The organism is Ruegeria sp. AP7 (assembly GCF_056539905.1).
Genome location: NZ_JBQFVT010000019.1, coordinates 1 through 55,451, shown reverse-complemented (window position 1 = coordinate 55,451; position 55,451 = coordinate 1). Strand labels below are relative to the sequence as shown.

Genomic DNA, 55,451 nt, shown 5'->3' with positions numbered 1-55,451 from the left:
ACTCGGCATCCGGATTCAGCGCGAGACGCGGATCCAATTCGATCCCGTCTGATTCCGCATTGCCACGCCCCCGATTGAACCAACCATTCAGCATGTTCGCCAGCCTCCCTTCGAATTCATGCCGAATGACGATCACGGGCCTACGAGACTGATGGGCGCTATCCGTCATCGACCGGATCGCCGATAAGGCGCCCTCGATCTGCACGTCATCCCATGCGGACATCGAGGTAAAATCTGATTGCATATCGATCACCAGCAGCGCCGTTTCAGGCCGCGATGCAAGGTTTATTTTGGGCCCGGTGGTCGGAGTTCCAATCTTACGGATTTCCAGGAGTATATATAAAACAGCGATCACTATCCCGGTCGCTATGATCCAAAGGACGGACATGTCAGGTATCCTTGGCGAGGTCTGCAAAGTACCGGGTCAGGGCAAGTTGAACCTTGTGGTAAGCGGCAAGCTCTGACGTAGAAAAATCCTGTGCAAAGCGTGACAGCTTTGTCATCTCATCCGCTCTGATTGCCGTGATTGTCGCATCGCCCGAAGGGCTCAGTCGGTAGCAATGGGTGCCTGCACGTCTGGAATTGGGTTGGCTTTCGATCAGCTGTTCGCTCATCAGCTCTTTTAAGATGCGCGAGACATATTGCCGTTTCAGCTGCAGCTTGGCGCACAGCACCGGGGCGGTCGCGCCTGGAAATAGCGATAGACCTTCCAGAAGGGCACGTTGTCCGACGGTCACGCCTTTGCGCTGGCTGCCCTGCTCAACGGCTGCCGTGATGTTCCGAAGCAATGGCCGGGCGGCCTGCACTGCCTGATAAAGCTGATCCAACCTGTGTTCCATACCTGAATAGTAGGGGCACACAGATTTATTCGTCAACTCAGTTGACAAGATAAAGCGCAGGTTCCGGGTCGCAAGATCGCCGGGGGCAAGTTACTGTTCCTGTAACTGATGAGGTGACCGATGAACATCCAGACAGCAGAAAGCGGATATCATTACAACGTCATGCGGCGCGCGATCGAATTGATCGATCAGGGTGGAGAGAATCTCAGCCTTGATGAGCTGGCCCGCCAAATGGATATGAGCCCAGCCCATTTCCAGCGCCTGTTCTCGCGCTGGACTGGGGTGTCACCCAAGCGATACCAGCAGTACCTGACTTTGGGCCATGCCAAGGCACTGCTGCGCGAACGTTTTACCACGCTGGAGACCGCGCATAACGTCGGATTATCAGGTAGCGGGCGGTTACACGATCTGTTCCTGAAATGGGAATCCATGAGCCCCGGCGAATACGCGCGTAAAGGCGCGGGTCTGACGATCTATTGGGGTTGGTTTGAAAGCCCATTTGGCCCGGCTCTGGTCATGGGGACCGACAAGGGGATCTGCGGCATCGCCTTTGGCGCTGAAACAGGTGAAGAAGAGGCGATGGAAGACATGCTGTCGCGCTGGCCTCAGGCCGAGTTCGTCGAAGACCCGATGCGCCTGCGCCCATGGGTTCTTAGTGCCTTTGGCGCCGAAAGTGACCGCTTACAGCCGACCCCGCTCTATCTGATTGGCTCGCCGCTGCAGATCAAAGTGTGGGAGGCGTTGATGCACATCCCATCTGGACAGGTCACTACCTATTCAGAAATCGCGCAGCGGGTTGGCTCGCCACAAGCGGTGCGAGCTGTGGGAACGGCGGTGGGCCGAAACCCGGTCAGCTGGCTGATCCCGTGTCACCGTGCATTGCGCAAATCGGGCGGTTTGGGTGGTTACCACTGGGGGCTGCCGGTCAAACGCGCCATGCTGGCCTTTGAGGCTGCGCAAGCAGACGCCTGATTGACAGGTCGACCCGAGGCTGCCAAAAGGCGCGGCAGGTTCGGGTCCCCTGCCGTTCGCAGCCTTTGGCTTTGGTGAAACCCGGTTGAATAGCATCTGTTGCCCTTTCCTGGCGCGCGGATGGCAATGCGAGCCCCGTCCAGATTTCGCGCCCGTTCAAGGAAACGAGGCAGATCATGACACATACTCAATACATCGCTTCTATTGGGGAGCTGAAAGAGCAGGCAAAACGTCTGCGCAAACGCCTGCAAGATACAGGTGTTAAGCTATCGCATAGCGAGGCGTTGGAACTGCTGGCGCATCAGCATGGAGCCCGCGACTGGAATACATTGCATTCGATGGCCGGTAACCGAATGCAACTACGCGTTGGTGACCGGGTTGAAGGCCGATATTTGGGTCAGCCCTTTACTGCGGAAATCCGTGGCCTGACAATCTTGGGTGATGGATCACATCGGCGGGTGACCCTGCAGTTCGACGCGCCTGTAGATGTGGTACAGTTCGATAGTTTTTCGGCTTATCGGCAGCGTGTCACCGGCGAGATTGGCTGGGATGGTCGATCCACCCGGCACACCTCGAATGGAGAGCCTCAACTGACCATTCGACCGGTTTGATGGCGAGCTCCTGCCCGGCGATTGCAGGGCAGGAGCATTTCTATTCTATCCGCAGCACCCGCTCTCGGTTGATTTTGCGGGCGCGCTGGGTGCTTCATTCAGGTTTGCGCCTCGCCCAAGCCATGTGCGTTCGGCCAAATATAAATGCGAGAACTTCTGATCGAAATCCGCGGGTACGGATTTCGCCGGAATTCCCGTCTGCAGCACAGCCTGCTGCCATGCCTTCACCTTGGGATAACCCGCAAGCATGTCATAACCGCTGTGTTTTTCGACAATAGCCGCGCGGTGCAGCAGCGGCAGCCACGCGATATCAACATTGCCGAGTTCTTCGCCGGCAAAAAATGAGCCCTCGCCCAGTTGTTTCTCAATCCTGGCGAATGACGCATCCAGTTTGAGGATGCGATCATCCAGCGTCGCCTTGTCGGCGCTCTGCATCGTACTGCATTGGACCAGATAGTGTTTCGTCGCCTGATAGCTCCAAGCGCGATTAACTGCGCGTTGCTCGGGCGAAATGTTTGCCTGCAATGGCGCGGTGACATCGTCGATATATTCTACGATCGCGTCGGATTCGAACAGCGCGGTACCGTTCTCGGTTACCAGGACAGGCACTTGGCCCGTCGGTGAAATTTCCAAAAACCAGTCCGGTTTGTCGCTTAGGCTGATGTATTCCACGTCATAGGCTACGTTTTTTGCTTCCAGTATCGCGGTGACACGCTGCACGAACGGGCAGATTTTGAAGCTGATAATTTTGATCATCGTTTTATCCTTTTGATACGTTCACCTGTAAGACGGCGCCCGCATCAAAAAGACGAAGATTGGCTCAACATTTTTTGCAATTATCAGATTTTAAATGATATTCCGCGATATTTCCGCGTGTATCGATGGTCCAGTTACAGCAATCGTCAAATGCTTTACGCAGGTCGTCGCGACCCTTTTGAACTCTGGATTTCAATGTCGAATAAGATAGTCCGTGAGCCTTGGCATATTCTTTTTGGGACACGCCATTGATGTCGATGTCCATAAGCAACTTTGCCGTCTCGGCGGGCAAGCCGCGGATAAATGGCTCAACGCAATTTTCCAGTTCCTGACGGATGCCCGGATCGTCACTGGAATACCAAAGATCTTCGGGATCAACGGTCTTTGCCCGCGCGTTTTTTCTGTAGAAATCGATGATTGTGCGGTCAGCAGTCTGGAACAGCCAGGATTGCAGCTTGGTAGGGTCGCTGAGTGTCGGCAGCCCTGTGAAAACCTTGATCGAGATTTCCTGCAAAAGGTCATCTACATCCGCCGGGTTTGCCACCTTGGAATGCAGGAACGCCTTGATACGTGCGCGGTAGTTTGGCCAGATTTCTTCTATTTGCATAACTGGCAGGTATGGTCACTCAGAAGGCTTTTTTCAAGTTTGGCCAGTTCCGAGACGCAGGGATGCGTATCCAAATGTAAGCGGAGCGCGCCTGCGAAGCGCACTCCCCCAAAGTCAAATGTTATGGATACTTACTCCGTAGCCCAGCCGCCTACGGCCTTCACTTCGAGGAAGTCTTCCAACCCCCACACGCCGCCTTCACGTCCGTTCCCGGATTGCTTCATACCCCCAAACGGCGACCCTGCACTGCGAGACTGGCCATTCATCTCAACCATGCCGGATCGCAACACGCGGGCCATTCGATTGGCGCGGTCGCCATCTTGGGTCTGCACATAATTGGTTAGCCCATAAGGCGTGTCATTGGCGATCTCGATGGCCTCATCCTCGGTATCAAACGGGATCATGGTCAGGACGGGGCCAAAGATTTCTTCGCGGGCGATTGTCATCTGATTGTTTGCATCAGCAAATACTGTGGGGCGTACATAATAGCCCTTGTTCAATCCCTCGGGCCGACCGGTGCCACCAGCGACCAGGCGCGCCCCTTCGTCGATACCCTTCTGGATCAGGTCCTGAATCTTGGTCCACTGAACCTCATTCACCACCGGTCCGATATGGCGACCTTCTTCAGCGGCGCTGCCCACGGTAATCTTGTTGGCCACCTCGGCGGCGGTCTCAACCGCCTGATCATAGATCGGACGCTGCACCAGCATCCGGCTGGGCGCGTTACAGCTTTGGCCGGTGTTGTTCATCATGTGCAGCACGCCGCGTTTGACTGCTTTCTCATCGGCATCCGCAAAAACCACATTTGCGCCTTTGCCACCCAGTTCCAGATGCACCTTTTTCAGGGTATCGGCAGCGTTTTTGGAAATCGCAGTACCTGCGCGGGTCGAGCCGGTGAAGCTGACCATATCCACATCTGGATGCCCCGATAGCTGCGAGCCGACGCCGACACCATCGCCGTTCACCAGATTGAAGACGCCTGCTGGGAAACCAGCTTCATCCATCATCTCGGCAAAAATCATTGCGTTCAGCGGGCTCTGTTCCGAGGGTTTTATCACCATCGTGCAGCCCGCAATCGCGGCGGCGCCCACCTTGAGCGTGACCTGATTCATCGGCCAATTCCAGGGCGTGATCAGGGCAGCGACACCTACCGCCTCATAGATGATCCGGTCATTCGGCGCGTGATCACCCAGCGGACGTTCGAACTGGAACGCCTTGGCGGCGCGGATAAAGTTTTTCAGGTGATAGATGCCCGCACCGGATTGCTGGGTACGCGCCATGTCAATTGGCGCACCCATTTCCATGGACATCGCCTGCGCCAGATCCTCCGAACGCGTAGCATAGATGTCGACCAGCTTTTCCACCAAGCCGATGCGCTCTTCGACGGGTGTGGCCATCCAGCCGGGCAGGGCGGCTTTGGCCGCAGCGACCGCCGCATTCGTGTCGGCCTCAGATCCCAGCGAGATCACCGCGCAGGGCTCTTCGGTCGAGGGGTCGATGACTTTGAAATCATTCGGTTCTGATGGGGCAACCCATTTGCCGTCGATATAGAACTCGCGCTTTTCGATCATGGCTCATCCTCCGGAGCAAAAATAAATCGACCGTCCGGTCGGTTTTCATGTGCACTCTGTCACCTGACTTGGTGCAAGGCAAGTGAGAATCATAATTTGATCAAATTATGTATCTACCGAATTTCCTGACAGGGCAACATGAATGGTTTAACCTTTGCGGTAAGTGATTAGATTGGCAGCAACCGACTCACGATTTTCTACAGTAGAGGAGTTTTCCAATGGGTTTGCGTATCAACGACACCGTCCCGAATTTCACAGCAGAAACGGATCAAGGTACCGTCCAATTCCATGACTGGATCGGCGACAGCTGGGCAATCCTGTTCTCGCATCCCAAGGATTTCACCCCCGTCTGCACGACCGAGTTTTCGGCCGTTGCGCAGCTGAACGATGAATGGGCGGCGCGGAACACCAAGGTGATGGGTGTGTCGGTCGATGGTGTCGAAGACCACAAGAAGTGGAAGAAAGACATTGAAGCATATGGCAACGCCAACCCCGGCTTCCCGATCATTGCTGATGATGGGCTGGCCGTGTCCAAAGCCTTCGACATGCTGCCGGCAGAAGCGTATCTGCCCGACGGTCGTACGCCTGCCGACAGTGCCACCGTACGTTCGGTCTTTATCATCGGCCCGGACAAGCAACTGAAACTGTCGATGACCTACCCAATGACCGTGGGTCGGAACTTTGCCGAGATCCTGCGCGCACTGGACGGGCTGCAAATGAGCGCCAAGGGCGTGGCAACTCCCGCCAACTGGGTGCCGGGTGAGGATGTGATCATCCCGCCTGCGGTATCGAATGATGAGGCGAAAGAAAAGTTCGGCGAGTTCGAGACGATCTTCCCTTATCTGCGCAAGACCAAAGCACCGTCCTAAACGGATAGACGGGCAGGGGGCAAAAGCCCCCTGCTTTTTTCAATGCACAAAAGCTGGTGTGGTCCCTGAAGGGGCGCACAAACCCGAGCGCAAAATCTGCACTTCGAATGATCTCAGCACCGGCAACACGGTATCACCATAGCCGCGTGCGCCCGACTGCAGTTCGGGAAACAGACCGAACAGCTCTTCCTTCACCGCCACACTCATCACGTCGAGTGTATGGTCGCCGGGATAAAATGATTCCGACCACAACCCTTCAACATTCACCAACTCATGCTGGTCGAACAGGATGTGAATATACTCGACACCTCCTCCCGGCGGCAGCTGGTTGATGGTCTTGCCGTTGACCAGAGATTTAGCAGTCGCCAGCATCATCGAGTGATTATGATGAAGTTCCATTGCCGGTGACGAAACGACCACCCGATGCTGCGGCGACAGCAGCAGATCTCGTGACGGCGTTTGCGGTCCAAGACTGCCTGCGCTGATCCGGATCGGACAGTGCTTTGGGGTCTGATGCAGATCCGCCTCGCTCAGCCACCGCCTGCCCACCCAGCGCACGGCCCGGCTGGTGCCATCCGCGACGATCACCTGATCCCCGACTTTGATCTCTTCAATAAAACGGCGACCGGACGGGGTTAGGATGTAGGACCCCGATGTGAAGCAGACAAAGCTAGGCAGGCTGTCATAGGCCACCGGCGGCGCGGGGTTCTGCGCCAGCGTGTTGCCTGTCAGAACATCGCCGACTTCAACATCGCCAGAGGTCACGACGATGTATTGCGTCCCTGAAAAATTAATCAGCGTATAGGTAACTGGCGCCCCGCTTACAGTGGCCGTGTAACCTTCGAAAATCTGGAGGTTGCCCGAGTTGTCCAGGTTAGGAAGCGTACTGGTGTTAAACTGCTGGCCGCCGTTTCCATCCGGATCCTCAAGAAGGCCGTCATCATCGGTGATTTCGACCTGATACCCTTCGGTGATGGTCACGCTTGGATTGCCAAACGGGTCGCCGCTGATTTCATAGATGGTGATCGAGGCCAAAGCGGAGCGATTTCCCGTATATCGTTATATTCCTTAACTTTGAGCTAACTCAACTTATAAGTGTTAAGAATTGGTTTACCGAACCAGCACCTGAGTGCGGCTAAGGACGGTGTGAGCGGAACCCGAGGCCCCGTGGGTGTCCCCTTTCTAATGAAGCGCGCATAGGGTCTCACAGGTTTATTGACCGGCCAAATCAGGATCAGAATCCAAGGCAGATTGACTAAGTATCATGTGCACCCCACACTTGCGGCTTTTGAACACTTGGGGGTTTTGACATGGGCAATTTTGAAGAATCTCTGGATCCGGAAGACTGGACCCTATCGCGCAATCTTGCACATCAGATGGTTGACGATGCGATCGGGCATTTGTCCCAGGTCCGTGATCGGCATGTCTGGCAAGAGATGCCGGATACGGTTCGAAACTTCTTCAAATCCCCTGCACCCATGACGCCGCAGCCGCTTGATGCGGTCTATGCCGACTTGCGCGAAAACCTGTTCCCGTACTCCATGGGCAACATCCATCCACGGTTCTGGGGATGGTATATGGGTTCGTCCAATTTCACTGGGGCGCTGGCTGATTTTATTGCCGCGGTTGACGGTTCGAACCTTGGTGGCGGCAACACGGCTGCGGCGATGATCGACAATCAGGTGGTTGACTGGTTCAAGGAATTGATGGGCTTTCCCGAAGACGCTAGTGGAACTCTGACCAGCGGTGGCTCGATGGCCAATATGGTGGCTCTGAATGTGGCGCGAAACGCACTTGCCGGCGTTGACGTTCGCGCCGAAGGCATATTGGGCATGCCGCAACCCCTCAGGTTTTACTCTTCAGACCAAGTACATAGCTGCCATCAGAAAGCACTCGAGACGATGGGCCATGGCGCAAAGTCGCTGACAGAGGTTGCAAGCGATGACCACAATCGAATGCGCATCCCTGCGTTGGAAAACGCCATCGCAGCAGACCGGGCCAATGGCATCAAACCGGCCTGCGTGATCGCGACGGCAGGGACGACGAATACCGGTGCAATGGATGATCTCACTGCAGTCGCGGAAATCTGTCGTCGCGAAGGGATGTGGTTCCATGTTGACGGCTGTATTGGTGCTTTCCTGCGTCTGGCGCCCGCCAACAAACATTTGGTTGATGGAATAGAGTTGGCCGACTCCATCGCCTTGGACCCGCATAAATGGCTGCACACCCCTTTCGAAGCTGGCTGCGTACTGGTCCGGGACGCAAAGCGCCATTTCGATACGTTTGAGATGCACGGCGACTATCTGCAAATTCAGGAACGCGGGCTGATCGCTGGCAAGTTTTTGGCCGACTATAGTTTTGAGCTTAGCCGTGGGTTCAAAGCACTCAAGATCTGGATGTCACTGAAAGAGAACGGGGTCGAAAAGTTTGGCCGTCTGATCGATCAGAACATCGAACAGGCGCGATATCTGCAGCAATTGGTGAGTGCCGACCAGCGGCTTGAACTCGTCGCGCCCGTGGATCTGAACATCGTGTGCTTTCGCTATACCAATGGGATAGCGGATGAAGATCGGCTAAGGGAAATCAACACAGAAATCATGTTACGGGTTCAGGAATCCGGCATCGCGGTTCCCTCTGATACCACCCTGGACGGGAAGCATTGCTTGCGCGTGGCGATCAACAATCACCGCACGCAGCGGCAAGATCTGGAGCTATTTATCGACACTGTTCTGCAATTCGGAGCGGATTTGGAAAGAGAGCTCCGCGCCAACACATAGGTCCGAAGCGGGCAGCACTTGCTTCGGTTTATGCGGACCATAAAGACAAAAAAGACCCCGGCCTGAACCGGGGTCTCTCGCATCCAGACAGTAAAGGCAGATTACTCTGCGCTTTCCTCTTTCTTTTCTTTCTTCTCGGGCACGATCTCTTCGCCGGTTTCCTGATCGACCACTTTCATCGACAGGCGCACCTTGCCGCGATCATCAAAGCCAAGCAGCTTAACCTTCACTTCCTGACCTTCCTTCAGAACGTCCGAAGGATGGTTCAGGCGGCGGTTTTCGATCTGGGACACGTGTACCAGACCGTCGCGCTTGCCAAAGAAGTTCACGAAGGCACCGAAGTCGACGATCTTGACCACTTTACCGGTGTAGATCTGACCTTCTTCCGGCTCAGCAACGATCGAATGGATCATCTCATAGGCCTTCTTGATCGATTCACCATCGGGCGACGCGATCTTGATGACGCCGTCGTCGTTGATGTCGACCTTGGCACCCGAAACCTCGACGATTTCGCGGATGACCTTACCGCCCGAGCCGATCACTTCACGGATCTTGTCGGTTGGGATGTTCATGGTCTCGATGCGCGGGGCGTGGACCGAGAATTCGTTGGTCTCGGACAGGGCTTTGCCCATCTCACCCAGAATGTGCATCCGGCCGTCCTTGGCTTGCGCCAGGGCTTTTTCCATGATCTCGGGCGTGATGCCTGCAACCTTGATGTCCATCTGCAGCGAGGTGATGCCGTTTTCGGTACCAGCCACTTTGAAGTCCATGTCGCCAAGGTGGTCTTCGTCACCCAGAATGTCCGACAGGATGGCGTATTCGCCGTCATCTTCCAGGATTAGGCCCATGGCCACACCCGCTACCGGTGCTTTCAGCGGAACGCCCGCATCCATCATCGACAGCGAACCGCCACAGACCGATGCCATCGAGGACGAGCCGTTGGATTCCGTGATCTCCGACACGATACGGATCGTGTAGGGGAAGTCGGTCGCCGCAGGCAGAACCGCCTGCAGGGCGCGCCATGCCAGTTTGCCGTGGCCGATCTCACGACGGCCGGGGCCACCCACGCGGCCAACTTCACCAACCGAATAAGGAGGGAAGTTGTAGTGCAGCAGGAAGTTCGATTTGAAGTTGCCATGCAGCGCGTCGATGAACTGCTCATCGTCACCGGTGCCCAACGTGGTCACGGCCAGCGCCTGTGTTTCACCACGGGTGAACAGGGCGGAACCGTGGGTCCGGGGTAGCATCGAGGTTTCTGCAACGATCGAACGGATATCGGTGGTCGAACGACCGTCGATCCGCTTGCCGCCTTTGACAACGTCGCCGCGCAGAATGCCAGCTTCCAGCTTCTTCATTGCGGAACCGAGGTTGCCGTCTTCCAGTTGTTCTTCGGTCAGCGCTTCCTTGATCGCTTCACGGGCAGCGGCAACAGCGGCGGTGCGCTCTTGCTTGTCGGTGATTGCGAACGCGGCGCGCATCTGCTCTTCACCAGCGGCCTTTACGGCAGCGGACAGCTCCGAGTAATCCGGTGCCTGAAAGTCGAACGGCTCTTTCGCGGCTTCTTCGGCCAGCGAGATGATCAGGTCGATGACCGGCTGGATCTGCTCATGCGCAAAGTTTACCGCGCCCAGCATTTCCGCCTCGGACAGTTCGTATGCTTCCGATTCAACCATCATCACGGCGTCTTTGGTGCCAGCAACAACCAGGTCCAGACGCTGTTCAGGGTTCAGGCGCAGGTCCTGCATGTCATCGACGGTCGGGTTCAGAACGTATTCGCCATCCTCGAAGCCAACGCGAGCACCGGCGATCGGGCCCATGAACGGCGCACCGGAAATGGTCAGGGCAGCGGATGCCGCGATCATCGCAACGATGTCGGGATCGTTGACCAGATCGTGGGACAGCACGGTGCACATCACCAGAACTTCGTTTTTGAAGCCGTCGACGAACAGCGGACGGATCGGACGGTCGATGAGTCGCGCAGTCAGCGTCTCTTTCTCGGTCGGGCGCGCCTCGCGCTTGAAGAAGCCACCCGGAACCTTACCGGCGGCATAGTATTTTTCCTGATAGTGGACGGTCAGCGGGAAAAAGTCCTGACCCGGCTTTTGAGCCCGCGCAAAGGTCACGTTCGCCATGACGCTGGTTTCGCCCAGCGTGGCAATTACGCTGCCGTCCGCCTGACGAGCAACTTTGCCGGTTTCCAGTGTGAGCGTCTCTTCGCCCCACTGCATAGATTTCTTCGTTACATCAAACATATGCGTATCCTAGAACGGAGCACTCCCGCCCCTGCGGGTCTCCGGTTTGCGTGGCGGCCCCATTGCCGCCGACCCCATTTATCTTCCGTTCGAGTGCCGGGGTCAGGGCACAACGTCTCAGATGACTGGCCCATACATCAGTTTGCAAGCTTTGGAAAGTCGGGAGTTTTTGAGGGGCAGGGGTTTGCCTAACCCCCGCCCAAGCCGGGCAGGGGTCGATATATCAAAGGATCGCGTGCGCCAGGATCATCACTACGCCGCAGCCAAACGCATAGCCAGTATCGACCGCGATGGCGAAACCGCTTTTCTGCGCCCATGCCCCGACCGAGGCCGTCTGTGCTGCGACTGCAAGGATGGCCAGTACCGCAACCCCAAGGCTGTTGGTCGTCTCAGTTACGGCAATCACTGAGGCCAGCAGGATCAAAAACACGATCTGGGCTGCCATTTGCGGCAGAGGTGGAGACGCGGGTGGGGTGGGATCGATCCGCGTGCCTTCGGCCCAGCGTTTTTGAAATCCGATGGGGCCGTAGACCAGCCACCCCAACAGAAAGGCGGCGATTACGCCAGCGCCAAGGGCGAGCCAGTTTATCACAGCGCACCCTCCAGCGATTCAAGGATTCGGGTCCAGCCGCCTTCATGATTGTCGCGGCTTTCCTGCGACGGAAAGCGGATGTGGTGCAGGCGCAGTTCGGTGCCCTTGTCAGTGGGTGTGAAATCCAGCGTCACGGTGGAATCGTCCTGACTGTAGGGAGAGTTCCAGGTGAATTGCAGCCGGTTGGGCCGGTCTATGACCTTATATTCGCCCTCATGCGGCAGGTCTCCGGCCTCGGGTGCGCGCATGATGATCTTGAACCGGCCACCGACCTGGGCGTCGGATTGCGCCTCGGGCACGGTCATGTTGGGGCCGGGCAGCATGAATTTAGCCAGCATTTCCGGGTTCAGCCACGCGTCAAACACCTTTTCAGGCGGGTGCGGGATGGCGCGCGTTATTTCAAGGGACAGTTCCGTCATCTTCTGGGTCCTCCAAAGCAGTTTCCAAGGCGTCCAGCCGAAGCGCCCAAATTGAACGCAGCCCGGCAAACCATTCATCCACGGCTGACAAGGGATCCATCTGAACCTCGATCAGATGTTCGCGCCATTCTGTCCGACGCTGCACCAACCCGGCATTTTCCAGCACCTTGATGTGCTTTGATACCGAGTTGAGGCTCATCTCGAAGCGTCGCGCGATATCCGTCACCCGCAAGGGACCCTGCTGCGCAAGCATTGTCAGGATCGCTCGGCGTGTCGGGTCGGACGCGGCCTTCAATATTGCGCCCAGGTCATAGCGACTCTCTCGTTCAACCATTTGGATGAATTATACCCCTTTCATGCTTCAGTCAACCATTTGGGTGAATAAGGCGTTACCCATGGTTTTGACAAGCCAGTTCCTCCAACTGTTTCCACAGGGCTTCGGTAGCCGGCTGACCCGGCCCTGCTTTTCGTGCAGCGCATATGTTCCAGGTAATCGGTGGCGTGGTCTCGATCAGCTTGACCGATCCGTCCGCGACCAGTTCGGCGAAGGTTTCAGGCATCCCGCCGACAACAAACTCTGGGCCCGTCAGCAGCGACGTTAGAAAGGCATAATCATCACTTTCCACCTGAGGCAACGCTCTGACCTTTTCGGCCGCTTCGTCGGTGCCGCTCAATGCCCGCGTGATCGCCGCACGCCAATGCTTGTGCAGATGCGGCGAGGCGAAAGGATATGAAAAAAGCGCGTTCAAGGTTACAGGCGAGGTGCCGTGCAGTGGATGTGAAACATGGGCAGCAAACGCCACCGCACGTTTTTCGAACATCATCAGCTTGATATTCTCGGTCTCGGGCGTATGCGTCAGATCGCCCAGATAGATGTCGATTTCATCGCTCTCAAGCATCTCGATCGGTGCCTGTCGCGCGCTGACATCCACCCTGAAACGGAATGCCGGGGATTGCTGCAAGGCGGCCTGAATCGCGGGCCGCACCAGCGTTCGCGGCGTTAGAGGGCCACAACCGATCCGCACGGTTTGACCGGTATCCAGACGGATACGCTCCACCTGATCAGCGCAGCGATTCAAATCCGCCTGCAGAGTTTTGGCCACGGGCAGGAACGTTTGCCCCTCACGCGTCAGCCCGCTGTTGCCGCGTTTGCGGTGAAACAGCGGAAAGCCGACTTGTTCCTCGGCCATCGAAACATAACGCGACAGCGACGCGTTCGAGACACCAAGGCGTTTGGCCGCTTCCTGAAAGTTGCCCGTCTCAGCAAGGTGCAGAAAAGCGGAAAGAGTCTTTTTGGTTAACACGATGGCCCTCAAGTTACAGATTCTGATCCCTAAGTTTCAGATCCTGCAAAAAAGTAAAGCTGCGTTTGCGGTGAGAATGATCCTCCCACTAAGATATGCCGCATATCGGCCCACGTGGCCAATTCGATTGAATGCAGGAGTCGAGCGGAATGTTTGGAATAAAATCAATAACAACCAGCCTTGCGGCGGGGTTGTGGGCGGTTGCCTCGGTGGCCATTGCTCAGACCGACAGGCCCAACATTCTGGTGATCATGGCTGATGATGTCGGCTGGGCCAGCCTTGGCAGCTATCATCAAGGTGTCAAAAGCATCCAGACCCCGAATCTGGATCAGCTTGCCGCCGAAGGTGCTCGGTTGACGGACTATTATGCGCAACCCAGCTGCACCGCAGGGCGTTCAGCCTTTATCACCGGTCAGTTCCCGGTGCGTACGGGCATGCACACCGTCGGCCTTCCAGGCGATCCGGTGGGGTTGAGCGACGAAGACCCGACGCTCGCAAACATCCTCAAATCCATGGGCTATACAACCGGGCAGTTCGGCAAGAACCATCTGGGCGATCTGAACAAATTCCTGCCCACGGCCAAGGGTTTTGACGAATATTGGGGCTGGCTCTACCACCTCAATGCGATGGAATACGCCAATGACCCAGATTGGCCCGATGATCCGGAATTTGCCGCTCAGTTCGGCCCACGCAACATTATCCATTCGTTTGCCACCGATACTGTTGACGAAACCGTCGACCCGCGCTGGGGGCCGGTGGGCAAACAGCGCATCATTGATGATGGCCCCGCGCCGCCCGAACGTCAGAAAACACTGGATGATGAGGTCACGGCCCGCACCATCGATTTCATCAACCGCGCAGTTGATAGCGAAACCCCGTTCTTTGTCTGGATGGCCCCGGCCCGGGCGCATGTCTGGACCCATCTCAGCCCGAAATACGAGGCGATGCTGGGCGACGGGCGCGGCTTGCAGGATGTGGTCATGAAAGAGCTTGACGATAATGTCGGCAAGGTGACCGCGCATCTGGAAGAGCTTGGTATCGCCGACAACACCATCGTTATCTTCACCTCGGACAATGGCCCGGAAACGATGACATGGCCCGATGGTGGCACCACGCCATTTCACGGCGAAAAAGGCACCACTTGGGAGGGCGGTTTCCGCGTTCCGGCCATCATCCGCTGGCCCGGCAAAGTTGCCGAAGGCCAGGTGCTGAACGGTATCTTCGACGGCATGGACTGGATGCCCACTCTGGTCGCGGCAGCAGGGGGGTCGCAGGATTTGCCCGCCGATCTGCTTGAAGGGTTCGAAGGCTATCAGGTTCACTTGGACGGGTACAATCAGCTTTCATATCTGACCGGCGAAACCCCCAGCAACCGCAAAGAGATTGTCTATTACGAAGGCACTGACCTGCAGGCGATCCGCTACAACGACTGGAAGGCGCATTTCACCATTCAGGAAAAGGGTTGGGCCGGGCCCAAAGAGGAACTGAACGCGCCAATGCTGTTCAACCTGCGCCGCGATCCTTATGAGAAAGCGGCCGAGGAATCCGGCATGTATACGCGCTGGATGGGCAACAAGATGTGGGCCTTTGGTCCCGCCGCTCGCCTTGTTCAGGCGCATCTGGCGACCTTTGCGGATTTCCCGCCACGTGGTGCGACCGTGGGCAATGAGACCCACGTTCAGGAACAGGTCAGCAGCGAAGGTGGCATGTCGCAATAGCAGCCCGAGTTCACCTGACCCCCATTAAACGCCCGCCGAGTTGCGGGCGTTTTCAATAGTGCGCAGTGCTTCGATATTTGGCACTGGAAACCCGATGACAGAGGCCGGATGTGATGACATTGGCGCGCTATTGTATTGGGTCTTCGTGCGCACGCGGTTTCGCCGGATTTAGCTGTTCCTCTCTGAGAATTCCTCGGAGAACAGCGGCAGTTTCGACCCTCGATATTGGTTTTCGCGTTCCATCTGGGCTGGAAGGCACCACCGATGATTTAACAACATCAGCCGTTCGAATTGTTTTAATCGAAAACATTCTGTCCAGAACAGCTTTCAATGGCATCGTTCACCTCCCAACAACTTAGTTCGCCCAGATGCTTGTCGCTGCGGGTCAGATCTGAGCCTAGAGGGAGAAGCTCAAAGATCATATGCCGTGAGTGGTAACCCGCAGCGACACGGCGCATGTATGAAAAATTTGACTTTGAGAAAGGGGGAAGGATTCCACGTTTCGCATCATTTTTGATCAAGTGGTAAAAATATAGCTGTATTACTTACGCTTACGTCAACCTTCGGAGCTATCGCCATACGGTCACGACGCCACGTCACAATTAGACCCTTGATTGATTAAGGGTCTTCTCGTCTTCCGGAGCACGAACTTCTTCCTGGATTTGATGCAAATCGGCTGAGAATCGCTCGCATTCCGGGTGATCAAGGTAACAAAAGGGCGCGCCTGTCAGAGGCGCGCCCAGTAAAGATAGGGAGGACTATGAAAACCTGACGCCCGAAACAAAAGAAGCGCCTACTCACTAACAATGTCAGCATGGCGCATTCTTTTGGTCTGGTCAGTGAAGTGGTTCACATGGAGCAAAAAAATTTGTTCAAAGTGTAACTGCACATTTTAATGCCACTCTTGAACGTGGGTTGGCCTATAGTTCTCGGCCATGCTTCATGCACGATGCCATAGCTGATTCAGTGTTACACAATACAAATACGCCCGCCTATTGGCGGGCGTACTAGATGTACAAAAAGGGGTAGTCAGTGCCCGCAACGCACGAACAAAGCGTGATTAGCGGCGGATGCCCAGCTTTTTGATCAGGTCCTGATAGCGCGCTTCTTCTTTGCCCTTCAGGTAGTCCAGCAGCTTACGGCGCTGGGCGACCATTTTCAGCAGACCGCGACGACCGTGGTTGTCTTTCTTGTGGGTCTTGAAGTGCTCGGTCAGGGTGGTGATGCGCGAGGTCAGGATGGCAACCTGGACTTCTGGCGAACCGGTGTCGCCGTCCTTAGTTGCGAATTCTTTCATAACGCGTGCTTTTTCAGCGGCAGTAATCGACATCGGGGTCTCCTTTAAAGGTTAGAGTTGATGGCGCAGGCCGGGATGTCGTCCAGCACAGGCCCATGGAGAAAACCGCACCGATTCCGATGCGGATGGGCGCGTATAGGCGCTTTTGCTGCGAATGGCAAAGGGATTCTGCGGGTTCAACCAGTGAAAGCGTATTGTGCCAATTGGGCTTCGGTCACAAACAGAATATCCTCTGCGGTTAGACCTTCTGCACCAAATATCTGCGCAACGTTCTCGCCGTTGACCCTGACATGGGTCAGGTCATTGTTTTCGCTGTTTGGCTCGATGGTCAGCTCAGGGTCTTCTGGGCCGTCCCAGGTGACTAGCAGCTTATCGTGACCAATCTGGAAATCCATGATTGTTGCGGCCTCCTGATCCGGTTCTGGCTGCACGATTATTTCGTCATCGCCGTCTCCACCGGTGACGATATCTCTGTCTTTGGCCAGTATGACATCATCGCCAGCGCCCCCGTTCAGAAAGTCAGGGGAAGTCTCCTCTGGACCATCGTTGCCGTTCAGAATGTCATCCCCGTCTCCACCGAACAGGGCATCTTGTCCTGCACCGCCTGTCAGATAGTCATCGCCGTCGCCACCTTGCAATTGATCGTCGCCGTCATCGCCCCTCAAGATATCATCGTCCTGACCGCCGAAAATCCGGTCATCGCCGTCGCCACCTTCCAACTCATCCATTCCGAAATGACCATACAGGTCATCATTGCCTGACATTCCGGCCAAATTGTCGTCGCCATACCCGCCATGGAGCACATCGTTCCCGACGTTTCCGATTAGCGTGTCCTCTCCGGAACCACCGTAGATGATGTCATTTCCGTCCCCCCCGTCGATGAGGTCGCCGCCTTCGCACCCATTAATCTGATCATTACCCTCTTGTCCGGTCAGAACATTTGCATCCTCATCGCCCGCGATGACCAGATTTCCCTCATGCTCAGAGAGGATTTCACCTGTGTTGGTATCTTCAGATGAATCGGGCTCTTCAACATTTTCTTCCAGTTCGAGGAGGTTGCCTTCGGTCAATTCATCCTCAACCGAGTCATCAATTTGCTCACCATCCTCCTCGGTTGTTTCGTCGGGTACGAGAACGTCGCTTATCGCATAGGCGGCCCCTCCTAATGCAGCCATCCCGAATAAACCGATCAGAAACATGATTACCCTCCGCAAGCACACTTGCCCCGAGTGTAAAACATCTCATGCAATCAATAGGTTGGTCAAAGCCAAGTTGCAGGCGTGGTTAACCCTTTGTCACCACAACTGAGGCTGTTGCGCGTAAGCGATGTAGAGCGGGTGCTTTGGATGGCCGTCTTTGGTGAGCCCCAGATGATACATCGGTTGACCAGTGGCGCGCAGCAGTGCTTCGACAGATCGACCGCGATCAAGATGCGCGCCATGTGTGCCCCATCCAGCAATAACCTGATCGGCCCAGCCAACACCTTCCAGAATGGCTTGGTCGTTCTGCGGTCCAACAGGATCCTCGGCTGCGCGCATTTTGCGCGGGTCGGTATCGCGCCATGCAAAAATGTTGGTAACCTGAAATGCGCCGAAGCCCAGTGTTCGCGCCCGCCGTTCACAGCGTTCCACCGTGGGATCGTTCTGTACCTCGGTTGCGGTCGATGGGTTAAGCATCACAAACAGCGCCTTGCGCCCCGCCGGATCCCAGATGCGGGTCAGGCTATAGCGATACATTTCGCAGTTGGAGTAGATGGCGGTTGAGGGCGCGTCGCCCTTGGTATGAGAACGGGTGATCATGCCCTTCGCCTAACACGTGGTTCAAACGACGAACACCCGGCTGGGATGCAATTCACCGGATTTGTATATCCCGACGGCCACAGCCTTGCCATCCAGCGAAGCCCAGGCCTCGTCGCCGTATTCGACGTCGGATGCCAGCACCATTCCCGGATTGCCATTGCGCAGTCGGGTTGCCCCTTCCGGGGTGCATTTCAACTGAGGCAGATCAGACAGGCCGGTTTCCAACGGGTGCAGGTATTCATCCAACGCTGTGGTTTTGGCCATCTCGTCGATCTGTTCGATGGACAGGCCGTCTTCGGCCTCGAACGGACCCGACCAGATGCGACGGAGTTCTTTGACGTGGCCGTAGCAGCCCAGCGCTTCGCCCAGATCGCGCGCGATCGAACGGACATACCCGCCTTTGCCGCATGTCATTTCCAACACCACATGATCGGTGTCGGGTCGGTCGACAAGGATCAATTCTTCAACCCACAGGGGGCGTGCGGACAGTTCCACATCTTCGCCATCGCGGGCCAGTTTGTACGCGCGCTGACCGTCGATCTTCACAGCGGAAAACTTGGGCGGCACCTGCATGATGTCCCCGAGGAACGGTGAGAGCGCCTGTTTGATGTCTTCATCCGTCGGGCGCGCAGAGCTTTCCGAGATAACTTCGCCTTCCGCATCGTCGGTATTGGTCGCCTGTCCTAATCGCACAGTGAATGTGTAGGCTTTCAGCGCATCGGTGATGTAGGGAACAGTCTTGGTCGCCTCGCCCAAAGCTACCGCCAGAACGCCAGTTGCTTCGGGGTCCAGCGTGCCTGCATGGCCTGCTTTCTTGGCGTCCATCGCCCAACGCACCTTGTTGACCACAGCGGTCGAAGTCATGCCCGCAGGCTTGTCCACCACCAGCCAACCGGAAATGTCACGACCCTTGCGTTTGCGTCCCATCTTGCACCTTGAAACTTACTGAGGCGCGCGAGTTAGCGGATCGCTTCGACGCTGTCAATTTGCCGGTATGTTTTCGACGACGCCCACTATTGGTCCCAGTGAAAACCCGATGTCTGATCGGTTGTTGGCGCGGTCATACATCCGCGAAATATTGCCATCCAGAAACAATGCGTTCGGAGTATCCAGCGCGTCGCGGAACACCCTGCCGAATTCATGGAAGGTGACGTAATCCTCAGAGATTGCAAATACCGCACGGGTCCCTTCAGCGTTGGTTCCGACACCATTGCGTATATAGAGAGAGGTCGAATCCGGCAGGAATCGGGGGTGCAACTCTCCATCGATGACAAGCATCGGGCCGGACTGGGTCGCGAACCGGCATTCCGGCGCGCGTTCGATGTAATCCAATGTCTCAAACACATCGGCGCGTCCGTCGCGAATGCAGAACACTCCGTTGGGCAACAGACCGAAGTTTCCCGGGCCAGCATTCGGGATCACACGCATCTGTTCTTCGCCGTCCTCAACAAAGTGACCCACGGGCGAGCGATCATCATGATACATGCCCGCGTTCATCGCAAAGGCCAGACGCTTACCGTCAGTTGCCAAAGCTTCGTTCACTGACGAGAAATGGCCCAACAGGTCGCCATTCTCATCGTTCAGGAACAGGCGCAAATCTTCGGATGCCGCGTCTACCTCGCAAATGGTATAGCGCTTGTCCTCGTGGGTCAGCTTTTCACAAGTCACTGCCCCAGCCTGTGCGGCCCAAACAACTGCGCCTAATGTGACAGATAGGCGGATCACTCGTCCAGATCGCGGCGCACCGCGTCCTGTTCGAACATGCGACGGGTGTCATCCAGTCGGTCGAATGTGTCATCCAACCGGAAACGTAGATCGGGAGAGAATTTCAGTCCGACCTTCTTGCCGACCATGCGCCGCAGCTCACCCTTGTTGCGAGCGAGCAGTTCGATCACGTCCTCCTGCCCTTTGCCGCCCAATGGCAGCACATAGGCGGTGGCGATCTTTAGATCGGGCGAGGTGCGCACCTCGCCCACGGTGATCGACATGCGGTTCAAATCGGGGTCGTGGACATCTCCGCGCGCCAAAACTTCGGACAGGGTACGGCGGATCAGTTCGCCGACACGCAGCTGTCGTTGGGACGGGCCGGGGCCATCGTGGAATTTGTTCTTAGCCATAAACCCCGATCTAAGCGCAAAGCCGGGCTTTGCCAAGCGGGTGCGGACGGGGTAGGAGGCTTTGAGCCGACTTTAGAAAAGGACCAACGCAATGACCCATATTCCGGGGATCGTCATTACAGGGGCTTCGGGCCGTATGGGGCAGATGCTGATCAAGACCGTGACCGACAGTGATCAGGCACGCCTGGTTGGTGTGGTCGAGCGCAAGGATCACGATTGGATCGGTCAGGATGTTGGTGAAGCAATGGGTGGCCCTGCGCTGGGAGTTTTGGTCACCGATGATCCGCTGGAGGCCTTCGCGCAGGCGCAGGCGGTGATCGACTTCACCGCACCCGAGGCGACGCTGGAGTTTGCCGCTTTGGCCGCGCAGGCGCGCTGCGTGCATGTGATCGGCACCACCGGCATGAGTGACGAACAGATTGCGGCGCTGGAACCGGCCTCGCGCCATGCGGTGATCGTGCGGGCAGGAAACATGAGCCTTGGCGTGAACCTGCTGGTGCAACTGACCAAAAAGGTCGCCGCCGCGCTGGATGAGGATTTCGATATCGAAGTAATTGAAGGTCACCACCATCATAAAGTCGACGCACCCTCTGGTACCGCCTTGATGCTGGGTGAAGCCGCTGCCGAAGGGCGCGGCGTCAAATTGGCGGATGTGTCCGACCGAGGTCGCGACGGCATAACCGGCGCGCGCAAACGCGGCGATATCGGCTTTCACGCCATTCGCGGTGGAGACATCGTCGGCGAACACGACGTCCTGTTTGCCGCGCCAGGAGAACGCATCGTCTTGCGCCATCTCGCCACGGATCGCGTCATCTTTGCCCGCGGCGCGCTGAAGGCAGCGCTATGGGGGCAGGGCAAGGCACCGGGTCAGTATGACATGGTGGATGTGCTCGGGCTGTAAGCCATAGACGGGCCGCGCAACGGCGTTAAACTCGGGCCTATGCGGAACCTTACATCTCGAGTGGCGACCGGATTGGTGCTGATCGTGTTCTATCTGACGCTGCTGCCCTTTTTGATGCACGGGCTGGGTATGATCGGTGTTGGCCTGTCCGAGGACGCGGCTAGGCAGAGCTATCTCTTTTCCGACCGTCAAGATGTCGGCAACGCGGCCATGATGCTGCATATCTTTGCCGGAACTTTGCTGGTGGCGCTGGTGCCGCTGCAGCTGCTGCGGGGTCTTCGGCTGCGGTTTATCGGATTTCATCGCATGTTGGGCGGGCTGCTGGTCACGCTGGCGCTGATAACCGGCCTGGCGGGCATGACCTATATCCCGTTGCGCGGAACCATCGGCGGACCGCTCATGTCTGCAGCGTTCTTTCTGTATGGGCTCTGCCTGTTCACCGCTGGATTAATGGTGGCGAGGATGGCGCTGACCAGGGATCGTGCAGGGCATTGGGCCTGGGGGTTGCGGCTGTTCTGGCTGGCTCTTGGGTCATGGCTATACCGTGTTCATTACACGCTTTGGTACCTGCTGACCGGTGGAGTGGGGTCAGAGCCCGATTTCTCGGGCCCTTTCGATCTGGTGCAGAACTTCGCGTTCTTCGTGCCTTACCTGTTGGCGGTTCAGATGTGGATCATTCGCAAGCGTTCTGCGCATCAAGGGGTACTGGCTACAATTCTCTGATCTTGTCCGCGCGCAGCGGACAGGACAGATAGACGCCGAACTCCTTGCCGATATCCGCGCTGACCCGGGCATGAACAGCGCCCTGACGGTCAAGGAAACGCTGGTTGTCTTCGACCGGGAATATCCCCTCGTGCCAGACGCCGGGATGGATATAGAGGCCGCGCGAGCCATCGCACCAGTACGCCACCACTTTTTCTGGCGTCAGATTGTCACCGGGTAGGGCGGCAGGCACGATGAATGGCTTTTTGTCCAGTGGCCAGAACATCTGCCCCCCGTCCGGGTGGTAGTTCAAATGCCACAGCAAGACCTGATCGCGGGGTGCGGTTTGACGGCCCGTCTGTGCCTTTTGCGGATCGGCGGACCAACCCAGAACGTAGTAGCCTTTGACGGCCTCGTTCTCACCATAAAGAACATCGCCCTGCCAGTCGCATTTGAACGTGCCTTCGACCCAACCCGCTTCGTCGCCGGTTCCTTCGTCAATTGGTCGCCAACCTTGCTGCGGCCAGCGCACAATTTCGATCTCGAACTTATCCGGGGTGTCGACCAGGCAGCCATACCCCTTGACCGAAGTATCCGTTGCGCGGATCAGCGGCACCTCGTGCCAGGGCAGGGATGGTTTTGAACTGGCCTCGAAGATGTACTCTGGAGCGGTCATGACGAACCCAGATGTTTATCGACCATGCGCTGCACCATCGGTGCGAAATGGGCGAAATCCGGTGTTTCCATTTCCGCGCGCTTGCCCGCCTCGTCGAGATAGCGCACCTGGATGATCTCTTTCAGGTTCGGGTTAGCCTCAAACTCCGCGACCTCCGCGGCGCTCATCGGGCCGCCTTGTAGTTCTAACGTATGAACCGAGGCGGCGGACAGGCGGTTGAAATAATCAGGCTTCGTCGCGCAGAGATATCGCTTGGCCGCTACATGATATCGGCAGCAATCGGTGATGACCGAGGGGAAGAACTGCTCGAGCACCTCTGCTCCCGCGTCCTCGTGGTGGCGATCTTTGGTGTCGTCGGGGTGATAGGTGCCAAATTCAGATGTGAAGTGACCAATGTCATGCAACAGCGCGCCGACAATGATTTCTTCGGGCTGCCCATTTTGTTCGGCAATCGTGGCACCCTGCAGCATGTGCTCGGCCATGGTCACGGGTTCGCCCAGATATTCCTCGCCACCACGGCGCTCGAAGATGTCGCCGATAAATGCCACGATGTTGTCCTGGTTCAGGGTTGAAAAGTCGGGTTTCATTCTGCTGCCTCCGGCTGTGCCATCCGCATGGCTGCCAAGGTCGAAAGCAACCCATCCTTGTCAGCATAGCAGCCCTGCAGCCAGCGTGACCCCGCGCCGGAGTAACCCAGACGCGCATGCAGGACGCGGGTGTTGTCGACAATAAAGCTTTCGCCCGGTTCCAGCTTGAAAGACACGCCCATGGCAGGATCGTCGATGATCTCACCCAACAGACGATAGGCGGCGTAATAGGCCTCCATCTGATCGAAAGGCACATCAACGAACGGAGCGGAGGAACGGTTGTTGAAGCGGATGCCGATCAATTCGCCATCCGGAGACAGTTCGATCATCGGGCGACGCGACTGCAGACAGACGCCGTCAGAGTCTTTGTATTCAAACCGCGCCGGATAGCCCGCCAGCAGGGCGAAACCTTCGGGGTTCTGATCGCGTAGACGATCGGCCGCGCGGAAGCCATCGACAACAATGGAATCCCCACCTTCGGCCGAATTCTCAAGACAGTAGAGGATTTGCAGCGTCGGGACCGGGTCGCGATAAGGGTTGTCGGTATGGGCCTGCAACCCTAATCCGGTATAGGCGAGGTTGGTTGGATTTACCTCGGTCCGGACCTCAAAATAGGGACCATAGTTGGTCTCACGCACATAGCCGAACAAATCGGCCACTTTCAGCAGCGATTCTGGCTCGGTGGGGCCATCTGTTAGCTTAGCGAACCCGTATTCCGCCACTGCGGCCAGCCAGTCGCGCTTGGCTGTGGGGTTGGCATGTACCGCATTCCAGTCACCACACGGCGCGTCGATGCCGCGTTCCCAAGTTGTGATGTCTGGGGCCAGGCGGCCGATCTCGCTGTCCCGATCGCGATCATAGATGTGTTCGGCCAACCAACTGGCCGGAAAAGTCACAGTTTTGTCTTCGGGTTGGAATGTGACGATCAGATCTCCGTTAACGACCTCTGCCGCGCTGATCGAAGTCTCAGCCGGAATATCGCTGATTGTGATCAGGCGCTGACCATTGCCCGACGCTCGTGTTTCGGGGTCCAGAGCGTTGTCGCGCAACCAGATGGCGTGAAATCGGGATTGAGTGCCGTTCGCAAAATCGATGGTGACCATCGAGGGGTCATGGGTGGCAGAGCGCAGCATGGGGGTTCTCCTGTTCAGCGCGGGCTTTGCTTGAGGAGATACGCGCTTCGTGGCATTACCACAATTAAACCTTATTGCCACTGAGGCCTGGAAAATCTTATGGCTAAGAATAAGATCGGATTACCCCCTCTGGACTGGCTGCGCGTGTTCGAAGCTGCCGGGCGACTGGGCGGTTTTTCTGCCGCTGCGCGCGAATTTGGTCTGACGCAGGCAGCGGTCAGTCAACGGATCGGCAATCTTGAGGCTTGGTTGAGTCGGTCGCTGTTTGTGCGCGAGGCACGGGGCGTGTCGCTGACAATCGAGGGTGAAAGCTATCTGCCATTGGTGCAGGACAGTCTGCAGGCACTGGAACGCCATACCGAGGACCTTTTCGGAAAAAACCCGCGCGAGCTTCGCGTCGCAGGACTTTCGTCGCATATCCACGCGCTGGTTCTCCCTGCCTTGCCCACGTTCCTGGAGGCGCAGCCCAAAGTGCGTGTGATGACAGATTCGATGGCGCGTCGCGCTTCGTTGGAGGAAGAGCGTACCTGGCTGCAGATCCGCTATGGCAGAGGCGTCTGGCCTGGGCGAAAGGCAAAGCTTATCGCGCCTGAAGTGCTGGCACCGATGGCAGCATCTGGCATCAAGTGGGGCGCGCCGCTGATTGATCTACGCGGAGAACGCCCCGGCTGGAAGGATTGGGCGCAGGTTGCGGGGGTTGATGAATTGCCGGCTGGCCGGATCAGTTTCGACTCGGTGGGTCATGCCATCACTGCAGCGCGTCAGGGCATGGGGATCGCGTTGGGATCACTCCCATTGGCGTCGAGCAGTTTGGAGACCGGTCAACTTCGCAGACTGGATATGCCCGAGCTTGCGACAAAAGATGGCTATTGGCTGACATGGCCCGAGGATAGGGTGCGCTCGAACCGACAGCGCGCTTTGATCGATGACTTCTTGCAGGCATTGCGCAATGGCTGATCAGAAATCGATTGCGATGCCCTTTTTCTCCCAATCGCCGTAACGGGCCGGATCTGGCCCGTCGCGCCCGCCGAGCTCTTTGGGCCGTGCCTTCGCTTCGGCCTCTGCGTTTTTGCGGCGTTCTTCTGCCTCGGCAAGGGCGCGCTGGGCGGCAGGGGGCAGGTCTTTGCGCTCGTCACTCATGACATTGGGTTCCTTTCCGTACAGGGCCTTGATATATGCCCTCGTCCGCACAAGGCAATGCGGGCAAAGGTCACGAGAGGCACTCAGCATCATGTTAAATTCCGCCACAGCAGCGCGCCGAAGTGCTATCTATCTGCTGGATCAGATACTCGGCGAGGGGCGGCTGTTGCCCGAATGTCTTGCGGCAGGTGCGCTGGATCGATTGGCCCCTGAGGATCGCGCGCGGGCGCAACGATTGACGATCGAAACCTTGCGCGGGCTCGAGCGTGCCGACCGGCTGCTGGCCGATCACCTGCGACAAACGCCCGCGCTGACGGTTCACAACGCCTTGCGGCTTGGCACGGTCGAGCTGTGTCAGGGCGAAGCCGCGCACGGGGTGGTGAATTCCATGGTCGAGATCGTGGGCCGTTCGCGCAAGCATGGACGGCTGAAGGGGTTGGTTAACGCGGTTTTGCGCAAGATTGCCGCCGACGGGCCCGACGCTTGGCCCAAGATGCGTGTGCCTCGCCTGCCAGAGTGGTTGCGCGAACCGCTGATCATGGCGTGGGGTGAAGACGCCGTGAAAGGTATGGAGCACGCGCATTTCAACGGGGCACCATTGGATTTGACGCCAAAACCAAGCGTCGAGATCGCGGGTGCAGAGATGTTGCCCACCGATTCGGCGCGGCTGCAGGATGCGGGGCAGGTCTCGACCCTGCCAGGATATGAGGCCGGGGATTGGTGGGTTCAGGATGCGGCGGCGGCGTTACCCGTTCGGGTTCTGGCCCCGAAAGCCGGAGAGAAAATTCTGGATCTCTGCGCTGCGCCGGGTGGAAAAACCTTGCAGCTATCCGCTGCAGGTGCAGATGTCACCGCTCTGGATATCTCGGAGGCGCGACTTGTGCGCGTTCGCGAGAACCTGAAACGAACCGGCCTGAAAGCTAAGGTTATCGCCCAAGATGCGCTGGAGCATAAGGGCCAGTATGACGCTATCTTGCTGGACGCACCCTGTTCAGCAACGGGTACGATTCGCCGCCATCCGGATTTACCTTTCGCCAAGGACGGTTCGGAATTTGGCGGGTTGATCGAGTTACAGGCGCGCATGCTGGCTCATGCCTGGACTTTGCTGAAGCCTGGCGGGCGGTTGGTCTATTGCACATGCTCGCTGCTGCCGGACGAGGGCGAAGTACAGATTGAAGAGGCACTGGATAGCTATTCTGATATGCAGGTTGACCGCGCCGCTCTTGAGATTGCGGGCGTTGAAGCAGATTGGATCACTGAAGAAGGTGGCCTGCGCTTGCGTCCCGATTACTGGCCGGACAAGGGCGGGATGGACGGGTTTTATATCGCCTGTCTGAACAAATCCGCCTGACGCGACGCTTTTCGATGACTTGACGAGCGGACCGGTCTATCGTGTGCTCAAGCGCCCGCAGAGCGCAAGGGGCAGAGTCGCAAGCGTCATGTCAAACACGGATACAATGGCCAATCGCTGGACGCGGTTTCAGAACCGTCTTTACGCGCGCCTGAGTCAAAGGCGGAAGGCGGTCTCGGGATTCGTCGGCCAGCCCGAGCCGCGTACGGTTGGGTCTTTTGCCCGTGGTCGGCAACTGGTGGCCGGGAATTTGCTGTTTGCGGGATATCTGGTCGAGGCTGATGACACCGACCTCTGGGATGTGGTCGCGCCAAGCCTTGATTTCGATGACGAACGCCATGGTTTTGTGTGGCTGGACGATTTGGCGGCCGTGGGCGACATGCGCGCCCGGGAAAAAGCGCAGCGTTGGGTCTGGGGTTGGATAGATGCGCATGGGCGCGGCAAAGGCCCTGGTTGGGCGCCGGACCTGACAGGGCGGCGGGTCATGCGTTGGATCAATCACGCGGTTTTTCTGCTGCGCGGTGTCGATGAGGCGCAAAGCAAGGCTTTCTTTCGATCGCTGTCGCAGCAAACGTGGTTTCTGTCCAAACGCTGCACAGCGGCAACACCGGGATTGCCAAGGTTCGAGGCTCTGGCCGGTCTGGTGCAGGCCGGATTGGCGTTGGAAGGTCAGGAGCAGATGGCAGACCCGGCCTTGCGCGCTCTGGCCCGTGAGTGTGAACGTCAGATTGATGCCGAAGGCGGTATCCCAACCCGCAATCCCGAAGAATTGCTTGAGGTGTTTACCTTGTTGTCCTGGACTTCGGCGGCTCTCAGCGAAGTGGGCCGGGGTACACCTGCCTCGCAGACCGAAGCGATCAAACGCATCGCGCCGACGTTGCGAAATCTGCGCCATGCGGATGGGGCGCTGGCAAGATTTCACGGCGGTGGGCGCGGGTTGGAAGGACGGTTGGATCAGGCGTTGGCGCAAAGCGGTGTAAAGCCGCAGCAGCACTCGGACCTGTCGATGGGTTATGCGCGTCTGGCAGCCTCGCGCACGACGGTTCTGGTGGATGCCAGCGCGCCACCCAAAGGCGCAGCCTCGTATAACGCGCACGCGTCCACCCTTGCGTTTGAACTGACCTCGGGCCGGCGCCCGCTGATCGTGAACTGTGGATCGGGTGGCAGTTTTGGTCAGGATTGGCGACGTGCGGGGCGCGCAACCCCGTCCCATTCAACCCTGTGTGTCGACGGCTACTCCAGCGCGCGGCTTGCCGAAGTCGCAAAAGGATCGTCGCAGGAGGCGCTGGTCGATGGCCCTCGGGACGTCCCGGTGGATTTCGAAGATGCCTTTGAAGGCACACGGTTCATGGTCGGCCATGATGGTTACAACAAAGTGTTCGGTCTGACCCACGCCCGTACGCTCGAGCTGCGATTTGATGGGCGCGAGCTTGAAGGGGAAGATATACTGCTGACCGCAACCGACAAAGCCAAACGGCAATTTGACCGGGCCATGGACGGGGCGGGCCTGAATGGGATCGCCTTTGATATCCGTTTTCACCTGCACCCTGACGTTGATGCGGCGTTGGATTTGGGCGGTGCGGCCGTGTCGATGGCGCTCAAAAGCGGCGAGATCTGGGTTTTCCGCCACGATCGCGTTGGAAAGTTGTCAGTTGAACCAAGCGTTTACTTGGAAAAAGGTCGATTAAAGCCGCGCGCGACAAAACAGATCGTTCTATCTGGGCGCGCAATGGAGTATGCGACGCGCATCCGGTGGACGCTCAGCAAGGCTCAGGATACAGCCTATGCCGTGCGCGATACGCACCGGGACGAGCCCGTTTTCGACTGACGCCAAAAGGACCTTTGGACCCATGACCGACCTTCACCCCGTGCGCCGCGCGTTGCTTTCCGTTTCCGACAAGACCGGATTGATCGAACTGGGCAAGGCACTGTCCGAACGCGGGGTCGAGTTGCTTTCGACTGGCGGCACGGCCAAAGCGTTGCGTGATGCTGGCCTAGAGGTCAAAGATGTGAGCGAGGTGACCGGTTTTCCTGAGATGATGGATGGCCGGGTCAAAACGCTTCACCCGATGGTGCATGGCGGCCTGCTGGCGCTGCGCGACAATGATACCCACGTTGCCGCGATGAACGAACACGGGATTGATGCGATCGACCTGCTGATCGTGAACCTCTATCCGTTTGAAGCGACCGTGGCGAAGGGTGCAGGTTACGATGAGTGCATCGAGAATATCGACATTGGTGGACCTGCGATGATCCGGGCGGCGTCCAAGAACCATGCCTTCGTTAACGTCGTTGTGGATGTCGAGGATTATTCTTCGCTGCTGGATCAACTTGAAGAGAACTACGGTAAGACGTCGCTGGGTTTCCGACAGTGGCTGGCGCAAAAGGCCTATGCCCGGACTGCCGCTTATGACACCGCCGTGTCCAACTGGATGGCCGACGCATTGCAGCTTGAGGCGCCGAAACGCCGCGCCTTTGCGGGTGAGTTGAAACAGACCCTGCGCTATGGCGAGAATAGCCATCAGCAGGCTGCATTCTACACAGATGGTACGGATCGCCCTGGCGTGGCGACCGCTGTGCAGCATCAGGGCAAGGAACTGAGCTACAACAACATCAACGACACGGACGCGGCGTTTGAGCTGGTCGCCGAGTTTGATCCGGCGGACGGCGCAGCCTGTGCCATCATTAAGCACGCGAACCCGTGCGGTGTGGCCAAGGGGGCCACGTTGCTTGAGGCCTATAAAGCCGCGTTCGATTGTGATCGGACCTCGGCCTTTGGTGGGATCGTTGCTCTGAACCAGCCGCTGGATGCGGAAACCGCGCAAGAGATCACTGGTATCTTTACCGAGGTCGTGATCGCTCCGGGTGCGTCGGACGAGGCCAAAGCGATATTTGCCGCGAAGAAGAACCTGCGCTTGCTTACCACAGAGGCTCTGCCTGACGTGACAGCAGGAGGGAAAACCGTGCGTCAGGTCGCCGGTGGCCTGCTGGTGCAGGACAAGGATAACGGCTTTGTCGGCATGGATGACCTAAAGGTCGTCACTAAAAAGACCCCGACTGACGAACAAATGGGCGATCTGCTGTTTGCCTGGAAGGTCGCCAAACACGTCAAATCCAACGCCATCGTCTACGTTAAAAACGGCGCAACCGTAGGCGTTGGCGCAGGCCAGATGAGCCGCGTCGATTCAGCGTTGATCGCCGCCAAAAAGGCTGAGCGCATGGCCGACGTACTGGAACTGCCCCAACCACTGACCATCGGCTCGGCCGTAGCTTCTGATGCGTTCTTTCCCTTTCCCGACGGATTGATGGAGGCCGCCGAGGCAGGCGCCACTTGCGTCATTCAGCCCGGCGGTTCGATGCGTGACGACGATGTGATCGCGGCGGCGGATGAGGCTGGTCTGGCCATGGTCTTCACCGGTATGCGGCATTTCCGTCACTGATGCGCAGCCCGCTCCTCCTCTGGGCCGGACTGGCGGCGCTTTTGATCGACCAGATCAGCAAGTATCTGGTCGTTCACGTGCTGCGCGTGGCGCAGGGCGATATCGGCGTCCTGCCGCCGTTTCTGGTGTTCAAATACGGTGAGAATCGCGGCATCAACTTCGGGCTGTTTCAGGGCGACAGCGATGCAGCGCGCTGGGTCCTGATCGGCATTTCTCTGGCGATTTGTCTGGGTGTCCTGATTTGGTTGGGCCGAATAGCCCCGACGAGGTTTCAACAATTCTGCGGTGGCCTGCTGATCGGCGGCGCGCTGGGAAATGTCGTGGACCGGGTGCTTTATGGCTATGTTCTGGATTTTCTGAACATGTCCTGCTGTGGGATCAATAACCCGTTTGTGTTCAATCTGGCGGATGTGTTCATATTTGCGGGAGCATTGGGTCTGGTCCTGTTCGATGGCAAAAAGCCCTCGTGACCTGCCCGATGATATGCGATAAAAGCGCCTGAAACTGGCTGGAGACACTGATGCGTATGCCACGCACCATTCTTGTTCTGACACTCGCCGCGACAGTTGCGGGCTGTTCCGATATTGGTTTGCGCAATCTTCGGGCGCCCGGGCCCGGGCCGGATGAGTTCTCGGTCCTGCCGGTTAAGCCGCTGACCCAACCAAAGGATTATGCCTTTCTACCTGCACCTACCCCTGGTGGCGCGAATCTGACTGATCCTAATCCAAAGGCAGATGCTGTTGTGGCTCTCGGCGGCAGCGAAGCGGCCCTGAACCCTAATACCGCGATCCCTGCGAGTGATGCAGCGCTGGTCACAGCTTCAAGCCGATATGGTGTTCCCGCCAATACGCGGCAGGTTGTTGCTCAGGAAGATGCGGATTTCCGTAAGAAGAAGCAGCGCTTCACGCGTTTGCGGCTTTTCCCGGTGGATCGTTATTCGCAGGCATATCGGCGCGAGTCGATCGATGCGAACAATGCGAACGAAGCGGCGCGGCAGCGTGGTATCGAAACACCTTCTGCGCCTCCGTTGGAATGAACTTTTCTTAACATTCCGTCATTGGCCTTGAACACTGGCAGCACCACCGTAGTTTGAATACCAGAAACGAAACGGAGGATGCCCCATGGTTCGGGCCCTGGCATTGTCGGCTGCCCTGATCGCAGCATCCCCTCTTTTGGCTAAAGAGGGGCATGAGGCGGTTACCACTTTCACGCTTGATAACGGCATGGACGTCGTAGTGGTCGAAGACCACCGCGCGCCGGTGGTGCAGCATATGGTCTGGTATCGGGCAGGCTCGGCAGACGAACCGATCGGGTCCTCTGGTGTCGCGCATTTTCTGGAACATCTCTTGTTCAAGGCCACCGATACAATGGAAGCGGGCGAGTTGTCGGCTACCGTCGCGGCCAACGGGGGAAATGACAACGCATTTACCTCGTATGACTACACTGCCTATTTCCAGCGCGTTGCCGCCGATCGGTTGGAACTGATGATGCGGATGGAGGCGGACCGGATGCGCAACATCCGCCTGGCCGAAAACGACATCGTGACCGAGCGCGACGTCATCCTTGAGGAACGCAACCAGAGGACCGAGAACAATCCACGCGCGCTGTTTGGCGAACAGATGAACGCAGCGCAGTATCTGAACCACCGCTATGGCGTTCCCATTATCGGCTGGAAGCACGAGATGGAAGAGCTCGACATGGACGATGCCCTGTCCTTCTATCAGACCCATTATGCGCCCAATAACGCCATTCTGGTCGTGACTGGTGATGTTGACCCGGACGAGGTCAAAATGCTGGCAGATCAGTATTATGGTGTGATACCCGCCAATCCGGACCTGCCCGAAAGGATCCGTTCGCAGGAGCCCCCGCAAACGGCTGAGCGCCGCCTGACCTACAAAGACGCCCGAGTCTCGCAGCCTTATGTGCAACGCAGTTATCTGGCACCCGAACGCGATGCAGGCGCACAAGAGAAAGCCGCGGCGCTGTTTCTTCTGGCCGAGTTACTGGGCGGTAGCACTACATCCTATCTGAATGAAAAGCTGCAGTTTGAGCAGCAACTGGTCGTCTATACCGGTGCGTTCTACCGGGGCGTTTCACTGGATGACACAACCTTTGATCTGATTGTAGTTCCGGCTGAAGGTGTCTCGTTGCAGGAGGCCGAGGATGCGATGGATCAGGTCGTTTCAGACTTTATTGCCGAAGGCGTGAACGATGAGGATCTGGATCGCATCAAGATGCAGCTTCGCGCCGCTCAAACCTATGCGCGCGACAATGTGGACGGAATCGGAAACCGCTATGGACGCGCGCTGACCAGCGGGTTGACGGTTGAGGATGTACAGGCTTGGCCGGATATCCTGCAGGCGGTGACAAGCGATGACATCATCGCGGCGGCACGAGAAGTGATACAGCCCGAAACATCTGTAACCGGTTGGTTGATGCGCGATGATGAGGTGACACAATGAAACGCATTCTCGCGACCCTGATCGCTTTTCTTATCGCGTTGCCCGCATGGGCTGAAATCAAAATCCAGGAGGTAACCTCGCCAGGAGGAATCACCGCATGGCTGGTCGAAGATCACTCAATACCCTTTACCGCGCTTGAGATGCGATTTCGCGGCGGCACCTCCTTAGATGATCCCGACAAACGCGGCGCGGTTTACCTGATGAGCGGGTTGATCGAGGAAGGCGCGGGCGACATGGATGTCCGGACCTATGCGCGCGAGCTTGAGGCATTGGCGGCCTCATTCAGCTACCGCGCGACGGATGATACAGTCTCGATTTCAGCCCGCTTCCTGACCGAGAACCGCGATGATGCGGTCAATCTGTTGCGGACTACAATTCACGAACCCCGCTTTGACCAAGATGCCATTGAACGGGTGCGGGGGCAGGTGCTCTCGGGTCTGAAATCGGACCAAACTGATCCGAACGATATTGCTGGACGCAGTTTTGCAGCAATGGCTTACGGAGATCACCCCTACGCGACGGACGGAAAAGGGACGATCGAAAGTGTTTCGGGGCTGACCCGTGACGATATCATTGCGGCCTACCAGAACGTCTTTGCCAAGGACCGGCTATATGTCGGGGCCGTCGGTGACATCACCGCAGAAGAATTGGGCACATTGTTGGATACGCTGCTGGTGGATTTGCCAGCAACAGGGAAAGCCATCCCGGATAAGGCCGATGTTAAGATCGATGGCGGCATAAGTGTGGTGGAATTCAACACGCCTCAATCGGTTGCTCTTTTTGGCCAAAAAGGCATTGACCGCGACGATCCTGATTTCTTTGCAGCCTTTATCCTGAATCACATATTAGGCGGTGGTGGATTTGAAAGCCGCCTGATGCACGAAGTGCGGGAAAAGCGTGGTCTAACCTACGGTGTCTCGACCTTTCTGGTGCCCAAGGATCTGGCCTCGGTTTACCTTGGTTCGGTCTCATCCGCCAATGACCGGATTGCCGACGCGGTTAAAGTGATCCGCGACGAGTGGGCCCGCGCTGCGTCCGAGGGATTTACCCAAGAGGAACTGGATGATGCCAAGACCTATCTTACAGGTGCATATCCGCTACGGTTCGACGGGAATGGTCAGATCGCGGGGATCATGGTGGGGATGCAGATGGAAGACTTGCCCATCGACTATATCGCAACCCGCAATGACAAGGTGAACGCGGTGACACTGGAGGATATAAACCGGGTAGCGGCCGAGTTTTTGGACCCCGAAGGCCTGCATTTCACCGTGGTTGGGAAACCGATCGGTCTGGACGGATAGCGGCCAGACGACCTTGCTGCGCGTCATGACGGTGTGATTGTGTTGAGCCAGTCGTGCAGGGTGCGCAAACAATAAATCTGCCAAGGGTACTAGAAATCCCTTGGCGTGTAATTTTGTGACTTAAAAGTTCATTAATGAGTCGTGGTCATAATTTGGCCAGAAACATCAAGGATGCTTTCGTTGTCGCGGCGATTGATCGGTTAGATCAGACCGGTGTCTCGTTCGACAATAGGTAGGACAGAAAGACGCCATGATAGTTGCAGTATTAGGAATTGGGATACTTGCGGGGCTGCTGACATTTGCGGCCTCTCTGGCTCTCGGCCAATCCCTGCTCAGCGCATTCATTCTCTATGTTGTGGCCGGTTTGCTGACTACGCTTTTGGTTGCAGCTGGACTGTATGTCAAACGCTCCTAGCCTTATTTGAAACGTTAATCCCACGGGTCTTTAAATGTTGGCGATGCCAATGTCCTGACAGGTGCTCAGTTCTGTTTTGCCTGTGCACGCAGCATTTGCCCCATCATTTGGCCGAACTTGCCTGACCCGCGCTGATAAAGTGCCCCGTCGACCGCCAGAACCGTGCCGCTGATATAGCTCGCCATATCTGAGCTGAGGAACAGGCAGGCGTTTGCCACGTCCTGCGGCTGACCCCAACGGCCCAACGGTACGTCTTTGCGTAACGCTTCCCCAGCATCCGGGGTAGGAGCAAGGCGTTTGGCTCCCTCGGTGCCTTCGATGAAACCGGGCACGACCGAATTCACACGAATGCCCTCCACACCCCATTCCATCGAAAGGGTCCGGGTGATTTGATCCACGCCCGCCTTTGCCGCGCAGACATGGGCCTGACCTTCATAAGGTAAGTAGGCCTGCGGGGCCGAAATGTTGATGATGCTGGCGCCGGGGCGTTTGAGGAACGGGTAGGCCCCCTTCATCACATGGATCGTGCCCATCAGGTCGATATCGATCACAGTTTTGAACGCATTGACTGACATCTCAGCCGCCAGCGCTGGGAAGTTGCCTGCTGCACCCGAGACCAAAACGTCAAAATTGCCTAATGTATCATGGAACTGTTTCAGTCCAGCCGCTACGGCCTCAGGGTTCCTCACGTCAAACGCTGCACCAATGGCATCCTGTGCGCCAGCGGCTTTCAGAGCCGCGACCGTATCATCAACCTTTTCCTGCGAACGACTGGCTACAGCCAGTTTAGAGCCCGAGGCCGCAAAGGCCTCGGCAATGCCGCGATTGATGCCGCTGGTTCCGCCGATAACGATGGCGGTTTTTCCTGAAAAATCCATGTAGACCTCCCTTGGCAGGGAGCCCTACTCGCCGTAGGGCACCCAGATGTTTTTCACTTCGGTTGCAGCCTGAAGGAAGCGGCGGGAATGGTCCATGCTCCAGTCAAATGCCGTCGCGTTATTGACCCAAGTTCGCTTCAGGTTTCCGGCTGAGACGGCTTCGATTTCTTTCGAAAGGTCGGTGGACGAGAACGACCAAACCGCATCGACGTTCAGATGTGAGGCCAGCGGTTTCGCCAATTCCGCATGACTGCCGGTCAGGATGTTGACCACGCCAGCGGGGACGTCCGAAGTTTCGAGGATCTGGTAAAAATCTGTGGCCGCCAGTGGATAGGGCTCGGAAGCCACCAGAACTGTCCGGTTGCCCATAGCAATCGCCGGCGCCATCGCAGAAACCAGACCCAGAAGCGGTGCCTCGTCGGCACACAGAGTACCAATCACGCCAACGGACTCTTTCATCGCAATAGCGACACCCCGGATCGGAACGCCATGCACCTGACCGTCAAACTTGTCGGCCCAGGCAGCGGCGGCAAACAGACGCTGGATTGAGGCTTCCACCTCTTTCGCGCCGTCCTTTTTGCCGGTCATTGCGTCGATGCGAGCGGCGAATTCATCGGCACGGGCCGAGAGATTTTCGCCGATGTAGTACAGGATCTGAGCCCGCAGATGGCCAGTGGTCTTGGACCAACCCTTGGCACCTGCTGCGGCCTCAACCGCGTTCCGGATGTCCTTGCGATTACCAAGCCCCATATGGCCCAGCAGACCGGATTTACCCCAGACGGGCATTGAATAGCCACCGTCAGGCCGCGCCTGTTTGCCGCCGATATACAATTTGGCGGTGCGGTCGATTGGATCAACCGGAGCACCATCGCCCATGGTCGGCTCGATCTTCGCCAGCGGTTTACCTTTGCCCTTGGGCTTTGTGTATGCCGCTAAACCTTCCCAGCCGCCTTCGCGACCAAAGCCGCTTTCGCGCACGCCTCCAAACCCGGCGGCGGCGTCAAACAGGTTGGTCGCGTTCACCCAGACCACGCCAGCAACCAGCTTGGGCGCGATGTCCAGCGCGAGGTTTACGTTTTCGGTCCAGACCGTTGCGGCCAACCCGTAGCGGGTGTTGTTTGCCAGTTCGACCGCTTCTTCGGGGGTGCGGAAAGTGGACGAAACAAGTACCGGTCCAAAGATCTCTTCCTGCATCAGCGGGTCAGAGGTCTCCAACCCCGAGATCAGCGTTGGCGGGTAGTAGCAGCCGTTCGCGGGCAAGTCGCAAGCGGCCTGATGAACGCGACCAGCGGTGTTACTTTCAACCATGCCCTTGATGGTCTGTAGCTGAACAGGGTCCACTACAGCGCCCACGTCGATGCACTTATCCAGCGGGTCACCGATGCGCAGGGTGTCCATCCGGGCACGCAGCTTATCGTGGAAACGATCGGCGATGCCCTCTTGAACCAGAAGGCGCGAGCCTGCGCAGCAGACTTGACCCTGATTGAACCAGATGGCGTCGACCAGACCTTCGATGGCACTGTCGATATCGGCGTCATCAAAGACGACGTAGGCGGACTTACCGCCCAATTCCAACGTCAACTCTTTGCCTGACCCTGCGGTCGCCTCGCGGATGCGCCGCCCCACAACTGTCGAACCGGTAAAGGCGATCTTATCGACGTCCGCGTTTACGATCATCTCGCCCACCGCACCGTCTCCGGTCACGATATTGACCACGCCTTTCGGCAACCCGGCCTGCGAGCAGATATCGGCGAACAGCAGTGCGGTCAGCGAGGTGTACTCGGCCGGCTTCAGAACCACGGTGTTGCCCATTGCCAGTGCAGGCGCGATTTTCCACGCCAGCATCAACAGCGGGAAGTTCCACGGAATGATCTGGCCGCAAACCCCCAGCGCCTGAGCGTCGGGCAGTTCGCTTTCCATCAACTGCGCCATGCCCGCGTGGTAATAGAAATGCCGCTGTGCCAACGGGATGTCGATATCGCGCGATTCACGGATCGGCTTACCGTTGTCGAGGCTTTCGAGCACAGCAAACAGGCGCGAATGCTTCTGCAGCAGGCGTGCAATCGCGTAGAGATAACGTGCGCGCCCCGCACCGCCCAACTTCTCCCACTTGGGTTGCGCTTTACGTGCGGCAGAAACCGCGGCGTCCACGTCACCCTGTTTCGCTTGCGTCAGCTTGGCCAGAACCTCTCCGGTCGCCGGGTTGCGGCTGTCAAACCCTTTGCCGGGTTTGGTGAATGCGCCGTCGATATAGTGGCCGAACTTGTCGCCCTGATCGACCAGCCAGGCCAGTGCCTCGGCTGCGCTTTCGGCGGCAGGGCCGTAGTCCATGGTCTCGAAAATCTCTTTGACTGTCATTGTTCTTGTCCTTTTCCCGGGGCTTCGCCCGTTCAGCGCTGAAATCGCTCCACCGGAGCGATTTCCGGGCGCGCCTCACCCCATAGAATGGCGGTAACCGGCGGAATATGCGCCTGTCACATAGTGTTCTAACTGCCGCTCAATGTCGCCCAGCAGTGATGAGGCACCAAAGCGGAACAGATCTGGTTCCAGCCAGCGGTCACCCAACTCATCCTTGATCAGCGACAGGTAAACCAATGCGTCTTTGGCTTTTGAGATTCCACCCGCAGGCTTGTACCCAACGCGGTATCCTGTGCTGTCATAGTAGTCGCGGATCGCGCGGATCATCACTAGTGAAACGGGCAAGGTGGCGTTGACGCTTTCCTTGCCGGTCGAGGTCTTGATGAAATCGGCACCCGCCATCATGCAGACCAGCGAGGCGCGGGCGACATTGCGCAGGCTGCCTAGCTCGCCGGTGGCAAGGATGGCTTTGACATGGGCATCACCACAAGCGACGCGGAACGCTTTCATCTCATCATACAGGGCCTGCCAATCGCCGGACAGCACATGACGGCGCGAGATCACGATATCGATCTCTTCGGCGCCCGCTTTCACACTTTCTTCGATCTCGGCCACGCGCAGATGGAATGGAGATAGACCAGCCGGGAAGCCAGTGGATACCGCCGCAACCGGAATACCAGTGCCTTCCAATGCGTCCACAGCCGTTTCGATCATGTCATGGTAGACGCAGACTGCTCCGGTTGTGATTGGCGGCATGTCCAGCGCCTGCAGAACCGACGACGCAACGGGTTGACGAGCCTTGGCACAAAGGCGGCGAACCCGCCCTACTGTGTCATCACCCGATAGGGTGGTCAGGTCGATCATTGTGATCGCCTTCAGCAGCCATGCGGCCTGGTATTCCTTCTTTACCGACCGCCGACCGGGCAGCGTCGCGGCGCGGCGTTCGATGGCCGAAGTGTTGGCCTGTACGGCCCGCACCCAATCCAGATCCAAGTCCATTCCCGGGTTCCGGGGCTCGGTCACTTGCGGCAGATGCGGGGTGCGCACGGGGCTTTCTGAGCTCTGCGTTTCCATTTTTCCGTCCTTTTGGAGGTTTGCGCCAAATTCGCATGGGCTGCGAAGAAAAGAAAGGTGTGCCGACCCCTGCAAAGGGCAAAATTTTGACCAAATGGACAAAAAAGATGTTTTCTTGCGAGTAATTCGCATTTGCATTGACTTAGTTGCGAATGGTTCGCATATTCAGAGGTAACAAGGCACCTAAGTGGAGTCGCAAATGATTCGCCGTACCTTTCTTGCAGCATTGGCTTTCGTTGCTGCATTACCAGCCGCCGCATTTGCCGAGGCGCCGTTGAAGGTTGTCGCAACGACCGGCATGATCGCTGATACGGCCCGACAAATCGGCGGTGAGCAGGTTGAAGTTAAAGGTTTGATGGGCCCAGGCGTTGACCCACATGCTTATCGTCAGACACGCACAGATATCGTTGCGATGACCCGCGCAGATCTGGTGCTGTGGCACGGCCTCTATCTCGAAGCGCAGATGGAAGATTTCTTTGATGATCTGGGGCGTAAGCAAACCGTTGTCGCTGTTGCGGAGGGTGTCGACAAAGGCAAATTGCGCGCTCATGACGACTACGCCGACAAATATGACCCGCATGTCTGGATGAGCCCGGTGCTATGGCGTGATGTTGTGCTTGAGGTGCAAGATGCTCTGACTCTAGCTCGCCCTGAGGCTGCAGAATTCTTTGCCGCAAATACTCAAGCGTTTCTGGCCGAGATCGACGCGTTAAGCGCTTATGGCGAACAGATGCTTACTGCAGTTCCTGAAGACAACCGTATGTTGGTAACCGCCCATGACGCCTTTGGCTATTTCGGTGCTGAATATGGCTATGAAGTGCTGGGTGTTCAGGGCATCTCGACCCAATCCGAGGCCGGTTTGAACCGCATCGGTGAGTTGGTCGACACACTCGTGAACCGTCAGTTGAAAGCGGTTTTTGTGGAAAGCTCGGTCTCTGACCGGTCCATGCGTGCCCTGATCGAGGGTGCCGCGGCTGAAGGCCACGAGGTCGGTGTCGGTGGAGAGCTTTACTCGGACGCTATGGGAGAGCCTGGCACATATGAGGGCACCTATATCGGAATGCTTGATCACAACATCACCGTGATTGCCGGGGCGCTGGGCGCGGATGTGCCGCAGCGTGGCATGAACGGCAAACTGTCGGCGGGGTTCTGAGCCATGCTGGAACTCGCAACAGTTCAAGGTGTTTCAATTGAAGGGCAGGATAATGATCGCTGCGCGCTCGCCATTCGCGGTCTGACTGTCTCGTACGGTCAGAAGCCCGCAGTGTTCTCAGTGGATATGACGGTGCAACCCGGCGCGATGACGGCGATCATCGGACCGAATGGGGCTGGCAAGTCCACTTTGCTCAAGGCCGCGTTGGGGATCGTATCGCCTCTGTCCGGTCAGGTGACGGTGTTTGGCCAGCCGCTCGAAGATCAGCGTGCGCGCATCGCCTATGTCCCGCAGCGCGCCAGTGTGGATTGGGATTTTCCGACACGCGTGATTGACGTGGTTCTGATGGGACTATCGCGTCAGTTGGGTCTGCTGGGTCGTGTTCGCGCACGTCATATGGCCCGCGCCATGGACTGTTTGAACCGTGTCGGAATGCGAGAGTTTGCTGACCGTCAGATTGGTCAGCTCTCCGGTGGTCAGCAGCAGAGGGTCTTTCTTGCGCGTGCATTGGCACAAGATGCTGATCTGTACCTGCTGGACGAGCCCTTTGCAGGCGTGGACGCCGCGACCGAAAAGTCCATCATTGCTGTGCTCAAATCACTAAAACAAGCCGGCAAGACCGTTGTCGTGGTGCATCACGACTTGGCAACGGTTGCGGACTATTTTGATCATGTGTTCCTGATCAACACCCGCAAGGTGGCCGAAGGTTCGGTTGAGCAGGCCTTTACTGCGGAAACGTTGCAAGCCGCTTATGGCGGACGCCTCGCAACGGCACAGATTGATCAGATTTCACGCGCGCTGGGATAATCATGCTTTGGGATGCTCTGACCCTGCAGCTTGGCTATAACGCCACGCTGGTCGCGATCGGTGCGACGTTGCTGGGCATTTCAGCGGGAGTAACCGGCACGTTTCTGTTCCTGCGTAAGCGTGCCCTCGTAAGTGATGCCATTAGCCATGCGACCCTGCCGGGGGTTTGCCTTGCCTTCATGGCATTGGTGGCGTTTGGAGGGGATGGGCGCAATCTAATTGGACTGTTGGTCGGTTCGGCCATATCGGCTTGGGTCGGTCTGCTTTGCATGAACTGGCTAACGCGTCATACGCGGCTTGCAGAGGATGCTGCGATCGGTGCGGTTCTTTCGGTCTTCTTTGGGTTTGGTGTTGTCCTGTTGACGGTGATTCAGACCATGGGTGTTGGACGTCAAGCCGGGTTGGAGGGGTTCTTGCTTGGGTCCACCGCCGGAATGCTCTGGGCAGACGCGCTCGTGATTGCAATCGGTGGTGCGGCGACTCTGTTGCTGGTGATGATTATCCGCCGTCCGATGACGATGGTGGCCTTTGATCCTGAATACGCCGCCGCGCGTGGATTGCCTGTGCACCGGATTGATCTAGCGATGATGGGGCTTGTTATGGCGGTCACTGTGGTCGGGTTGAAGATCGTTGGCCTGATCCTGATTGTCGCGCTGCTCATCATTCCTCCGGTGACCGCGCGGTTTTGGACAGAACGATCCGATCGTGTTGTGCTGCTGGCAGGGATTTCCGGGGGGCTTGCTGGCTTTTTGGGGGCAGGAATTTCGGCCTCGGCACCGAACCTGCCAACCGGTCCGATCATTGTCCTGGTCAGTTTTGGATCTTTCGCGCTATCACTTTTGTTCGCACCGGTTCGAGGCGTTTTGGCGGCGGTACTGCGGCACCTTAGATTCCAGCGACGCGTGCATATCCGGCAGGGTCTTCTGGCGCTGGCGCAAGGTCAGAAGATCTATGAGCCACTGACCATTCGCCTGCTGCGTCGTGCGGGTATCGTGCGTGCGGATGGTGTTGCGACAGACGAAGGGAAAGCGCGCGCCGCCAAAGCGCTGCGGGACGAAAAGCGGTGGGAATTCGTACGTGCCGATCAGGCGCACGAGGCCACCGCGGCGCTGTATGATGGTTTGCGTGATATCGAGACTGTTCTAACGCGCGATCAGATCGCCGAAATAGACCGTCGCATCGGTGGCCCGCAGGAGGTCATGCCATGAGTGGTGAAGAATTTGTCCCTCTGTCGCTGACCCCTCTGTTGATTGGAACATTTGCAGCCATCGCTTGCGCGCTTCCCGGAAACTTTCTGGTTCTTCGTAAACAGGCCCTTATTGGCGATGCGATCAGCCATGTGGTGCTGCCCGGCATTGTCGTGGCGTTTCTGCTGACAGGTGCGATCTCTACTTGGCCCATGATGCTCGGCGCGGCCGGGGCCGCTGTCGTTGCCGTTGTGATGATCGAGGCGATCCGACGATTAGGTCAGATTGAACCCGGCGCCGCAATGGGAGTGGTGTTCACAACCATGTTTGCGGGCGGGGTATTACTGTTGGAACAGACTGATACTTCGACGGTTCATCTGGACGTGGAACACGCGCTTTATGGCAATCTGGAAAGCTTGATCTGGTTGGATGCCACAGGATGGTCGTCTCTGCTGGACGTACAGGCATTGGCTGGTCTGCCCCCCGAATTGCCCCGAATTGCACTGACGATGGTGGGTGTCATCTTGTTTACCTGGTTGTTCTGGCGGCCGCTCAAGATCTCGACATTCGACGAAGGATTTGCTCGTACCATTGGCATCCGAACCGGAGCGTTGGGTATGGCGCTGGTCATCACAGCGGCGATCGCTGCCGTAGCTGCATTTGATGCCGTGGGATCAATCATCGTGATCGCCATGTTCATCTGTCCACCCGCTGCGGCTCGGATGATGACGAACCGACTGGAAACCCAGATTGTCTGGAGCGTTCTGTTCGCGACCATTTCAGCCATCTCGGGATATGTTCTGGCTGGGTACGGCCCATTGTGGCTGGGGGGGGCAGATGCTGTTAGTGCTGCGGGAATGATCGCGACGATATCTGGCTTGATACTGGCGCTGACCGCCGTCCTTGGCCCCTGTCGAACCCGCAGCGGAGCCCCCAGCCAGGCTTAACTTGGCGTATTCACGCCAATGGTTTTCGCAAGGTTTCGGCTGAACTTCGCCAAATGGAAACAAATTCCAAATATTAACGGGATTTATTCTATGTGCGATGGTAAGCAAGCTTGGATCAAATACCACAAGACCACCACTCACTCTGGTATATCCGGCCAGTATTGACCTAAGTCGCTACCCCCTTTACGACAGGGTCAAGCTGGCCGGATACATCATTTGCTCGCCCGCTGAACCATCCAAACCTGTGGTCGAATCGCGCATATCTATGCTAGGTCTAGTGGTATGGTGTATGCAGACCCCAATATCAGCAACGATCGCCCGGTAATTCGGCAGCTTGATGATGCAGCGATCAATCGGATTGCTGCTGGTGAAGTCGTGGAACGGCCGGCCTCTGCAGTTAAAGAATTGGTCGAAAATGCCATAGATGCCGGGGCCAAACGCATTGCCGTCGAAGTCGCGGATGGCGGCAAGACCCTGATTCGTGTCACCGATGATGGCTGCGGCATCGCCGCTGAAGATTTACCGCTGGCGTTGTCGCGTCATGCGACATCAAAGATCGACGGGTCCGATCTGCTAAATATCCACACATTTGGGTTTCGCGGGGAAGCGCTGCCCTCGCTGGGAGCGGTTGGTCGTTTGACCATCACAAGTCGCGTACCGGGCTCTGAAGCCGCTACAATCCACGTGGCGGGTGGCAAAATGGAGGCGGTGAAACCTGCCGCTTTGCGCACTGGGACAGTGGTCGAGCTGCGAGACCTATTCTACGCCACCCCGGCACGGCTGAAGTTCATGCGCACGGACCGGGCTGAGGCGCAGGCAATTTCCGACATCGTGAAACGTCTTGCAATGGCCGAGCCTGCAATAGCGTTCACCCTACGTGATGTTTCGGGTGGTGGAGAAGGTCGCGTGACCTTCCGCGCCGACCGCGAGAATGGCGATCTGTTTGATGCGTTGCACGCCCGATTGGCGCGCATACTAGGACGTGAATTCGCTGAGAACGCGTTGCAGATTGATGCCACCCGCGAAGGGCTCAGGCTGTATGGCTATGCCGCGCTTCCGACCTATTCGCGTGGGGCTGCCGTCGCGCAGTATCTGTTTGTCAACGGACGACCCGTGCGGGACAAGATGCTAACCGGTGCTCTGCGAGCGGCCTATTTCGATTTTCTCAGTCGCGATCGACATCCGGCCGCAGCGCTGTTTATCGACTGTGATCCAACGATGGTGGACGTGAATGTGCATCCGGCTAAATCCGAGGTTCGGTTCCGCGATCCGGGCCTAGCACGTGGGTTGATCGTATCCAGCCTGCGCCACGCGCTGGCCGAGGCCGGACATCGTGCGTCTTCGACTGTCGCAAATGCAACCTTGGGTGCGATGCGGCCCGAGCCCGCGCCCGCTGCGCCAGCGCGGGTGTATCAGATGGATCGTCCGTCACCGATGGCGCGTCAGGCGGCCTATCGTGCGCAATCTCCTGGCTTTGCGGAGCTGTCACAGAATTATAGCGGGCGTATCGTGGAGCCGGTGCCAGAAACTGCTCCAGTGGAAGAACCGCAGGAACTGCCATTGGGGGCCGCACGAGGTCAGGTGCACGAGAATTACATCATTGCCCAGACGGCAGACGGCATGGTGATCGTCGATCAGCACGCCGCGCATGAACGGTTGGTCTACGAAAAGCTCAAACGCCAGGTGGCCGAAAACGGTGTCGCCGCCCAAGCCCTGTTGATCCCTGAAATTGTCGATCTGACAGAAGGGGACTGCGCGCGGTTGATGGCCGTCGCTGATGATCTTGCGCGCTTTGGGCTGACCATCGAACCCTTTGGCGGTGGAGCGGTCGCTGTGCGCGAAACTCCGGCCATTCTGGGTGAAATCGATGCTCGAGCCATGATCCTCGATATCCTGGATGAGCTTGCCGATCAGGGCGAAAGCCAAACCGTGCAGGCACGGATTGAGGCGATCCTCAGCCGGGTGGCCTGTCATGGTTCAGTCCGATCAGGCCGTCGGATGCGGGCAGAAGAAATGAACGCCCTGCTGCGCGAGATGGAGGCGACGCCCCATTCCGGCCAATGCAACCATGGGCGGCCGACCTATGTGGAACTGAAGCTCAGCGATATCGAACGCCTGTTCGGTCGCAGTTGATCCATCGGCCCTGTCGGGCTATGAAGAATAAAACAAGAACATCCGAGGCGACATGATCGAGATAGCTGGTACTCAATATGCGTTGAATGACCCCGTCATCCTGATCACTGGCGGAGTTGTGGCGTTGATTCTGCTCTTGCTGTTTCTATCGCTACGGGCGTCACAACGCTCGGCCCGGATGGCCGAACCCTTGGCCCGGCAGATGGCCCATTTGGGACAGCATGTGCAGCAACTGGGCCAAGGGCAGGAGCAACTACGCGGCGGATTACAGCATGTCTCGGACACGCAGGCCAATGCGCAGGTGCAGGTGATCCAAACTGTCGAATCCCGCCTGTCTTCCGTGCAGCAGCAGATGAATGACCGGCTGGCAGATAACGCGATGAAATCGGCGCGCGCCTTGGCTGAGATGCAGGAGCGGATGAAGGAATCGCTGCATGGTTCGTCGAAACAGACGGCTACCTCGCTGACGCAATTGCAGGAACGTCTGGCGGCCATCGACAAGGCGCAGGACAATATCACCAAGCTTTCCGGCGACGTGCTGTCTTTGCAGGATATCCTGTCGAACAAACAGACGCGCGGGGCGTTCGGGGAAATCCAGCTGAACGATATCGTCTCGAAGGCGTTGCCATCGGATAGTTTTCAGCTGCAGGCAACTTTGTCGAATGGACGACGGGCGGATTGCCTGATCAACTTGCCAAACCCTCCCGGACCTATCGTGATCGACAGTAAGTTTCCGTTGGAGGCCTATGAGGCGCTGATCGGATCGACCAACGATATGGAGCTGAAAGCTGCGGTGCAGATGTTCCGCAGTACCGTGCGCAAGCACATCAACGATATCGCCGAGAAGTACATTCTGGACGGTGAAACAGCTGATGGGGCGCTGATGTTCCTGCCGTCTGAGGCGGTCTATGCCGAGCTGCACGCCAAGTTCCCGGAACTTGTGCAGGAGAGTTTTTCGAAACGCGTCTGGATCGTGTCCCCGACCACCTGCATGGCGACGCTGAACACCATGCGCGCGATCCTCAAAGACGCGCGCATGCGCGAGCAGGCCGGTGCCATCCGCAAGGAGCTGGGAATGCTGCACAAGGATGTGGACCGTTTGGGTGAACGTGTCTCGAACCTGGATCGCCATTTTGGTCAGGCGGCCAAGGACATCTCGGAAATCAAGATAAGCGCCGAAAAGGCGGGTCGCCGGGCGCAACGTTTGGACAATTTCGATTTCGAAGAGCTTGCGCCGGATGACCACACAAACGTCGTGCCGCTGGGAAAAACCGAAGGCTGAGCGTTACTGGATGGAGAGGTCCAGATTATAACCAACCGTCTTGCCGGTGTCGCGATCGTTCCCCATCAGATAAACACGTATGGTGTAGTCGCCATTATCTGGAAGCTCGATCCGGGCGGTATTGCCATCAATTGAACCATTGTAAATTGCAACTCCGTCACTGTTCGGGGGCAGGATATTGAAATAGATCACGCCATAGCCGTTGGTGTCACTGACCTTGAGGTCGGCGAACATCTCCTGCCCAGCCTTGGCGCCCAGTTTATAGTCGAAATACTCGTTTCCGGTTACAGTACCATTCACCATCGTACCGAAATTGCCCGGTTGGAATTTCACGTCTGCTGTCATCTGAGCGGAAACGCTGGCTCCGAAGGCCATCAACAGCGCCATAGTTGCCATCCTTAACATTGCTGAAATCCCCCAGTTGGTTAGCGTCGATAAACAACCCTACCATAACGGATCAGATTCGAAGGAATGGCTGGAACAGGCGCGGCATCAGCTTGCTGAACTTCAGTGGAGCATCGGTGACGGCCAGACAAATGCAGTCTTCAGAGATGTCTGCCGTAGGCGTGTGATGGATAGATTGGTCTGCAATTTCGACATCGCCGCGGTCGAAGCGGTCGATCTCGTCAGAGAATGCACCCTGCAGGACCATCGTCAGTTCTATGCCATTATGGCTGTGATCCGGCACCGCTGCCCCGGCGGGGATAAACAACAACCGGGCGGTGGCTTCGCTGGTCGTGGGCAGGATTGCCTGTTTGACACCCATGCCGACGGGCTTCCATTTGATCGCGTTCACGTCGCCGCCAACATAGTCCTGCAGCGGTGCCGGAAGAACTGCACAAGATGGGCGCGCGGGTTTCGCCTTTGGTGCACCCTGAGCAATCAATGCCATTGTTGCCGCCAATGAACCGTCGCTCATGCTTGCAGACGCATCTTGTTCCTGTAAAACGCATCCGCCAACTGCGTCAAAGCTTTCAGCGCGGGCGCGGCAGTGGTCGCAAAGAGATAGGTGCGTTGCGACCATCAGGTCGAACGCTTCGGGCAGATTGCCTGCGGCATAGGCCATCAGCAAGTCGTCTGTCAGGTGATGTTTAATCTCGTTTCTCATGCTCGTCATCTCAGTTCATCGCGTAGCGCAAGCGGTCCAGCGCCAGCCGTATCCGTGATTTGATCGTCCCCAAAGGTAACCCGGTCTGAGATGCGATTTCTCGATGGCTCAGATCTCCGAAGTAGGCCTTCTCGATCAGCTGTCTTTGCGCCTCGGGTAATGCCGCCATGGCATCACGCAGCTGCGCGGTTTCCTGTTGCAGCGCCAGAACGTCTTCCTGTTCCGGCTCCGCCTCTGGCCCCCACCAGAGGTCTTCGGGTTCAGGGCGGCGTTGCTTTCGCAATACGTCAATGCGCTTGTTTCTTGCGATAGTGAACACCCAGGTCGCAACCGTTGCCCTTGTCGGGTCAAACAGATGCGCCTTGTGCCACAAGGTCGCCATGACCTCCTGCGCGCATTCCTCCGCCAGTGCAGCGTCTGACCCGGACTTGATTAGAAATGCCTTTATTCGAGGTGCAAAATGCTGGAACAGTTCAGCAAATGCGATCTGATCCTTCGCATCTCGGATGCGACGGATGTGATCCACCCATTCCTTTCTCGTGTCACAACCTTTGTTTTGTCCGTTCACCGATTTACCTTTGGATCGTTTGGCTCCGTGCACGGCACTTTTGACAGCAGGTTGTGCTGCCGCATCGTCCAAGGTCACGGTATCTATCTCGGTAAACATAACCTCATTACGTTGTCTGACCCAAGTTGGATCAGTCTGGTGCAAAAAATTTCATCCAAAACGAGCAGTATTTCGTAATGTATGATGCAGGGGCATTCGGAAATGGATGTCTTTTGAACAGTTTGCAGTCAGTACGGAACATCTGCGTTATGAACACTGTTGATCACATCGCGGGTCATACCTTTCACGGGCGCAAGGGTGCGATCGATAATTCGTTTCGCTATTCAATCGATTATGTTCTGTTTGACCCTGAAGCATGTGCCAAGACGCCCTTTTTGTTTTCGTTCAACAAGGTGAATCTGACCGGATGGCGAGATAGCGATCACGGTGGCGAGCCTGGTCGGGGTCGCGGCGCGATTTGGCTGCGTGAGTGTTTTGAGGCGCAGGGTATTCCTCAACCGGATCAGATCACTCTGTTGACCCAACCGCGCATGCTTGGGCATGTGTTCAATCCCGTGAGTTTCTGGTTCTGCTTTGATGACGTGAATCAGCTCTATGCTGTGGTTGCTGAAGTGACCAATACTTATGGTACGCGTCACAGCTATCTGTGCCACAAACCCGATCATTCGCCCATCGCGTCAACTGATCGGATACTGGCTGACAAGTTGATGCATGTCTCACCGTTTCAAGAAATTGAAGGGACCTATACGTTTCGATTTGATTATCGCGACGAGCGCGTGGGTGTCTGGATTGATTATGGTCGCGACAGCGGGGGGCTGATCGCCACCCTGACGGGTTCACGCCGGCCGCTTAGCAACCGCATTATTCTTAAATCGCTCTGGCGCCGACCGTTCGGAGCGCGAAGGGCGGTGTTTCTGATCCACTGGCAAGCGCTCAAGCTATGGGTCAAGCGCGCCCGTTTCAGCCCCTTTCGCACCGCTCCCGTCCCTGATCAGCCTGTATCGCGTTCACATCAGTAAAGCCCTCTGCTTTGCGCAAGATCAAAGACGGTCGCCTGTGGCATCGTTCAGATAACAGTGAACCGCGAACACGAGGAGTTGGGACATGTTGGAAATCTCGGCAAGAAAAATCGCTCAGGTAGCCATGATGGGGCGAGAGCTGAACCGGGCCGAGGGCGAATTACGCGCATTCATCGAACGCATGAGCGAGGATGAACAAGCAGAACTGGTCGCCGTCATGTGGGTCGGTCGTGAGAGCTTCTTCGCTGAAGATCTGGCCGAGGCCATTGCAACCGCAAAGTCCGAGGCCTCAACCCCTTGCGCGGATTATCTGATCGGAACGCCGCATTTATCCGATCACCTGGAAAATGGGTTGGATGCGCTGGGAATCTCTGCTGAAGATGTCGAAAACGATCTGATGTAATCCCTGATCTCGCGTTATGGCGTATGGATTGGTCCGGATGCTGGCGCGTCGGATTGGTTGATCCGCTTTCATTAAACAATATTAATGCGGCGTTCCTACGAGGTTAATGTCGAGTTCTTTTATCAGGTTCATCAACGGCAACGATGAATACTGGAGAAATTCGACATGGCACACGTCAATACAACCGCAGCTGATCATCGGTCTCTGTTCTTCGGCCAGTTTGCGAACCAGCCTGAGGCGCCATCTGCATGGCAGCGTCGCAGAGTTTACAACAAGACGATCCGAGCGCTTGAAAAGCTCAATGATCATCAGCTTAGCGATATCGGCATCTCACGCGCTGAGATACGGCAGCGCGTATATCGAAACGTTTATCACAACACGCCCTATCAGGCCTGCTCTTAGGCACTATCCGGTGCGATCCGAAAAGCAATCCATGTAAGTAAGCGCGAGGTAACGAATATGCTTGATAGCAACCTAAATCCGAAACAGACCGTGTCTAACAGTGCGCTGTTGTTGTTCGATCAGGCGATGAGAATGCGCGCAATCCAAGCTGATATCGTTCGCGCCGGTCAAGAGCTGAACCGTCTTTCAGATTTCGAATTGTCAGAGCTTGGAATCAATCGCTGCGATGTTGAAGCGGTGATAGCGCAATATATTTGACGGCTGTCAGCGACGCCACAATGTGATCAGCCGCTTCGCGTGTTCGAAGCGGCTGATTGCGTTTTAGGCGGTGTGGTCCACGATCTGCAGGTGTTGCGCCAGTGTGTCGATCTCACCCATCCAACCCTGTACCAGTTTCGGATCACTTGGCGCGGCGTGGACACCGGCAGGGATAGCACGGTTCAGGACGGCTTCGACTGCAAGGGACACCGGGATCGATACCAGACGGGCCATGGCCGTGCCGCGTTCGTCACCCCAAGCGTCCATGACATAGGTCTTATGCCAGACCTCAACGCCGTCTTTCTCGGCTTTCAGGCCCACACACAGAACCACGCGGTCGGGTTCGCCCTCGTCATAGGCGTTTTCTTCCCAGAACTGATCCGACATCTCTTTCAGGCGGGCGTCGCCTTCCGGCCCTGCGAGGGTCTCGATTTCAGTAAACACATCCGACCACGCGTCAGCCCAACCGTTCAGGCGCAGGGTGCCGCGGACAAATTCCTTGACCGGCCAGTGATCCTCGAACTGGTACTCGGCCTTAAAAGGGATTGAATCGCGGTTCGGGTAGACCTCGAAGCTTTCGGGCGTGGGCAGCGGGGCGATATAGCTGCTGATCGCGTCCCACGGGCGCGCGACGTCCAATGGGGCATAGTCGCGGATTGATTTCGACGGTGAGCGCAGCGCCTTTAGAACACCTAACGGTGACCAGCTGAACTTGTAGCGGAACGGGTTTGGGTTCTTCGGGATCCCGCCGCAATACGAGATAAAGCTTAGGTGGTTCTGGGGATCGAACGCGTCCGATGCGCGGTAGTCGGCGACCAGAGCATGCGCCATCAGGTGGTCGATCCCAGGGTCCAATCCGACCTCGTTGACAAGCGCCACACCGGCCTCGCGCGCCTTGTCGTCCAAAGCGCGCATCTCGGGCGCGATGTAGGAAGACGACACAAAGTTGGCCTCTTTTGAAATTGCCAGCTCTGCCAGTGGCACATGCCAGTCACCCGGCAGCATCGAGACGATCACGTCGCCCTTCTCAAGCACCGCGCCTAAAGCGTCGATGTCGAAGGCGCGGATGTCATCAGTCAGGTCTCCGACCTCGGCCTTGGCCTTCTCGACAGTCCGGTTCCAGACAGTGACCTTGTGCCCGCCTTCGATTAGGCGGCGCAGGCCGGGGATGGCCGACAGGCCGGTGCCACACCAGTGAATCGTCATCTCTCAGATCCCTTCGATATGTGTTTTGTAGGTTGCCTCAGCCCGCCCCCAGACACCGCTGTCCAGATCGGTCAGCGTCAGCAGGGACGGTAGCAGTTGCGCCGCGTAGTCTTGCGAGCTTTCGACGGGCAGCATCGACGGCAAATTGTCGATGGCCATTACATCCATGACCGGGTTGGTCGCCACGCGCAAAGCAGGGGCGTTCCATGTGGTGGCACGGTCATAGACCGGCACTGGGTTGTAATCGCTGTCCGGGTCGCAGGCCACGTCGCCGATGGCCGTCAGACTGCGTTGTGCGCTCAGAGCATCGCGCGGGACAAAAACCGGGGTGCCCGGTCGGGCGAAGATGCAGTTCAGGAAGAGATCGTGATCAAGGATTTCGGGAAATGGCCCGCCGCTGGACGTCTCGGCAATGTCCCATTTGGTGACGGCGACCCCCATGGCCTCGCACATATCGGCGGCGCCGGTCCCGACACGGCCTAACGCGCCGATGACGATGGCGCGGGGACGGTCGGCTCCTGTAGCGTCCAGTTCGGCCATCAGTTCATCATTCAACGCGTCTTTGTTGGCATAAACACCAACGGGTGGGCATTCCTGCCTGCGTTGCTGCGCTGCCCATGTCTTCAGTGTAACCGCAGCCCCGGCGTAACCGGCCCAATAGCCAAAGGCAGCAACCCTGCGGCCATCTGCGTCCACCAGATATTCCAAGTCATAAAGCGTGCCGCCACCGGCCTTAAACCGCCGCAACAATTCGCGTCCAGAATGCTGACCCTTATAAGCATGGCCAAACATGATGTGGCGGTGAGGCAAGGGCGTGCCATCCTCAGGCAGCTCTTTTAAGCCAAAGACGATTGCGTCAAGCGGGGCTTCTGGCCACGAATTCTCGGATGCGATTTCGCAACCTGCCTGTCTGTAACCATCCAAAGGAATAGCCCGTACAGAGCTTTCTTCGACCGTCACCCGAATGCCTGCAGCGATCAGTGCGGCGGCACCTTCAGGGGTAAGCCCGACCCGTTCCTCGTTCGGGCGCTGTTCCGCCCGGACCCAGAGATGTGTCATCATACTTCCTTTTGTCAGAGCATTCCGGCGGCGCGCACCGCCGGAACCGATGGCCGAGCCTCCATCGCCTCGCGGAAGGCGATGATCTTGGGAAAGGCCGAAACGTCGACGCCGTCACCTTCCAGCCAGCTACAGACCACATAGAGGTAAGCGTCGGCTAGCGAGAGTGTCTCACCCAACACGAACGGACCACGCAGCCCGTTTGAAACGATATAGTCGCATGACGCGGTCATCGTCTGGGGTACCTTGTCCTTCATGTCCTTCCAACTGGCCTTCTTGTCCGCCCAACGAGGCCCGCGCAGTTTGTGCGCGTGGTTCACATGCATGGTCGAGGCCAGATAATACATTACCTCCCGCATTCGCGCTGCCATCACGGGATCAGCCGGAACCAGCCCGGCCTCGGGTGCTTTGGCGGCAACAAACTCCAGCAGGGCGCCGGTTTCAGTCAAAATGCCACCATCAACCGCAAGCGCAGGTACACGGCCTTTGGGATTAATTTGCCTGTACGCGGGCTTTGTCTGCTCGCCACCGGCGAAATCAAGCTGCACGGCTTCATATTCCAAACCGGCCTCTTCCAGCCCAATCGCCACAGCGACTGAGATTGTGCGGGGGGCAAAATAGAGCTGCATCCGTGCCTCCTTACAGGTGGGTTTGGGCAAAATGCCGATCTGGTGCTTCCAGATGGGGCACTGCATTGAACAGGACCGGGCTCAGCTGTGAACCGATTGGGTGCAGACGATGCATCGACGTATTCATGATGGCAAGCGCCACCCGTGCCATCGAAGTGATATCCAGCATCATAGCCTGCCGGACCACCATCGAGATCAGCCCCCCGGATGTCACAACAATCGCGGGCCCGCCTTCGGTCCCGATGTCGCGCAACGCGTCGCGGACGCGGGTTTCAAATTCGACGAAGGTCTCTGGCGGGTTTTCAATTTCGCCATTGGCCCAAGCGGTAAATGTCTTGGGAAGATGTTCCACAAACTCTTCGCGGTCGATTGGAATCGCCACGCCATGTTGCTCATGAAACAGCTGCGCGAGGGTGAAGTACTCAATTTCGTTGAGGCGCGCGTCGTGCACAGGTTCGGCCAAACCCATGCTGGCTGCTGTCTCCACATGACGTGTAAGGGTGCCACAATAGACCCGAGGGTGATGGGCCTGGGTATCTTTCAGATGCGCACCCAGCCAACGCGCTTGCTGGTGGCCCAGATCGCTGAGCCTGTCGTAGCTATTCTCGTCCCGCGCGGCGGTGTTGGCCTGCCCGTGACGCACCAATGTAATGAATGACATTTCGAACCCTCTTGCGACGAAGTCTTAGGGCAGCTTCGCGTTCGGGGCCAGAGGGGTTTGGGGAAAAACTGCATCAATGTACGCGCGTCCCTTGCGAGCTAATCTGACGGGCGTATTGTGCATTCTGGTTGATCGGGGGAATGTAATGGCAGTCGACGAAAAACGGTTTCTGGAAGATCTGCATAAATTACGGCAGTTCGGAGCTTCTGGCGTGGGCAAAGGTGTCATTCGGCCTGCTTATTCTGAAGCTGACATTGCAGCCCGTCATTGGCTGGCAGGCCGCATGGCCGAAGCCGGGTTGACCCCCCATTTCGACCCAGTTGGAAACCTTTTCGGATTAGCCGAAGGACCGTCGCTGTTAATGGGGTCGCATTCAGATAGCCAACCCGAAGGCGGTTGGCTGGATGGCGCATTGGGTGTGATAGCGGCGCTTGAGGTCGCGCGGTCCAGTGAGCAACCTATTTCAGTTGTCAGCTTTCAGGATGAAGAAGGCCGGTTCGGTGTCACAACGGGTTCGGCGGTTTGGTCTGGCGAATTGGATCTGGAACGGGCAGATGAGCTGACTGATCATACCGGAGAGACCTTTGGTTGCGCACGCGCGGCGATGTCGGATTGTGCCGCTAGTTTCGTCGACCCGGGTCGGTTCACCGGGTTTATCGAAATGCATATCGAACAAGGCCCCTCGCTTGACACGCAAGGTGACCAGATCGGTGTTGTTACCGACATCGTCGGCATTCGCGATATGGTGGTTCAGTTTGATGGCCAGCAAAACCACGCAGGTACAACGCCCATGCACCTGCGACGCGACGCATTTCAAGCGCTGTCCCTGTTCAACACACGCCTTAATGACCAGTTTCGTAACGTGGTAACGCCGCAAACAGTCTGGACTATTGGGCATGTAGACCTGCATCCCAGCGCGTCCTCAATCGTGCCGGGCCGCGTGCGTTTCTCGATGCAGTGGCGCGATGGAGATGCAGATCGGCTGGCAAGGATGGAAGAGATCATTCGCAACACCGCGAGCGATATCGCCGCACAAACGGGTGTGGAGCTTAGCTATGGATCCCTTCTGGGCTTGGAGCCTGTGGCGATGGATCACAAACTTCGCAAAGCGCTGGAAGCGGCTGCCGAGCAGATCGCGCCAGGCCGGTGGCGACGGATGCCATCAGGGGCTTTGCATGATGCAACCAATGTTTCGCGCATGATGCCGGTTGCGATGCTGTTCGTCCCGTCGATTGGTGGAATCAGCCACGATTTTGCCGAGGATACAGCCGAAACTGACCTGGTTGCCGGCCTCAAGGTTCTGGATTGTGCGGTTCAGAAACTGAAGTCATCAGTGTGATAAGGTGCTGTAAGATCTGAGCTTCTACCTTCGCATGGTCTGGGAAGGATTAAAAAAGCAAAGCAGTAAGTTAGGCGCGATCTAAAGAGTGTTGCTTAATGGAAAAAAGTTTCCTATAGGAACATTATTAAAGCATACACTCGCATACGAGCCTGGCCAGTCCTTGGTCTGCCATCGAAAACCGGGGCTGAATCGTTGCAAAATATTCAGCTTGGGTCAGACTGACGGGATAGCTTCTGTTCACTATATAATAAGAAGGTAGCCATCATGACATCCTTAAGACGCACGCCTCTTCACGCTTTGCATGTTGAGTTGGGTGGTAAGTTGGTTGATTTTGCTGGGTGGGAGATGCCTGTTCAGTATCCATTGGGG

General features: G+C 57.2%; 58 protein-coding genes (1 of these 58 running past the window's edge). 27 read left to right on the top strand and 31 right to left on the bottom strand.

Features of this window, described 5'->3' with window-relative positions:
• Both ACR0KN_RS21335 and ACR0KN_RS21330 read right to left on the bottom strand, forming a co-directional pair.
• Positions 1–388 carry the 5' portion of a cysteine hydrolase family protein gene (locus ACR0KN_RS21335; RefSeq protein ID WP_480656411.1) on the bottom strand. 254 nt of this gene lie to the left of the window's left edge, so the window shows 388 of its 642 coding nt (coding positions 1–388); it begins with the start codon at positions 386–388; the stop codon falls past the left edge of the window.
• A gap of 1 nt (position 389) precedes the next feature.
• Positions 390–839 (bottom strand): MarR family transcriptional regulator, encoded by a 450-nt coding sequence (locus tag ACR0KN_RS21330; protein WP_480656409.1) that lies wholly within the window; start codon positions 837–839, stop codon positions 390–392.
• A gap of 120 nt (positions 840–959) precedes the next feature.
• Here ACR0KN_RS21330 and ACR0KN_RS21325 point away from each other — a divergent pair, with 120 nt between their 5' ends.
• Both ACR0KN_RS21325 and ACR0KN_RS21320 read left to right on the top strand, forming a co-directional pair.
• Entirely contained in the window at positions 960–1,811 is an 852-nt protein-coding gene (locus ACR0KN_RS21325) for a bifunctional helix-turn-helix domain-containing protein/methylated-DNA--[protein]-cysteine S-methyltransferase (RefSeq protein ID WP_170471759.1), read from the top strand.
• 176 nt (positions 1,812–1,987) lie between these two features.
• The gene (locus ACR0KN_RS21320; protein ID WP_480656406.1) at positions 1,988–2,422 is read left to right on the top strand and encodes a glyoxalase superfamily protein; all 435 of its coding nucleotides are present in this window, start codon (positions 1,988–1,990) and stop codon (positions 2,420–2,422) included.
• Positions 2,423–2,467: 45 nt separating this feature from the next.
• On the opposite strand, the gene ACR0KN_RS21315 is transcribed toward ACR0KN_RS21320, so the two are convergent.
• The 3 genes from ACR0KN_RS21315 to ACR0KN_RS21305 all read right to left on the bottom strand — a co-directional run bounded on the left by ACR0KN_RS21315 (position 2,468) and on the right by ACR0KN_RS21305 (position 5,356).
• Positions 2,468–3,178 carry a glutathione S-transferase family protein gene (locus ACR0KN_RS21315; RefSeq protein WP_480656404.1) on the bottom strand — a complete coding sequence of 237 codons (711 nt, stop codon included), beginning with the start codon at positions 3,176–3,178 and terminating at the stop codon, positions 2,468–2,470.
• A 64-nt stretch (positions 3,179–3,242) separates the two neighbouring features.
• On the bottom strand, positions 3,243–3,785 hold the full coding sequence (gene sigZ, locus ACR0KN_RS21310; RefSeq protein ID WP_170541830.1) for an RNA polymerase sigma factor SigZ: 543 nt from the start codon (positions 3,783–3,785) through the stop codon (positions 3,243–3,245).
• Between the two features lie 131 nt (positions 3,786–3,916).
• Positions 3,917–5,356 (bottom strand): aldehyde dehydrogenase family protein, encoded by a 1,440-nt coding sequence (locus ACR0KN_RS21305; RefSeq protein ID WP_480656402.1) that lies wholly within the window; start codon positions 5,354–5,356, stop codon positions 3,917–3,919.
• Between the two features lie 218 nt (positions 5,357–5,574).
• On the opposite strand from ACR0KN_RS21305, the gene ACR0KN_RS21300 reads away from it, so the two are divergent.
• Positions 5,575–6,225 carry a peroxiredoxin gene (locus tag ACR0KN_RS21300; RefSeq protein WP_058274981.1) on the top strand — a complete coding sequence of 217 codons (651 nt, stop codon included), beginning with the start codon at positions 5,575–5,577 and terminating at the stop codon, positions 6,223–6,225.
• 39 nt (positions 6,226–6,264) lie between these two features.
• Here ACR0KN_RS21300 and ACR0KN_RS21295 read toward each other — a convergent pair whose 3' ends face one another.
• Positions 6,265–7,260, bottom strand: coding sequence for a Hint domain-containing protein (locus tag ACR0KN_RS21295; RefSeq protein ID WP_480656399.1), 996 nt, complete (start codon positions 7,258–7,260; stop codon positions 6,265–6,267).
• A gap of 275 nt (positions 7,261–7,535) precedes the next feature.
• On the opposite strand from ACR0KN_RS21295, the gene ACR0KN_RS21290 reads away from it, so the two are divergent.
• Positions 7,536–9,002 (top strand): pyridoxal phosphate-dependent decarboxylase family protein, encoded by a 1,467-nt coding sequence (locus ACR0KN_RS21290; protein ID WP_480656398.1) that lies wholly within the window; start codon positions 7,536–7,538, stop codon positions 9,000–9,002.
• A 101-nt stretch (positions 9,003–9,103) separates the two neighbouring features.
• Here ACR0KN_RS21290 and pnp read toward each other — a convergent pair whose 3' ends face one another.
• The 5 genes from pnp to ACR0KN_RS21265 form a co-directional block, all read right to left on the bottom strand.
• Positions 9,104–11,254, bottom strand: coding sequence for a polyribonucleotide nucleotidyltransferase (gene pnp / locus ACR0KN_RS21285; RefSeq protein ID WP_480656396.1), 2,151 nt, complete (start codon positions 11,252–11,254; stop codon positions 9,104–9,106).
• A 223-nt stretch (positions 11,255–11,477) separates the two neighbouring features.
• Positions 11,478–11,846 (bottom strand): DUF1761 family protein, encoded by a 369-nt coding sequence (locus ACR0KN_RS21280; RefSeq protein ID WP_170541814.1) that lies wholly within the window; start codon positions 11,844–11,846, stop codon positions 11,478–11,480.
• Entirely contained in the window at positions 11,843–12,265 is a 423-nt protein-coding gene (locus tag ACR0KN_RS21275; RefSeq protein ID WP_170541811.1) for an SRPBCC family protein, read from the bottom strand. Before ACR0KN_RS21275 ends, ACR0KN_RS21280 begins: the two co-directional genes overlap by 4 nt.
• Positions 12,246–12,599 (bottom strand): ArsR/SmtB family transcription factor, encoded by a 354-nt coding sequence (locus tag ACR0KN_RS21270; RefSeq protein ID WP_010438614.1) that lies wholly within the window; start codon positions 12,597–12,599, stop codon positions 12,246–12,248. The genes ACR0KN_RS21275 and ACR0KN_RS21270 overlap by 20 nt, the downstream gene beginning before the upstream one ends.
• Before the next feature lie 55 nt (positions 12,600–12,654).
• Positions 12,655–13,569 (bottom strand): LysR family transcriptional regulator, encoded by a 915-nt coding sequence (locus tag ACR0KN_RS21265; RefSeq protein WP_480656393.1) that lies wholly within the window; start codon positions 13,567–13,569, stop codon positions 12,655–12,657.
• Positions 13,570–13,718: 149 nt separating this feature from the next.
• Here ACR0KN_RS21265 and ACR0KN_RS21260 point away from each other — a divergent pair, with 149 nt between their 5' ends.
• A complete protein-coding gene (locus tag ACR0KN_RS21260; protein ID WP_480656391.1) occupies positions 13,719–15,287 on the top strand; it encodes an arylsulfatase in 1,569 nt (522 codons plus the stop codon).
• 1,060 nt (positions 15,288–16,347) lie between these two features.
• Here the strand turns inward: ACR0KN_RS21260 and rpsO are convergent.
• The 6 genes from rpsO to rbfA form a co-directional block, all read right to left on the bottom strand.
• Positions 16,348–16,617, bottom strand: coding sequence for a 30S ribosomal protein S15 (rpsO, locus tag ACR0KN_RS21255; protein ID WP_008757925.1), 270 nt, complete (start codon positions 16,615–16,617; stop codon positions 16,348–16,350).
• A gap of 143 nt (positions 16,618–16,760) precedes the next feature.
• Positions 16,761–17,783: a calcium-binding protein gene (locus ACR0KN_RS21250; protein ID WP_480656389.1), complete on the bottom strand. Its 1,023-nt coding sequence runs from the start codon at positions 17,781–17,783 to the stop codon at positions 16,761–16,763.
• 96 nt (positions 17,784–17,879) lie between these two features.
• Complete coding sequence (locus ACR0KN_RS21245) at positions 17,880–18,383, bottom strand: DUF1643 domain-containing protein (RefSeq protein ID WP_480656387.1); 504 nt, start codon at positions 18,381–18,383, stop codon at positions 17,880–17,882.
• Between the two features lie 21 nt (positions 18,384–18,404).
• Positions 18,405–19,310 (bottom strand): tRNA pseudouridine(55) synthase TruB, encoded by a 906-nt coding sequence (truB, locus tag ACR0KN_RS21240; RefSeq protein ID WP_480656385.1) that lies wholly within the window; start codon positions 19,308–19,310, stop codon positions 18,405–18,407.
• Between the two features lie 54 nt (positions 19,311–19,364).
• A complete protein-coding gene (locus ACR0KN_RS21235; protein ID WP_480656383.1) occupies positions 19,365–20,108 on the bottom strand; it encodes a phosphodiester glycosidase family protein in 744 nt (247 codons plus the stop codon).
• Entirely contained in the window at positions 20,105–20,500 is a 396-nt protein-coding gene (gene rbfA / locus ACR0KN_RS21230; protein ID WP_010438628.1) for a 30S ribosome-binding factor RbfA, read from the bottom strand. The genes ACR0KN_RS21235 and rbfA overlap by 4 nt, the downstream gene beginning before the upstream one ends.
• A 91-nt stretch (positions 20,501–20,591) precedes the next feature.
• Here rbfA and dapB point away from each other — a divergent pair, with 91 nt between their 5' ends.
• Together dapB and ACR0KN_RS21220 are read left to right on the top strand one after the other, a co-directional pair.
• Complete coding sequence (gene dapB / locus ACR0KN_RS21225) at positions 20,592–21,401, top strand: 4-hydroxy-tetrahydrodipicolinate reductase (protein ID WP_480656381.1); 810 nt, start codon at positions 20,592–20,594, stop codon at positions 21,399–21,401.
• Between the two features lie 39 nt (positions 21,402–21,440).
• Positions 21,441–22,124: a DUF2306 domain-containing protein gene (locus ACR0KN_RS21220; protein WP_480656379.1), complete on the top strand. Its 684-nt coding sequence runs from the start codon at positions 21,441–21,443 to the stop codon at positions 22,122–22,124.
• Here the strand turns inward: ACR0KN_RS21220 and ACR0KN_RS21215 are convergent.
• Genes ACR0KN_RS21215 through tmpA form a run of 3 tightly spaced genes read right to left on the bottom strand, consistent with a single transcriptional unit; the run spans position 22,111 to position 24,499 of the window.
• Positions 22,111–22,779: an ureidoglycolate lyase gene (locus tag ACR0KN_RS21215; protein ID WP_480656377.1), complete on the bottom strand. Its 669-nt coding sequence runs from the start codon at positions 22,777–22,779 to the stop codon at positions 22,111–22,113. The two genes, ACR0KN_RS21220 and ACR0KN_RS21215, sit on opposite strands and share 14 nt — an antisense overlap.
• Positions 22,776–23,366, bottom strand: coding sequence for a (R)-1-hydroxy-2-trimethylaminoethylphosphonate oxygenase (gene tmpB / locus ACR0KN_RS21210; protein WP_480656375.1), 591 nt, complete (start codon positions 23,364–23,366; stop codon positions 22,776–22,778). Before tmpB ends, ACR0KN_RS21215 begins: the two co-directional genes overlap by 4 nt.
• Positions 23,363–24,499 (bottom strand): 2-trimethylaminoethylphosphonate dioxygenase, encoded by a 1,137-nt coding sequence (tmpA, locus tag ACR0KN_RS21205; RefSeq protein WP_480656373.1) that lies wholly within the window; start codon positions 24,497–24,499, stop codon positions 23,363–23,365. The genes tmpB and tmpA overlap by 4 nt, the downstream gene beginning before the upstream one ends.
• 99 nt (positions 24,500–24,598) lie before the next feature.
• Between tmpA and ACR0KN_RS21200 the strand changes: the two genes are divergently transcribed.
• Entirely contained in the window at positions 24,599–25,456 is an 858-nt protein-coding gene (locus tag ACR0KN_RS21200; protein WP_480656371.1) for a LysR family transcriptional regulator, read from the top strand.
• Here ACR0KN_RS21200 and ACR0KN_RS21195 read toward each other — a convergent pair whose 3' ends face one another.
• Positions 25,457–25,639 carry a DUF1674 domain-containing protein gene (locus ACR0KN_RS21195; protein WP_010438637.1) on the bottom strand — a complete coding sequence of 61 codons (183 nt, stop codon included), beginning with the start codon at positions 25,637–25,639 and terminating at the stop codon, positions 25,457–25,459.
• A 91-nt stretch (positions 25,640–25,730) separates the two neighbouring features.
• On the opposite strand from ACR0KN_RS21195, the gene ACR0KN_RS21190 reads away from it, so the two are divergent.
• The 8 genes from ACR0KN_RS21190 to ACR0KN_RS21155 all read left to right on the top strand — a co-directional run bounded on the left by ACR0KN_RS21190 (position 25,731) and on the right by ACR0KN_RS21155 (position 34,608).
• Positions 25,731–26,990, top strand: coding sequence for an RsmB/NOP family class I SAM-dependent RNA methyltransferase (locus ACR0KN_RS21190; RefSeq protein WP_480606766.1), 1,260 nt, complete (start codon positions 25,731–25,733; stop codon positions 26,988–26,990).
• Positions 26,991–27,078: 88 nt separating this feature from the next.
• A complete protein-coding gene (locus ACR0KN_RS21185; RefSeq protein WP_480656368.1) occupies positions 27,079–28,818 on the top strand; it encodes a heparinase II/III family protein in 1,740 nt (579 codons plus the stop codon).
• Between the two features lie 22 nt (positions 28,819–28,840).
• Positions 28,841–30,430, top strand: a complete 1,590-nt coding sequence (gene purH / locus ACR0KN_RS21180; RefSeq protein ID WP_480656366.1) for a bifunctional phosphoribosylaminoimidazolecarboxamide formyltransferase/IMP cyclohydrolase — start codon at positions 28,841–28,843, stop codon at positions 30,428–30,430.
• On the top strand, positions 30,430–30,900 hold the full coding sequence (lspA, locus tag ACR0KN_RS21175; RefSeq protein WP_480656364.1) for a signal peptidase II: 471 nt from the start codon (positions 30,430–30,432) through the stop codon (positions 30,898–30,900). The genes purH and lspA overlap by 1 nt, the downstream gene beginning before the upstream one ends.
• Before the next feature lie 50 nt (positions 30,901–30,950).
• Complete coding sequence (locus ACR0KN_RS21170; RefSeq protein ID WP_010438645.1) at positions 30,951–31,466, top strand: DUF3035 domain-containing protein; 516 nt, start codon at positions 30,951–30,953, stop codon at positions 31,464–31,466.
• Positions 31,467–31,551: 85 nt separating this feature from the next.
• Positions 31,552–32,892 (top strand): M16 family metallopeptidase, encoded by a 1,341-nt coding sequence (locus ACR0KN_RS21165; protein WP_480656362.1) that lies wholly within the window; start codon positions 31,552–31,554, stop codon positions 32,890–32,892.
• Positions 32,889–34,193, top strand: a complete 1,305-nt coding sequence (locus ACR0KN_RS21160) for a M16 family metallopeptidase (protein WP_480656360.1) — start codon at positions 32,889–32,891, stop codon at positions 34,191–34,193. Before ACR0KN_RS21165 ends, ACR0KN_RS21160 begins: the two co-directional genes overlap by 4 nt.
• 250 nt (positions 34,194–34,443) lie before the next feature.
• Entirely contained in the window at positions 34,444–34,608 is a 165-nt protein-coding gene (locus tag ACR0KN_RS21155) for a hypothetical protein (RefSeq protein ID WP_170780331.1), read from the top strand.
• 65 nt (positions 34,609–34,673) lie between these two features.
• Here ACR0KN_RS21155 and ACR0KN_RS21150 read toward each other — a convergent pair whose 3' ends face one another.
• From ACR0KN_RS21150 to deoC, 3 genes are all read right to left on the bottom strand, one after another.
• Positions 34,674–35,486: an SDR family oxidoreductase gene (locus tag ACR0KN_RS21150; RefSeq protein WP_480656357.1), complete on the bottom strand. Its 813-nt coding sequence runs from the start codon at positions 35,484–35,486 to the stop codon at positions 34,674–34,676.
• A 24-nt stretch (positions 35,487–35,510) separates the two neighbouring features.
• Entirely contained in the window at positions 35,511–37,844 is a 2,334-nt protein-coding gene (locus ACR0KN_RS21145; RefSeq protein ID WP_480656355.1) for an aldehyde dehydrogenase family protein, read from the bottom strand.
• Positions 37,845–37,919: 75 nt separating this feature from the next.
• Complete coding sequence (gene deoC, locus ACR0KN_RS21140) at positions 37,920–38,918, bottom strand: deoxyribose-phosphate aldolase (protein WP_480656353.1); 999 nt, start codon at positions 38,916–38,918, stop codon at positions 37,920–37,922.
• A 199-nt stretch (positions 38,919–39,117) separates the two neighbouring features.
• Between deoC and ACR0KN_RS21135 the strand changes: the two genes are divergently transcribed.
• The 6 genes from ACR0KN_RS21135 to ACR0KN_RS21110 all read left to right on the top strand — a co-directional run bounded on the left by ACR0KN_RS21135 (position 39,118) and on the right by ACR0KN_RS21110 (position 46,427).
• Complete coding sequence (locus ACR0KN_RS21135) at positions 39,118–40,071, top strand: metal ABC transporter solute-binding protein, Zn/Mn family (RefSeq protein ID WP_480656351.1); 954 nt, start codon at positions 39,118–39,120, stop codon at positions 40,069–40,071.
• 3 nt (positions 40,072–40,074) lie between these two features.
• A complete protein-coding gene (locus ACR0KN_RS21130; protein WP_480656349.1) occupies positions 40,075–40,878 on the top strand; it encodes a metal ABC transporter ATP-binding protein in 804 nt (267 codons plus the stop codon).
• A 2-nt stretch (positions 40,879–40,880) separates the two neighbouring features.
• The gene (locus ACR0KN_RS21125; protein WP_170471832.1) at positions 40,881–42,086 is read left to right on the top strand and encodes a metal ABC transporter permease; all 1,206 of its coding nucleotides are present in this window, start codon (positions 40,881–40,883) and stop codon (positions 42,084–42,086) included.
• Complete coding sequence (locus tag ACR0KN_RS21120; protein ID WP_170471834.1) at positions 42,083–43,012, top strand: metal ABC transporter permease; 930 nt, start codon at positions 42,083–42,085, stop codon at positions 43,010–43,012. Before ACR0KN_RS21125 ends, ACR0KN_RS21120 begins: the two co-directional genes overlap by 4 nt.
• Positions 43,013–43,294: 282 nt before the next feature.
• On the top strand, positions 43,295–45,145 hold the full coding sequence (mutL, locus tag ACR0KN_RS21115) for a DNA mismatch repair endonuclease MutL (RefSeq protein WP_480656346.1): 1,851 nt from the start codon (positions 43,295–43,297) through the stop codon (positions 45,143–45,145).
• A 52-nt stretch (positions 45,146–45,197) separates the two neighbouring features.
• Entirely contained in the window at positions 45,198–46,427 is a 1,230-nt protein-coding gene (locus tag ACR0KN_RS21110) for a DNA recombination protein RmuC (RefSeq protein WP_480656344.1), read from the top strand.
• A gap of 3 nt (positions 46,428–46,430) precedes the next feature.
• Here the strand turns inward: ACR0KN_RS21110 and ACR0KN_RS21105 are convergent, their stop codons facing one another.
• The 3 genes from ACR0KN_RS21105 to ACR0KN_RS21095 all read right to left on the bottom strand — a co-directional run bounded on the left by ACR0KN_RS21105 (position 46,431) and on the right by ACR0KN_RS21095 (position 48,202).
• Positions 46,431–46,814: a hypothetical protein gene (locus tag ACR0KN_RS21105; protein WP_480455824.1), complete on the bottom strand. Its 384-nt coding sequence runs from the start codon at positions 46,812–46,814 to the stop codon at positions 46,431–46,433.
• Positions 46,815–46,884: 70 nt separating this feature from the next.
• Positions 46,885–47,535 (bottom strand): ChrR family anti-sigma-E factor, encoded by a 651-nt coding sequence (locus ACR0KN_RS21100; RefSeq protein WP_170776053.1) that lies wholly within the window; start codon positions 47,533–47,535, stop codon positions 46,885–46,887.
• Between the two features lie 10 nt (positions 47,536–47,545).
• Complete coding sequence (locus ACR0KN_RS21095; protein ID WP_480656341.1) at positions 47,546–48,202, bottom strand: sigma-70 family RNA polymerase sigma factor; 657 nt, start codon at positions 48,200–48,202, stop codon at positions 47,546–47,548.
• Between the two features lie 149 nt (positions 48,203–48,351).
• Here ACR0KN_RS21095 and ACR0KN_RS21090 point away from each other — a divergent pair, with 149 nt between their 5' ends.
• The 4 genes from ACR0KN_RS21090 to ACR0KN_RS21075 all read left to right on the top strand — a co-directional run bounded on the left by ACR0KN_RS21090 (position 48,352) and on the right by ACR0KN_RS21075 (position 50,185).
• A complete protein-coding gene (locus ACR0KN_RS21090) occupies positions 48,352–49,122 on the top strand; it encodes a DUF1365 domain-containing protein (RefSeq protein WP_480656339.1) in 771 nt (256 codons plus the stop codon).
• 85 nt (positions 49,123–49,207) lie between these two features.
• Positions 49,208–49,525 (top strand): DUF3775 domain-containing protein, encoded by a 318-nt coding sequence (locus tag ACR0KN_RS21085; RefSeq protein ID WP_010438669.1) that lies wholly within the window; start codon positions 49,208–49,210, stop codon positions 49,523–49,525.
• A 165-nt stretch (positions 49,526–49,690) separates the two neighbouring features.
• The gene (locus ACR0KN_RS21080; RefSeq protein ID WP_480606739.1) at positions 49,691–49,927 is read left to right on the top strand and encodes a DUF1127 domain-containing protein; all 237 of its coding nucleotides are present in this window, start codon (positions 49,691–49,693) and stop codon (positions 49,925–49,927) included.
• Positions 49,928–49,984: 57 nt separating this feature from the next.
• Positions 49,985–50,185: a DUF1127 domain-containing protein gene (locus tag ACR0KN_RS21075; RefSeq protein ID WP_170471848.1), complete on the top strand. Its 201-nt coding sequence runs from the start codon at positions 49,985–49,987 to the stop codon at positions 50,183–50,185.
• A gap of 63 nt (positions 50,186–50,248) precedes the next feature.
• On the opposite strand, the gene ACR0KN_RS21070 is transcribed toward ACR0KN_RS21075, so the two are convergent.
• From ACR0KN_RS21070 to ACR0KN_RS21055, 4 genes are read right to left on the bottom strand one after another with little or no spacing between them, the layout of a single operon-like run.
• Complete coding sequence (locus tag ACR0KN_RS21070; protein ID WP_480656336.1) at positions 50,249–51,391, bottom strand: saccharopine dehydrogenase family protein; 1,143 nt, start codon at positions 51,389–51,391, stop codon at positions 50,249–50,251.
• Between the two features lie 3 nt (positions 51,392–51,394).
• Positions 51,395–52,450 carry a saccharopine dehydrogenase gene (locus ACR0KN_RS21065; protein WP_480656334.1) on the bottom strand — a complete coding sequence of 352 codons (1,056 nt, stop codon included), beginning with the start codon at positions 52,448–52,450 and terminating at the stop codon, positions 51,395–51,397.
• A 14-nt stretch (positions 52,451–52,464) separates the two neighbouring features.
• Complete coding sequence (locus ACR0KN_RS21060) at positions 52,465–53,079, bottom strand: glutathione S-transferase family protein (RefSeq protein WP_480656332.1); 615 nt, start codon at positions 53,077–53,079, stop codon at positions 52,465–52,467.
• Positions 53,080–53,089: 10 nt separating this feature from the next.
• The gene (locus tag ACR0KN_RS21055; RefSeq protein WP_010438686.1) at positions 53,090–53,740 is read right to left on the bottom strand and encodes a histidine phosphatase family protein; all 651 of its coding nucleotides are present in this window, start codon (positions 53,738–53,740) and stop codon (positions 53,090–53,092) included.
• 145 nt (positions 53,741–53,885) lie between these two features.
• Here ACR0KN_RS21055 and ACR0KN_RS21050 point away from each other — a divergent pair, with 145 nt between their 5' ends.
• Positions 53,886–55,079, top strand: a complete 1,194-nt coding sequence (locus tag ACR0KN_RS21050; RefSeq protein ID WP_480656329.1) for a Zn-dependent hydrolase — start codon at positions 53,886–53,888, stop codon at positions 55,077–55,079.
• The last annotated feature ends 372 nt before the right edge of the window (positions 55,080–55,451 follow it).

Bases quoted from the DNA above. Each gene is read 5' to 3' on its own strand.
- ACR0KN_RS21330 (WP_480656409.1), bottom strand. From the start codon at position 839: ATGGAACACAGGTTGGATCAGCTTTATCAGGCAGTGCAGGCCGCCCGG.
- ACR0KN_RS21325 (WP_170471759.1), top strand. From the start codon at position 960: ATGAACATCCAGACAGCAGAAAGCGGATATCATTACAACGTCATGCGG.
- ACR0KN_RS21320 (WP_480656406.1), top strand. From the start codon at position 1,988: ATGACACATACTCAATACATCGCTTCTATTGGGGAGCTGAAAGAGCAG.
- ACR0KN_RS21315 (WP_480656404.1), bottom strand. From the start codon at position 3,178: ATGATCAAAATTATCAGCTTCAAAATCTGCCCGTTCGTGCAGCGTGTC.
- sigZ (WP_170541830.1), bottom strand. From the start codon at position 3,785: ATGCAAATAGAAGAAATCTGGCCAAACTACCGCGCACGTATCAAGGCG.
- ACR0KN_RS21305 (WP_480656402.1), bottom strand. From the start codon at position 5,356: ATGATCGAAAAGCGCGAGTTCTATATCGACGGCAAATGGGTTGCCCCA.
- ACR0KN_RS21300 (WP_058274981.1), top strand. From the start codon at position 5,575: ATGGGTTTGCGTATCAACGACACCGTCCCGAATTTCACAGCAGAAACG.
- ACR0KN_RS21290 (WP_480656398.1), top strand. From the start codon at position 7,536: ATGGGCAATTTTGAAGAATCTCTGGATCCGGAAGACTGGACCCTATCG.
- pnp (WP_480656396.1), bottom strand. From the start codon at position 11,254: ATGTTTGATGTAACGAAGAAATCTATGCAGTGGGGCGAAGAGACGCTC.
- ACR0KN_RS21275 (WP_170541811.1), bottom strand. From the start codon at position 12,265: ATGACGGAACTGTCCCTTGAAATAACGCGCGCCATCCCGCACCCGCCT.
- ACR0KN_RS21270 (WP_010438614.1), bottom strand. From the start codon at position 12,599: ATGGTTGAACGAGAGAGTCGCTATGACCTGGGCGCAATATTGAAGGCC.
- ACR0KN_RS21260 (WP_480656391.1), top strand. From the start codon at position 13,719: ATGTTTGGAATAAAATCAATAACAACCAGCCTTGCGGCGGGGTTGTGG.
- rpsO (WP_008757925.1), bottom strand. From the start codon at position 16,617: ATGTCGATTACTGCCGCTGAAAAAGCACGCGTTATGAAAGAATTCGCA.
- ACR0KN_RS21250 (WP_480656389.1), bottom strand. From the start codon at position 17,783: ATGTTTCTGATCGGTTTATTCGGGATGGCTGCATTAGGAGGGGCCGCC.
- ACR0KN_RS21245 (WP_480656387.1), bottom strand. From the start codon at position 18,383: ATGATCACCCGTTCTCATACCAAGGGCGACGCGCCCTCAACCGCCATC.
- truB (WP_480656385.1), bottom strand. From the start codon at position 19,310: ATGGGACGCAAACGCAAGGGTCGTGACATTTCCGGTTGGCTGGTGGTG.
- rbfA (WP_010438628.1), bottom strand. From the start codon at position 20,500: ATGGCTAAGAACAAATTCCACGATGGCCCCGGCCCGTCCCAACGACAG.
- dapB (WP_480656381.1), top strand. From the start codon at position 20,592: ATGACCCATATTCCGGGGATCGTCATTACAGGGGCTTCGGGCCGTATG.
- ACR0KN_RS21220 (WP_480656379.1), top strand. From the start codon at position 21,441: ATGCGGAACCTTACATCTCGAGTGGCGACCGGATTGGTGCTGATCGTG.
- ACR0KN_RS21215 (WP_480656377.1), bottom strand. From the start codon at position 22,779: ATGACCGCTCCAGAGTACATCTTCGAGGCCAGTTCAAAACCATCCCTG.
- tmpB (WP_480656375.1), bottom strand. From the start codon at position 23,366: ATGAAACCCGACTTTTCAACCCTGAACCAGGACAACATCGTGGCATTT.
- tmpA (WP_480656373.1), bottom strand. From the start codon at position 24,499: ATGCTGCGCTCTGCCACCCATGACCCCTCGATGGTCACCATCGATTTT.
- ACR0KN_RS21200 (WP_480656371.1), top strand. From the start codon at position 24,599: ATGGCTAAGAATAAGATCGGATTACCCCCTCTGGACTGGCTGCGCGTG.
- ACR0KN_RS21195 (WP_010438637.1), bottom strand. From the start codon at position 25,639: ATGAGTGACGAGCGCAAAGACCTGCCCCCTGCCGCCCAGCGCGCCCTT.
- ACR0KN_RS21190 (WP_480606766.1), top strand. From the start codon at position 25,731: ATGTTAAATTCCGCCACAGCAGCGCGCCGAAGTGCTATCTATCTGCTG.
- ACR0KN_RS21185 (WP_480656368.1), top strand. From the start codon at position 27,079: ATGTCAAACACGGATACAATGGCCAATCGCTGGACGCGGTTTCAGAAC.
- purH (WP_480656366.1), top strand. From the start codon at position 28,841: ATGACCGACCTTCACCCCGTGCGCCGCGCGTTGCTTTCCGTTTCCGAC.
- lspA (WP_480656364.1), top strand. From the start codon at position 30,430: ATGCGCAGCCCGCTCCTCCTCTGGGCCGGACTGGCGGCGCTTTTGATC.
- ACR0KN_RS21170 (WP_010438645.1), top strand. From the start codon at position 30,951: ATGCGTATGCCACGCACCATTCTTGTTCTGACACTCGCCGCGACAGTT.
- ACR0KN_RS21165 (WP_480656362.1), top strand. From the start codon at position 31,552: ATGGTTCGGGCCCTGGCATTGTCGGCTGCCCTGATCGCAGCATCCCCT.
- ACR0KN_RS21160 (WP_480656360.1), top strand. From the start codon at position 32,889: ATGAAACGCATTCTCGCGACCCTGATCGCTTTTCTTATCGCGTTGCCC.
- ACR0KN_RS21155 (WP_170780331.1), top strand. From the start codon at position 34,444: ATGATAGTTGCAGTATTAGGAATTGGGATACTTGCGGGGCTGCTGACA.
- ACR0KN_RS21150 (WP_480656357.1), bottom strand. From the start codon at position 35,486: ATGGATTTTTCAGGAAAAACCGCCATCGTTATCGGCGGAACCAGCGGC.
- ACR0KN_RS21145 (WP_480656355.1), bottom strand. From the start codon at position 37,844: ATGACAGTCAAAGAGATTTTCGAGACCATGGACTACGGCCCTGCCGCC.
- deoC (WP_480656353.1), bottom strand. From the start codon at position 38,918: ATGGAAACGCAGAGCTCAGAAAGCCCCGTGCGCACCCCGCATCTGCCG.
- ACR0KN_RS21135 (WP_480656351.1), top strand. From the start codon at position 39,118: ATGATTCGCCGTACCTTTCTTGCAGCATTGGCTTTCGTTGCTGCATTA.
- ACR0KN_RS21130 (WP_480656349.1), top strand. From the start codon at position 40,075: ATGCTGGAACTCGCAACAGTTCAAGGTGTTTCAATTGAAGGGCAGGAT.
- ACR0KN_RS21125 (WP_170471832.1), top strand. From the start codon at position 40,881: ATGCTTTGGGATGCTCTGACCCTGCAGCTTGGCTATAACGCCACGCTG.
- ACR0KN_RS21120 (WP_170471834.1), top strand. From the start codon at position 42,083: ATGAGTGGTGAAGAATTTGTCCCTCTGTCGCTGACCCCTCTGTTGATT.
- mutL (WP_480656346.1), top strand. From the start codon at position 43,295: ATGGTGTATGCAGACCCCAATATCAGCAACGATCGCCCGGTAATTCGG.
- ACR0KN_RS21110 (WP_480656344.1), top strand. From the start codon at position 45,198: ATGATCGAGATAGCTGGTACTCAATATGCGTTGAATGACCCCGTCATC.
- ACR0KN_RS21105 (WP_480455824.1), bottom strand. From the start codon at position 46,814: ATGGCGCTGTTGATGGCCTTCGGAGCCAGCGTTTCCGCTCAGATGACA.
- ACR0KN_RS21100 (WP_170776053.1), bottom strand. From the start codon at position 47,535: ATGAGAAACGAGATTAAACATCACCTGACAGACGACTTGCTGATGGCC.
- ACR0KN_RS21095 (WP_480656341.1), bottom strand. From the start codon at position 48,202: ATGTTTACCGAGATAGATACCGTGACCTTGGACGATGCGGCAGCACAA.
- ACR0KN_RS21090 (WP_480656339.1), top strand. From the start codon at position 48,352: ATGAACACTGTTGATCACATCGCGGGTCATACCTTTCACGGGCGCAAG.
- ACR0KN_RS21085 (WP_010438669.1), top strand. From the start codon at position 49,208: ATGTTGGAAATCTCGGCAAGAAAAATCGCTCAGGTAGCCATGATGGGG.
- ACR0KN_RS21080 (WP_480606739.1), top strand. From the start codon at position 49,691: ATGGCACACGTCAATACAACCGCAGCTGATCATCGGTCTCTGTTCTTC.
- ACR0KN_RS21075 (WP_170471848.1), top strand. From the start codon at position 49,985: ATGCTTGATAGCAACCTAAATCCGAAACAGACCGTGTCTAACAGTGCG.
- ACR0KN_RS21070 (WP_480656336.1), bottom strand. From the start codon at position 51,391: ATGACGATTCACTGGTGTGGCACCGGCCTGTCGGCCATCCCCGGCCTG.
- ACR0KN_RS21065 (WP_480656334.1), bottom strand. From the start codon at position 52,450: ATGACACATCTCTGGGTCCGGGCGGAACAGCGCCCGAACGAGGAACGG.
- ACR0KN_RS21060 (WP_480656332.1), bottom strand. From the start codon at position 53,079: ATGCAGCTCTATTTTGCCCCCCGCACAATCTCAGTCGCTGTGGCGATT.
- ACR0KN_RS21055 (WP_010438686.1), bottom strand. From the start codon at position 53,740: ATGTCATTCATTACATTGGTGCGTCACGGGCAGGCCAACACCGCCGCG.
- ACR0KN_RS21050 (WP_480656329.1), top strand. From the start codon at position 53,886: ATGGCAGTCGACGAAAAACGGTTTCTGGAAGATCTGCATAAATTACGG.